Below are 55455 nucleotides of genomic sequence, written 5' to 3'. Positions count from 1 at the left end.
GTCTCACCCAAATCGGGCAGGGCGGTGAGCACGGCGGCGGCTGAGCCCTATCGCAACCGGCTGCTGAAACTGCCGCAGTTCTTGATCAGCGACGCCGATCCGACGGTCGATGATCTCAAGGACGCCTTCGTGCTCACCGGGCACTTCCTCGACCTGCACGTCTGGATGACCCGCCAGATCGACGCCCCGCCGACACGCGAGTCGGTCGTCGCGCTGGTGACGTCGGACTAAACCAGCTTGCCCCGGATTGGCGTGGGAGGTGGCGCTGGCTCGGGCTCGATTCCCCCGAGACGGCGGCGAAGCTTGGCCAGAGCGAGGGTCTGCATCTGGTGCTGCGATGCGCGGAGCGGCGCGATCAGCACCACTTCAATGCCGGTCGCCTCATCGATTGCGACCACGCGCATCTGCCCGCCCATGGGCGAGAATTCGAAGAGGACATTGCCGGGCGAACTGTTGTCGTCGCGCCCGGCCACGGGTCAGGCGTCCGCGAAGTTCACCAGGCCCTGCGCATCGAACTGGTAGACATCGTCGCGGAAGCTGACGGTGCCCTGCCGGTTGGCCCAGGCGGTGATGTAGGTGGTGTGGATCGGCACCTGCACCTTGAGCGGCACGTCTTCGCGCAGGCCATTCTCGAAGGCTGCCTGGACGGATGGCAGATCCCAGTCGCCATTGTCGCGCAGCAGCCAGGCGGAAAGGCTGTCGATGCCTTCGCAGCGCACGCACCCAGAGGAGTGGAAGCGGGCGTTCTCGCCGAATAGCGCCTTCTGCGGCGTGTCGTGCATGTAGACGTCGTACTTGTTGTAGAAGTCGATCTTGCAGTGGCCCATCGAGTTCTCGCCGCCCGGATCCTGGCGGAAGGTGTAGCGCAGCGGGTCCTGCGCCGTGGACCAGTCGATGGTCGTCGGCGAGACTTCGTTACCCTTGCTGTCGAAAGCGCGGATGTGGAACTTGGTCAGGTACTCCATATCCTCGTTCATGTAGCGAACGAGGTCCTTCTCGATGATGCTCTGCGGCACCGTCCAGTAGGGGTTGAACTTGACCTGGTGGACCTTGGAATTGAGGATCGGCGTGGCGCGATCGACCTTGCCGACCACCGCCGTGTGGCGCTGCACCACCTGCGATTCCTCGACCGCTTCGATGGTCGCGGCCGGAATATTGACCACCACGTAGCGATCGCTGAGCGTCGAGGCCCACTGCTCGACGCGCTGGGCATTGAGGCGGAGCTGGTTGAGGCGGTAATCGGCCGGCACGGAGAGCGCGTAGAACGTCGGCTCATCCACCTTGCCATTGATAATCAGGCCGTGCCGCGCCTGGAACAGGCGCACGGCAGCATCGAGCTTGGCGTCGAAATCGTCGTTGATGCGCTTTTCGAGCGCCATGTCGCCATTGATCATCAGGCGGCGCTTGAGCTGCGACACGGCCTTGCGCGACTTGCCGAGCTCAAGCCCGAAGGTCTCGCGCGTCGGCTCGTCCCAGCTGCCGTTAGCGGCAATGAACGCTTCGTAGTTCTGGATGGCCAGCTGCAGGTTGTAAGCAGTATCGAACGAGAGAATAGGCTCGATCGTTTCAACAAGGCTCACTGCCGTCGCGGTATTGCCGTCGCGATCGACATTGCGCATGGCGCGGTCTTTGGCGAACAGGTCAAAGCCACCGTCCTCGGCACGACCGATCGCCGGCATGGCGAGCGTTGCACCTGCCGCTGCGGCGGAGGTCAGAAGATGGCGTCGAGAAAGGCGCATTCAGTCACCCGCAAGTCCGGATCCAGCATGTGATCCTCCCATACACGCGTCCACCGCGCCAAACAACGAAGTCAAGCGGCTGTGAACCAACCGCAAGCGACGCATCAACAAGTGGAGCTTGCGGGGGCTGGGAGGGCACCATGCAACACAATGAGGCATTAGCCGAATTTACGGCACAAATAAGAAACGCCGGCTTAAAGCCGGCGTTTGCTTGGATGCCTGTGGCCGAAAAGCCACATGTGTATCGAGGGCGGGCTCAGAGCTTGTAGAGGATCTGATCGACCCAGAAACGCTCGAGGCGGCCGAGGGCTTTGTTGAGGCCTTCGAAGGTGTCGTTGTTGAGCCCGCCAACCTTTTCGATCGACTTGAGGTGGCGATCGTAAAGTTCGTCGATGACCTCGGCGACTTCTTCGCCCTTGGGGGTCAACCGGATACGGACCGAGCGGCGGTCGGCGCGGGAGCGTTCCTGGAAGATGTAGCCGGTTTCTACCAGCTTCTTCAGGTTGTACGAGACGTTCGAGCCCAGATAGTAGCCACGCGAGCGGAGCTCACCGGCCGTCATCTCGGCATCGCCGATGTTGAACATCAGCAGCGCCTGCACGGGGTTGATATCGTCCCAACCCATGCGGTCGAATTCGTCCTTGATCAGGTCAAGAAGCCGGCGGTGCAGACGCTCAACGCGACTGACGGCTTCGAGGTAGAGCGGCTTCAGCCCCTGGGCTTCTTCCGGAACCATTGCCTCTGCGGCGTTGGATTTGACTGCCATCTGTGCCTCACTGTCTTTGCATTCATGCGCGATTTGTTCGCGTCTCATGCCACTCAATCTAGGAGGGCCCAAATAAGATCGCCTTAAGCCGCACACTTAAAACTATCTTACTGAAAAAGTTCGAGAAATTGGCTTTACAAGAGGTAACCAGGGGTCAGGAATTTGTAACCTGAATCCTTCCTTTACGTTGACCTTGACGGCCTCAATCGTGTGCCCGGCGCATCCGGAGGCTGAGGACGAAGAGGGCGGTGATGCTGGCCACCAGCACCACGCGCACGGCAAATCCGAAGGGCGAAATCTGCACGTCTTTGCTGCCCAGAACATACATCAGCAGCTCGGTGATGGTTGAACTCGCGAGCAGCACAGCGCCCCAGCTGGCGCGGATCCAGAGACCCACTGAGGCGAAGAGGCGCGCAAGGCAGAACGTCGTGAGATAGGCAAAGCCGACCGGCCCGAAGATATCGATGGGGCTTGTGGCACCGGTCGATACGCCAAGCAGGCGCGAGGCATCCGACAGCCCGAGCAGCAGAGTGATGATGGCGACGATCTTCAGAAAGCGCGCGGCCAGTGGGCTCTTGAAATCCATTGCGGTCTCTCGTGGGCGGAATGTGAATTAGCGCGGATAGGGGGATGCGACAAGCGTGGCCTTGGCGGAAGGGCGGCGCGGCTGATAAACAGCGCCACGTTCCGGAGAGTCACAAATGAGCGCCAGCTGGCCAAAGCACGACATGTCGTTTCTCGGTGGGCTGCGCCAGCGCCGCCTGCGCCGCACCGGCTGGATGCGCGACATGCTGCGCGAAACGGTGCTAACCCCGCACGATTTCATCTGGCCGCTGTTCATCATCGAGGGCCAGAACGAGCGCACCCAGATCCGGACTATGCCAGGCGTCGAGCGCCTGAGCATCGATCTGGCGGTGGAAGCGGCGCGGGCCGCCGCGGCCGAGGGCATCCCGGCCCTGGCGTTGTTCCCCAATACGCCCGATCACCTCCGCAACGAGCATGGCTCGGAAGCCCACAACCCGGACAACCTGATGTGCCGGGCACTGAGCGCCATCAAGTCGGCCGTGCCGGAGATCGGCCTGATCGCCGACGTGGCGCTCGATGAGTATTCGAGTGACGGTCAGGATGGGCTGGTGCGGGACGGCGAAATCCTCAACGACGAGACAATTGAGGTGATGGTCAAATCCGCCTTGGCGCAGAGCCGGGCAGGGGCGGACATCATCGCACCCTCCGACATGATGGATGGCCGCGTCGCAGCGATCCGCCGGGCCCTAGATGGCGAGGGTTTTGACCAGATCGCCATCATGGCCTACTCGGCCAAGTTCGCCTCGGCCTATTACGGCCCGTTCCGCGAGGCGGTGGGCTCGGGCTCGCGCCTGAAGGGTGACAAGCGCACCTACCAGTTAGACTACGCCAATAGTGACGAGGCCCTGCGCGAAGTGGCGCAAGATATCGCCGAAGGTGCCGACATGGTGATGGTCAAGCCCGGCATGCCCTATCTCGATATTGTGCGGCGGGTGAAGGACACGTTCGAAGTGCCGGTGTTCGCCTACCAGGTGTCCGGTGAGTACGCGATGCTGAAGTTCGCTGGCGACGCGGGCGCCATCAACGGCGAGGCGGCGATGATGGAGAGCCTCGTGGCGTTCAAGCGGGCAGGGACCTCCGGTGTGCTGACCTATTTTGCGCTGGAAGCGGCGCGGCTGCTGAACGAGTGATCACAGCTTTTCTGGAGAGAGGCTCGAGAAAGGCCCCCTCACCCGGCCTTCGGCCGACCTCTCCCCCGAAGGGAGAGGTGAGGTAAGGCTCGATCGCGCCACCTCGCCACCTCTCCCTCTGGGGGAGAGGTCGACGCGCAGCGTCGGGTGAGGGGGCCTTCCTCCCTCTTCAAAGTCGCGCTGCCGAAGCTATTTGCGCCCCATCCCTTGTGTGCACCCCAGGGGTCCCCATTTGTTGCGTATGACTGACGCGACGCCTGAGGGCACCACGATGAACACTGCGCTTCCCGACCCGGTTTCCAACCCCGAACTGTTCGAGGGATTGCTGGCGCGCAGGGCCATGGCGTACCTGATCGACGTCGTGATCATTGCGGCGATCAGCACGGTCACCGCGCTCGCTGGCCTGATCCTCGGCATTCCGACGCTGGGGCTTGCCTGGCTGGCGCTGCCGGTGGTCATTCCCCTCGCGATCCTCGCCTACTACGCTGCGACGCTCGGCTCGCCCCAGCGCGCGACGCTGGGGATGCAGGCGATGGATATCGTTCTGACGCCGGCGCGCGGCCAGCCGCTCGATGGCTGGACCATCCTGATCCACCCGATCCTGTTCTGGGTGACGGTGTGGATTTCGTGGCCCTTCACCATTCTCATCGTGCTGTTCACGCCGCGCCAGCAACTGCTGCATGACCTCGTGACGGGCACGCTGATGGTGCGCCGCTCGCCGATGGAGCGCCATTGGCGGATGTTGGGCGGCCTTTCCGCCTGAGACCCGCTGACCCATTGCCGCCTGTGACACTCGCGTCTAGTGTGATGACAGCGATTGCAGGGCGGCAATGACCGATCAGACCCCCGAAAATACCCAGCTCTTTCTGACAGCGGCGATGCCGTGCCCGTATCTGCCGGGCCGCCAGGAGCGGAAGCTCTTCACCCATCTGACCGGCCGGCGCGCCGCAACGCTCCATCACCTGTTGAGCGACAACGGCTTCCGCCGCAGCCAGAACCTGATCTACCGCCCCGCCTGCGACGGCTGCGCGGCCTGCCAGTCGGTGCGGATCGTCGCCACCGAGTTTGTGGCCTCGGCACGTTATCGCCGGGTGCAGAAGGCCAATGCGGATATTTCCGTCGAAGTCTGCCAGCCGCGCGCCACGGCCGAGCAGTTTGCGCTGTTCAAGCGCTATCTCGATGCCCGCCACTCGGGCGGCGGCATGACACAGATGAGCTTTGTCGACTATGAGTACATGGTTGAGGATACCCCGGTGCAGACAGTGCTGGTGGAGTATCGGCTGAACTCGGTGCCCGGCCGGCCACTGGTCGCCGTGGCGCTGACCGACGTGATGCCGGACGGCCTCTCCATGGTCTACAGCTTCTACGAACCCGACCTCGCGTCCCGCGGGCTCGGGAACCTCCTGATCCTCGACCATATCGAACAGGTCAAGCTCGCCGGGCTGCGCTACGTTTACCTCGGCTACTGGGTCAAGGACTCGCCTAAGATGGCCTACAAAGGCCGGTTCAGCCCACTCGAAGTGCAACGCGGGCCATTGGGGTGGCGGCTGCTGGAATAGGGGAGGGGGGCGACCTCGCTCACTGAGGCAACAGCCGTTTCTTGTTGATCGCGTCCGAGAGTAGGATCTGCGTATCGCCTGGTTTTAGTTCGTCTAGGATGGCGTTCTGGAAGCGTACATTCAGACTTTCAATGCGCAGTGCCAATTCCTTGAGTGTTCCAAAAGTTAGCTTCCACTCGAACGGGTGCCTTGGTCCTAGCCAACTGAACGCAGATCGTGCCTCGGGATCCTCTAGCACAACCTGCTCTGCTGAGGACCATGACCCATGAGCCACTCGATCACGTAGAAACTGCGCATCTCGAGTCTCCCTTATCAGAGCAAGGAAGCGGTCCCTGTGCGGCTGTGCAAACTCTCCGGAGACTAGGTTTTGTAGCGTATCGAGACGGCCCTTAGTCGAGCGGTCACTGCGAAACGCCTCCAGTTGCTCCTCGTCATCCCGTAGTAGTGCTTCGGTGGCGACGCCTAGCAGCATCTCCAATGAACTCCACTGGACCACAATCATTCCGATCGCCCATAGTTGGCGATCAGAAGGCGCCACTTGGAAGCTGAAGTCTTTTCGGCTTGGGAACATCTAGTTCCTGTGGCATTGGCGGCGGGTCAGGTCATCACCCCACGAACCTGTTGTTCTTCGGGAACCCCGTTGGCACCTGGCGGCCGGCGGTGGCGCGGTCGGCGATCCATTCGGGGAGTTCGGACATCGGCTTGGTGTAGGTGCGGCCCGAGGAGTCGGTCCAGGTGAGGCCGGTCGCTGACGCAAACGTCTTGAGGTCAGAGAGCCCGCCATCCTTGAACTTTTGCAGCCGGACGCCCTTGCCGCGGCCCATTTCGGGCAGTTCGGTGAGGGGGAAGACCAGGAGTTTGCGGTTCTGGCCCACGGTCGCGACCATGTCGCCATCGACGGGAACGAGGAGCAGCGCTTCCTCGGTGCCCGTGACGTTGAGCACCTGCTTGCCCTTCCGGGTATTGGCGATCAGCTCGTCTTCCGAGACGATGAAGCCGTCGCCCTTGCGCGAGGCGATGACGCGCTTTTTGCCGGGGCGATAGACGAAGAGATCGACAAGGTCCTGGCCCTCCTCGATATCGACCATAAGCCGCACCGGTTCGCCCTGGCTGCGGCCGCCGGGGAGGCGGTCGCCGGCGAGGGTGTAGACCTTGCCGCCGGTGGAGAGCAGCAGCAGCTTGTCGGTCGTCTGCGCGTGCACAAAGAGCTTCAGCCGGTCACCGGTCTTGAAGCCCTTTTCGTCGATCTCAGTGGTGTGGCCGCGCATCGAGCGGATCCAGCCCTTTTCGGAGAGGATCACGGTGATCGGCTCGCGCTCGATCATGGCGGTGGCCACCTCGTCGAGGTCGACTTCGGTGGCTTCGGAGAAATCGGTGCGGCGGCGGCCACGCGGCGTATCCTTGCCGTAGTCCTTCTTCAGCTCGCCGATCTGGCGGGCGATCTCGCCCCACTGCTTGCGCTCGGAGGCGAGGAGGGCTTCGAGGTGACCCTTCTCCTCGGTCAGCGCCTTGTGCTCGGTGCGGAGTTCGATCTCCTCGAGCTTGCGCAGGGAGCGCAGGCGCATGTTGAGGATGGCTTCGGCCTGCACATCGGTGAGGTTGAACGTCGCCATCAGCGAGGCCTTGGCATCGTCCTCCTCGCGGATGATGCGGATCACCTCGTCGAGGTTGAGGTAGGCGATGATGTAGCCGTCGAGCACTTCCAGCCGGCGCGAGATTTCGCCCAGCCGGTTGTTGGTGCGGCGCACCAGCACGTCCTTGCGGTGCTGCAGCCAGGCGGCGATCGCCTCCTTGAGGCTCATCACCTTGGGGACGGTGCCGCGATCGAGCACGTTGAGGTTGAGTGGAATGCGCTGTTCGAGCTCGCTGAGCTTGAACAACTGCTCCATCAGGATCACCGGGTCGACCGTGCCGGCGCGGGGCTCGATGACGAGCCGCACATCGTCGGCGCTTTCGTCGCGGATGTCCTTCAAGAGCGGCAGTTTCTTCGCCAGCAACAGTTCGGCGATCTTTTCGACCAGCTTCGACTTCTGCACCCCATAAGGGATCTCGGTGACGACGATCTGGTAGACGCCGCGTCCCTTGTCCTCGCGTACCCAGCGCGAGCGAAGGCGGAACGAGCCGCGGCCGGTCTCATAGGCATTGAGGATCGAGGGGGCCTTTTCGACGAGGATGCCGCCGGTGGGGAAATCCGGGCCGGGGATGAACTGCATGAGCTCGGCGACGGTCGCCGAGGGGTTCATGATCAGGTGCAGTGCCGCGTCGCAGATTTCGGCAACGTTGTGCGGCGGCACCGAGGTGGCCATGCCGACGGCGATGCCCTGCGAGCCATTGGCGAGGAGGTTCGGGAAGTTCGCCGGCAGCACCACCGGCTCTTCGTTCGAGCCGTCATAGGTGGGCTTGAAATCGACAGCGTCGTCCTGGATGCCCTCAAGAAGGCGCATCGCCACATCGGTCATGCGCGCTTCGGTATAGCGATAGGCGGCGGCGCCATCCCCATCGATATTGCCAAAATTGCCCTGGCCATCGACCAGCGGGTAGCGCATGGCGAAGTCCTGCGCGAGGCGGACCATGGCGTCATAGATCGACTGGTCGCCGTGCGGGTGGAAACCACCGATCACGTCGCCGACCACTTTGGCGGATTTCTTGTAGGGCTCGTTCGGCGATAGCCGGAGGAGGCGCATAGCGTGGAGGATACGGCGGTGCACGGGCTTCAGCCCGTCGCGCGCATCGGGCAGGGCGCGCTGGGTGATCGTTGATAGCGCATAGGACAGGTAACGCTCTTCGAGCGCCTGGCGCAGGTCGACAATGCGTTGGTCGTCGCCGGGAGGGATCAGGTCGGGGTCGTCAGCCATGGGCCGTCTTGAGCATGCGAATCATCGCTGCACTATAGCGGTTCCGGGCGTTTGCGGGGCTTTGGCGCCGCCGCATCCCCAACCGAGAGCGGGGGAGCGCTGAGCACTCCCCCGCCGGTCGTTACAATCAGAGATTGCAGTAGTGATACTTGCCGTCATAGCCGAGGAACTGGTCGGTGCGGGAATTGTACGAGCGGTACGCATCCTCGCAGCGGGCCACATGGCTGCTCGACATGTTTTCGTTGGAGTTGTTCAGGCCATTGGCCACAGCTGCGCCGATCACGAAGCCGAACAGGCCCGAGGCAAAGTTTCCAACGGTCGGGCGGTTCCAGCGGTACCAGTCCTGGTAATTGTTCTTGGACCAGTGGTGACGGTTCTGGTGCCAGTCATCGCAGCCGCGCAGGTTCGGGTGCATGTTGCACTGCTGCTGCACATAGCGTTCCTGCGAGCCGGAGTTCATGTTGAACGAGGCCGCGCTGGCCGGAGCGGGCAGGGCCATGGCGCCAGCGAGAGCGGTGGCGATGACAGCGGCGAAAAGTTTCTTCATTTTTTTGTTCTCCTTTGGGTTTTGTGTACCGACCCAGTGGAGGGAAAACCCGTAGAGCGCGATTTGGTTGCGTCACGGCTGCGGCACCGAAGGCAGGCGCCGGGTCTTTCTTCGGACGTGGAAATCTGCGATACCAATAGCGTTCGCGCGACTGGCGAGATCAGATGGGGCACCATCGGGGAACGCGAACGAGAGCATGCCGCTCGCCTGGGCACCCGTTTGAACGTCACAGGGAGCCCGCATGACCAGTGCAATCCAACATCCTTCCCGGCTGCGTGTCAGCCTTGGAATCGCCGGAACCGGCGTGCTACAGCCAGCCGAACCCACAAGCCCCCATTTTCTGAACGGGAGATGCCAATGAGCGCCGTCCAGAGCTCCCCGCTCTTTCCGAAGTTCTTTTCGAACACCCTCAGTGAAACCGATCCGGAGATCGCCGAGGCGATCCAACTGGAACTCGGCCGCCAGCAGCACGAGATCGAACTGATCGCGTCCGAAAACATCGTGTCACGCGCAGTGCTTGAAGCGCAGGGCTCGATCATGACCAACAAGTACGCCGAGGGCTATCCCGGCAAGCGCTACTACGGCGGCTGTCAGTATGTGGATATCGCCGAGACGCTGGCGATCTCTCGTGCCAAGCAACTGTTCGGCGCCAACTTCGCCAATGTGCAGCCCAACTCGGGCAGCCAGATGAACCAGGCGGTGTTCCTCGCGCTCCTGCAGCCGGGCGACACGTTCATGGGGCTCGATCTCAACTCGGGCGGTCACCTGACGCACGGTTCGCCGGTCAACATGAGCGGCAAGTGGTTCAAGGTCGTCAGCTACGGCGTGCGCCGCGACGACAACCTGCTCGACATGGACGAAGTGGCGCGGCTCGCTCGCGAGCACAAGCCCAAGCTGATCGTCGCGGGCGGCACCGCCTATTCGCGCGTCTGGGACTGGGCGAGGTTCCGCGAGATCGCCGATGAAGTCGGCGCCTACCTGATGGTCGACATGGCCCACATCGCCGGGCTCGTTGCCGGTGGCGCGCATCCCTCGCCGGTGCCGCATGCGCATGTGACGACCACCACAACGCATAAATCCCTTCGCGGCCCGCGGGGCGGCATGATCCTCACCAATGACGAAGAGATCGCCAAGAAGATCAACTCGGCGGTGTTCCCTGGCCTCCAGGGCGGGCCGCTTATGCATGTGATTGCCGCCAAAGCGGTGGCCTTCAAGGAAGCGCTGCAGCCCGAATTCAAGGCCTATGCGCACCAGGTCGTGTCCAACGCCCGCACGCTGGCGGCGACGCTGAAGGAAGACGGGCTCGAGATCGTCTCCGGCGGCACCGACAACCACCTGATGCTGGTCGATCTCAGGAAGAAGAACGCCACCGGCAAGCGGGCAGAGCAAGGGCTTGGGCGCGCCTATATCACCTGCAACAAGAACGGCATCCCGTTCGACCCCGAAAAGCCGTTCGTGACCTCCGGCGTGCGCCTTGGCACCCCGGCGGGCACGACGCGCGGCTTTGGCGAGGCCGAGTTCCGCGAGATCGGCAAGCTGATCGTCGAGGTGCTGGATGGTTTGCGAGAGGCCAACTCCGACGAGGGCAATGCCGCCGTTGAAGCGGCCGTCCGCGACAAGGTGATGGCGCTGACCGGGCGATTCCCGATCTACTCCAACTAAGATGATCTGGGGCGGCACCCCTCATCCGGCGCCGCGCGCCACCTTCTCCCCGACGGGGAGAAGAATGGGCGGTGGCCAGATCGAGCCACTCTTTTCCTCTCCCAGTCGGGGAGAGGGTGGATCGGCCGTAAGGCCGAGACGGTTGAGGGGTTCTGAAACTCAACAAGTGAGGCGAGCCAATGCGCTGTCCCTATTGCGGAAATGACGACACGCAGGTCAAGGACAGCCGGCCGACCGAGGATTCCAACTCGATCCGCCGCCGGAGGATATGCCCCTCTTGCGGCGGACGCTTCACGACCTTCGAGCGGGTGCAGTTGCGCGAGCTGCTGATTGTCAAGAAATCGGGCCGCAAGGTGCCGTTCGATCGCGACAAGCTGGCGCGGTCAGTGAATACGGCGCTGAGAAAGCGCGATGTTGAGCCAGAGCGGGTCGAGCGCATGATCTCGGGCGTGGTGCGCCAACTGGAGAGCTTGGGCGATACCGAGATCAGCTCCGAGACGGTGGGGCAGTTCGTCATGGAGGGCCTTAAGGGCCTGGATGACGTGGCGTTCGTACGCTTCGCGTCAGTGTACAAGAACTTCTCGGCTGCCGACGATTTCCGGTCGTTTCTGACCGAACTGGGCAATGACGAGCGCAGCAAGCCCAACCGCGAAGACGATTGAGATTGCGGTCAACGCCTTCGATGGGTAAGCCAAAGTGGCAATCCATGGCGGGCAACCCCCGCACAACGAAATGACTCTCCAGATATGGCGCAGCCCAGCCCCCGCGATCCCAACAGCACGCGTACCGCCAACCAGCGCGGCGCCGCTCGCCTTGCTGCAGTGCAGGCGCTCTACCAGATGGACGTTGGCCGCCAGACGCTTGAGGATACGCTGAGCCAGTTCAGCGCTGTGCATCTCGGCCGCGAGATCGAGGGTGACGAATATCTTCCGGCCGATGCGGACTTCTTCCGCCAGATCGTCACCGGCGTGATCAAGAGCCAGTTGCAGATTGACCCGGCGGTCGACAACGCGCTGGTCGATGGCTGGCCCATGGGCCGCATCGACGCGACGCTCCGCGCCATCCTCCGTGCCGCAACGTTCGAGCTGCTGCGCCGCAAGGACATTCCCGTGCGGGTGGTGATCACCGAGTATGTCGACGTCGCCAAGGCCTTCTACGAGGATGACGCCCCCAAGATGGTCAACGGCGTGCTCAACGCGGTGGCCGAAGCCGCTGGCCGCGATGATGATGACGCGGTGAAATCGAAGTAAGCAGCGATGACTGATATGGAGAGCAAGACCGGTTCGCCGTTGCGCAATATCGGCCTGCTCGCCATGTCGCAGGCGGCCCTTGGCTCCAACCAGGCGATTCTTGGCGCGATCGCCTCGCTGACCACTATCACTATGGTCGCCGACAAACGCTTTTCTACCGTTCCGGTAAGCCTGATGATCATCGGCGCCGCGCTGATGACGGGGCCCGCCGCATGGCTGATCCACAGCCTTGGCCGTCGCACCGGCTTCATGCTGGGAGCGGGCGCCGCAATCCCCGCAGCCCTGCTTGCGGCTTACGCAGCGCTCACTGGCAATATCTGGCTCTTCGGCCTCGCCCTGGCTGTGCTTGGCGCCAGCAGTGCATTCGCCAATCAGTATCGCTTTGCAGCTGCCGACAGCGTGCCGGAGGCGCTGAAGGCGCGGGCCATCTCCTGGGTGCTATTCGGCGGTGTGTTATCGGGCTTCATCGGCCCCTGGATGAGTATCCTGACCAAGGACCTGATCCCCGGCCGTACGTTCACTGGCACCTATCTCGCGATGGCCGCATTGGCTGCGGTAGCCGTCGCGCTGCTGAGCCAGACCCAGCTGGCGCCAACGGTGCGCCGGACCGAGGATCGGAAAGGCGGACGCCCGCTGGTGGTGCTGTTGCGTACACCCTCGATCATCATCCCCATGCTGACCGCCGCCGTCAGCTACGCTCTGATGGTGCTGGTGATGGTCGCAGCACCCGTCGCGATGGTCTATCTTTGCGGGCTGACGACCGAGGATGCCGCGCTGGCTATCCAGTGGCACGTGGTGGCGATGTTCGCGCCGAGCTTTGTCACTGGCGGCGTCATCTCCAAGATCGGCGCGCAGTTGACGGCAGCCATTGGTCTGCTGCTCATCGCTGGTGCAGCGTTGGTCAACCTCAACGGCATCACCGTAATGCACTTTGTGGTTTCGCTCGTGCTGGTGGGGGTTGGCTGGAATTTCGGATTCATCGCCTCAACCGCGATGCTGGCTTCGGCTTATCGTCCAGAGGAAGCTGCGCGGGTGCAGGGACTGAACGAACAGGTCGTGTTCGGCGTCATGGCGCTGGCTTCGATCGCGTCAGGCCTGCTGCTGGAATTGATCGGCTGGCAGTCGATCAATGTGCTGGTGTTGCCAGTCTCGACGGCCGGGGTTCTCGTCCTCGGCTTGTGGCAGTTGCGGCGCGCCCCGAGCTGAGCCCAGGGCGCCTTCCGGCTAGAACGACGAAACCAGGGAGTCGATGAACGAGCGGTCCTGGCCGTAGGACGGGGTGCGGCGGCTCTCGATGTTGAACGCCTTGCCGTCCTTGATGCCCAGCCGCTCGGTATCCTTCACCTTCATGTTCTTGTCGAAATAGATGGCAAGCAGCGTACGTTCCTTGGAGAGCGGCATGCCGAAGGCGGTCTGCACCACCTTTTCACCCAGGTAGTACCAGGCCGTTTCTTCGCCGAAATTGTTGGTCGCCTGCGGCGAGCCGAGCACGGCTGTAACCAGTTGGGCGCTTTGGCCAACACGGATCTGCTTTACCGCATCCTCGGAGATTTCGTAGCCGCGCGCCTTGTTCTGCGTAAGGCTGAGCCCACTTGTACAGGCAGTCAGGGTCAGGCCGACCAGGGCGGCCATAGCGATCGGGGTGGAGCGGCGGAGAACGGTGCGCAAAGGCATCAATTTGACTTTCCCGATGGCTGTCGACTAATACCACGACCTCGTCGGCCGCCGGACTGTTTAGCTGCCAAAACCTTCTTCTGGCAAGCTGGCTTGGCCCCAAGCTCTGACCCGTCCACACCACAAGTAAACCCTCCGACACACAACCGGAGCGAGACCGATGATATTGAACCTGTTCAGAAAATCCCCGAAGACCGAAGCAGTGTCTGCCGTTTATCGCGCCATTGTGGCGCAATCCCGGCAGCCGGTCTTCTATGCCGAATGGGGCGTGCCGGATACGGTGACGGGCCGATTTGACATGATTTCGCTGCACCTCGCTCTGCTCTTCAGGCGCCTGCGCCGGGAAAAACCCGGTGGCGTCGAATTCAGCCAGCTGGTTTTCGATCTCTTTTTCAAGGACATGGACCGCTCGTTGCGCGAGCTTGGGGTCACGGACCTCGGCGTGCCAAAAAAGATCCAGAAAATGAGCACCGCGTTCTTTGGGTTGATGACGAGCCTCAATGAGGCCATGGATCGCGATGACCGGCCGGGCGTCGAGGCTGTGCTGGAACGCAACCTGTTCGAGCCCGGACAGGCGCCTCCGATGGAAGTGTTGAGCAACTACCTGTTTGCCCAATCGGAACAGATGAATGCCATAGCGGCGTCGGACATCATGGGCGGCAAACTGAATACGGGAGTCGCTGCATGAGCGGGCCATATGATCGCACGCGAATCGCCGATGCCAGCATCCGGCTCGATTCGATGCCCAATGACGGGCGTGACCTTAAGCTCAAGGTCGGCGAAGACGATCGCAAAGCGATCGCTGATTTTCTCAACATCACTACCGTCGAGGCGCTCGATGTCACCCTGCACGCTGTGCGCTTCCGCGGTGGCATGCGGGTGACCGGCCGCCTCGTTGCTTCGATCGTCCAGCCCAGCGTTGTATCGCTCGAGCCGGTGCGGCAGCAGATCGCCGAGCCGATTGACCGGGTGTTTCTGCCCGGCGGCGAAAAGTCCTTTGCCGAACAGGCCAATGCCGAGATCTTCGTGGACCCTGATGGCGAAGACATTCCGGACCATTTCGAGGGCAACGAAGCAGACCTCTCAGATCTGATCGTTGAAACCCTGTCCCTCGCTATCGATCCGTACCCGCGTATTGGCGACGAGAGCGTGGGCGAGGTTGGCGATGCGAGGGATATTGAGGCGGAGCGGCCCTTTGCTGCCCTGAAGGTCCTGAAACTGCCCGACGACAAGGGCTGACGGGCAGGGGTTGCACGGCATATGCGAATGAGTAATGTGGCGCACGCCCCCAAAAGGGGACGCTGGTTCAGGCGGCAATGAGCGATTCCATCAGGATTTCCGTAGACGCGATGGGGGGCGACAAGGGTCCCCGCGCCGCAATGCTGGGCGCGCGTCTGTTCTGGCGCGAGCGCCGGAACACGACCTACATTTTCCACGGACGGCAGGCCGAACTTGAGCCGCTGCTTGAAGAATTCCCCGATCTGAAGCCGATTTCGCGGGTCGCGCACAGCGACGTGGTGATCACCATGGACGACAAGCCGTCGCAGGCGCTGCGCAAGGGGCGGGGCAGTTCATCGATGTGGGCTGCCATCCAGTCGGTGAAAGACGGCGAGGCGGATTTTGCCATTTCAGGCGGCAATACCGGTGCCCTGATGGCGATGGCAACGTTCTGTTTGAGGCCGATCGAAGGGATTTCACGCCCGGCGATCGCTGCAATCTGGCCGACGCTCAGGACGGACATCATCGTACTCGATGTTGGTGCGACCGTCGGCGGCGATGCCAAGCAATTGTGCGATTTTTCGATTCTGGGCGCAGCATTGGCGCGGGCGCTGTTCGACCAGGAACTGCCGACCGTGGGGCTGCTCAACGTCGGCACCGAAGAGATGAAGGGCCACGACGAGGTGAAGGAAGCCGCGCGCATCCTGCACGCCGCCAGTGGCTCTGGCTTCATCTACCACGGCTTTGTCGAGGGCGACGATATCGGAAAGGGCACGGTCGACGTGGTGGTCACCGAGGGCTTTGCCGGCAATATCGCGCTGAAGACCGCTGAGGGCACGGCGCGGCAGGTAGGCACCTATATCCGCAACGCGCTGACCGCCGATATCCTCTCCAAGCTCGGCGCGCTGATCGCCGGCCAGGCCTTGCAGGCGCTGCGCCGCAAGCTCGATCCGCGCAATATCAATGGCGGTGTGTTCCTGGGGCTCAATGGCGTCGTCATCAAGAGCCATGGCGGCACCGACGAGATCGGTTTCAAGGGCGCCTTGGGTCTCGGCTATGAAATGGCGCGCAACCGCGTCATGGACAAGATCGGGGAGGGCATGCGCAAATTCCCCACCCTGAACGCGGCTCCCACCGCCATCCCCGAAGCAGAGGCAAAACCCGCGTGACCGACCGCAAAACCATCATCCGCAGCGTCGGTGCCTATCTGCCGGCGCGCATTCTCACCAACGAAGAACTTGCGAAAACCGTCGACACATCCGACGAGTGGATCGTGCAGCGGACCGGCATCCGGCAGCGCCATATCGCCGCCGAAGGTGAAAACACCTCCGATCTCGCCGCTGCGGCGGGCCGGCGCGCCATGGAGAACGCCGGGCTTGAGATCGGCGATATCGATCTGATCGTCTGCGCCACGACCACGCCGGACATGACGTTTCCTGCCACCGCCGCGATCGTCCAGCAAAAGCTCGGTATGCATCACGGCGCGGCCTTCGACATCCAGGCCGTGTGCTCGGGCTTCGTCTATGCCGTTGGCACGGCGGACTCATTTCTGAAGAACGGCATGGGCAAGCGCGCCCTCGTCATCGGCGCCGAGACCGCTTCCCGCCTGCTCGACTGGAACGATCGCACCACCTGCGTGCTGTTCGGCGATGGCGCCGGTGCGGTGGTGATGGAAATGGGAAAGCCAAGCGAACCCGAGCGTGGCGTGCTGGCGACTGCGCTCCGTTCGGACGGCCATTTCTGGAACAAGCTCTATACCGATGGCGGGCCGAGCTCGACGCAGTCCATGGGTCACGTCCGCATGGAAGGCAAGGAAGTCTTCAAGCACGCCGTCGGCATGATCACCGACGTAGTCTACAAAGTGCTCGAAGACACCGGCCACACCATCGAAGACCTGGATTGGTTCGTGCCGCACCAGGCGAACAAACGGATCATCGACGGGGCAGGGGTCAAACTGGGCCTGCCGCCCGAAAAGGTGGTGATCACAGTGGATCGCCACGCCAATACTTCTGCCGCATCGGTGCCCTTGGCGCTGAATACCGCCGTTGCCGATGGCAGGATCAAACGCGGTGATCTGGTGATGATCGAAGCGATGGGCGGTGGATTCACCTGGGGCGCCTCGCTCATCCGCTGGTAATTTGCAGCGAAAGCAGCGTTGTTTTGGTGTCATTGCGTAGTCGCATTAGTCCCTAGCCTTTGATTGTTAAGTGAGATTGCCAGTAGCTTAGCGCCGCGTTAGTCTCCCCGTACCGTGGGTGGGGGCGCCTCGCGGACGGAATACGGTTTGGCGGAACGAGGGGGCAGTGCATGGTACAGAAAACAGTAACCCGAGCGGACCTGGCAGAGGCGGTCTACGAAGCCGTCGGCCTGTCGCGGACAGAATCGGCCGAGCTCGTCGAGCGCGTTCTAGATATGATCGGCGATGCGCTTGTTGAGGGTGAAAACGTCAAGCTATCCTCATTTGGCTCGTTCCAGGTGCGCTCCAAAAATCAGCGTATTGGCCGCAACCCGAAGACGGGCGAAGAGGTGCCAATTCTGCCGCGCCAGGTTCTGGTGTTCAAACCCAGCAACGTGTTGAAATCCAAGATCAACAAATCTATGGTCCGCTCTGGAAAATAAGACTCTTTCCGGAACGGGTGAGTCCTTGGACAAATCTCCAGACGCCTTTCGAACCATTTCTGAAGCGGCCGATGAACTCGACCTGCCGCAGCACGTGCTGCGCTTTTGGGAAACGCGGTTTTCGACCATAAAGCCGCTTAAGCGCGGCGGCGGCCGGCGCTATTACCGCCCCGAAGATGTGCTGCTGCTCAAGGGCATCCGCCATCTGCTCTATGATCAGGGCTTCACCATCAAGGGTGTGCAGCGGATCCTGAAGGATCAGGGCATCCGAGCGGTTATCGCGATTGGTGACGGCAGATCGCTGGACTCGCTGCCTCCGCCGAGCCCTGCCGACGAGGAATTCGAAACTGAATCGGCCGATCTGCCTGAAGTCGCACCGAAAGTGCGCCACGTAGATCCGGAAGATTCCCCCCGTCCCGTGTCTCGCAGCGGCCTCAACGCATCGGATCGCGAAAAGCTGTCGAACGTGCTGCGCGACTTGCTGGATGCCAAGCGCCTGCTGGAGCGCGCTCGCGAAGGCTGATCTAGTCGAAGGCGACGAGGAGACTTGCACATGTTGCGCAAATCCCCTCGCCCCAACACTAGAGACTGTGGACGCAGCTTCTCTTTGTGTCCGCGATATACTGAGCCCATTATCGATTTGCGTTTTTGATCTGCAGCAAAACGCGCATGAATAAATGCGGAGCCGCGCGGTTGCGGCTCCAGGTTGCTTGTATTTTACGCTCGCTTGGGAATCTGCACGTCCTTGAGCAGGATCGTCAGCACCATCGCAGCCACATACATTGCCGCGACCCAGAGGAACATCACGTTGATGCCCGCCGAATAGTGCCCCAGCACAACCTGCCGCGCCTCGGGAGAGAGGGCAGCCGCGATGTGCGGCGAAAGCCCCGTGAGGCCGCCGGGCAGGGCAGCAGCCGCATCGGCGGGCAGCAGGCTGTTCTGGACATTGAGCGCCCAGGTCATTACCGCGCCGTTGACCGCTAGACCGAGGCTGGCGCCGACTGTGCGAGCCTGGGTGACGACGCCGGTGGCGGCGCCGATATCGCTCGGCGGCGCCGCGGCCTGGATGGCGACCATCAGCACCTGGAACTGCAGGCCCATGCTGATGCCGAACACCGCCATCATGATGCCGAGCACCCAAAGCGAAGTGGCACTATTGATGAAGGTAAAGCCCACCATCAGTGCGGCGCCAACCGCCATTGCGACGACCGGCATCCACTTGTAGCGCCCGGTAGTGGCAATGATCCGTCCTGCGATGACCGACACCACCATGGACGTGGCCGACGCGGGGAGGAACAGGAAACCGACTTCGGCCGGCCCGAGCCCGGTGAGGGTCTGGAAGTAGAGCGCGAAGTAAAAGAACATGCCGAGGGTGGAGGCGCCGGCCAGGACCGACACGCCCGAAACGATCGAGATGGTGTGGTTCTTGAACAGGCGCAGCGGGATGATCGGCTCTACCGAGCGGTTTTCCACCCGCACGAAGGCGATGCCCGCGGCAATGCCGATGACGGGGAGGATGAAGGTCAGGAGGTCAGGGCCGCCTGGATCGAGGACGTGGTCGCTCCAGTAGACGATGGCCGTGGTAGCAATCGCGATGAGCACGCCGCCGAGCCAATCGACCTTGTGCTGCTTTTCAACGAACTTGCGCTTCATTGCGGCGCCGATGACGAAGAGCACCACGATGCCGATCGGCAGGTTGACGAGGAACACCCAGCGCCAGCCGAACAGGTCAGTGATGTATCCGCCGGCCACAGGGCCGAGGATCGAGCTCAAAGCGAAGACGGCTGAGGTGTAGCCTTGGTACTTGGCTCGGTCGCGCGGGCCAAAAAGTTCGCCGATCATGGCGAAAGCCGAGACCATCAGCCCGCCGCCACCAATGCCTTGCAGCACCCGGGCAGCAATCAGGCTTTCCATCGACCACGCCATACCGCAGATCGCTGAGCCGATGAGGAACAGCACGATGGCGGTCATGACCACGATCTTCCGCCCATACATGTCGCCGAGCTTGCCGTAGAACGGCGACACAGCGGCAGTGGAGAGAAGGTAGGCAGAGCCGACCCACCCGAAGAGGTGCAGATTGCCCAACTCACCGGCAATGGTTGGGAGCGCTGTCACCACGATCTGCATGTCCATGGAGGCCATGAACATCGCAATGAGGGCGCCGAAATAGACAAGCATCGTCGCGCGATCGGGACGCGCGGGAGCTTCGGACGTGACGCCGGAAAGGGATGGGGAATCTGTAGCCATCGGAAATCTCCAAAACAGGCGCACTTAATGTGCCCGGGTCACATGTATGTCAATAGCATATATATGTCATGTGCATGCAATTGACTGGAGCATGTAATTTTGCTAGGGACGCTTTATGAGCACCGACGATCGCGCCGACCCGGCTGTGAATTTGCACATGATCTGCCAGACCCAGGGCGACCAGAATTTGGTGGCCTTGGCGCGCGCCAATGGACTTGGTGCAGAGGCCGCGGACGCGGTTGCCGCCATCGACGCGGTGATGGCGAAGGTGCGGCGATCGGTGATGCGGCGCGAGTACGGCCGGCAGCTCATGGCAGCGCTTGACTCTGACCTGGATGTTGCCCACCTCGACGTGATTGGCGCCATCGGACATGGCCCAACAGTGTGGGGCGAAGCTGGACCTGAGGAAGTCACAGTCGGCCTCATTGCCGAGCGGTTGGCCATCGACCCGTCGCGCGCGAGCCGTCTCAGCGCCGAGGTTGTGGAGCGGGGCTACGTGCGCCGCGTTGCCTCACAACTCGACGCCCGCCGCATCTGCCTCGAGCTTACCCCTAAGGGGAAGCGCTTCGTTGAGGCGGTGCGACAGAACAAATGGAACAGGCTTGCCAGCGCCTTGGGCCAGTGGAACGAGGCCGACCTCGTGACCTTTGCGCTGCTGTTCGAGCGTTTTTCCGGCTGGGCCACGGACAGTGACGGCATCCATCGGTCTGCCGAGGCTATTCGCAAGAGCATGGAAGCCGACGAAAGGGCCGAAAACTCGGCCTTTGCTGAAGCCAAATAGCTACATCCAGCCTTTTCCGGCCAATGTAGCGACGACCATGTCGGCTATCATCCGTCCACCCTTGGCGCTGATGTGACCTTCGTCGCGGTAAAGCGGCGCGCCATCCAGCTCGTTAAGGCAACGGTTGGGGACAATCGAGTTGCAGAACAGCACTGAAGGATCCAGCACGAGTACGTCCCCGCCCCTCTGAGAAGCGCCCAGCAGGATCTGCCGGCCTGTGTCGGCGCGGCTCTTGAACACGTCGAATGAAGTCGCGAGCGGGAAGACGGCACCGGCCCCAGCCGCGAACCTTCGTGCAACGCGCTCCGGAACATTCCAGGCGGTCTCCGGCACGGCCTGAATCAGAACCACGCGTCGGCCCATGCGGTGCAACCTATCGATGGTCGCTACAAATGCTGAGGATAGGGCGTTGCGATACGCGGTGTCTGGCACCCGGTAGGCCGTACCGTTGACGGTCGGAATGAACTCATTGGGACGCTCCACCCCGCCCTCGAGGTTATTGAAGCCTGACAGCTCAGCCCACTGCGTCCAGCGCGCCAGCAGAATCACGGTTTTGATCTCTGGATGCTGTTCGAGGATGCTGAACCCTGCGTCGAGGCCTTTGGGGCAGTCCCTTACGGTGCCTTTTTCATCAACTCGATCAAGGCCAACCAACGCGGGGCAACCACTACGGCTGAAGACCGTGAGACCCACGCCCCGGCCGGCCAACGCGTCGCCAAGCTGCGGCGCCAGGGCGGCCGCGTGGCTATCGCCCATCAGAGCGACAGTGATGTTCTCAGTATTGCCGAATGCACAGGTCTGTACAGTTTTTGGGGGCTTGCTGGTGGACGGGCATTCAGCCGAACGGTCGTCCGCCACAGCAAGGATCGCCTGTACCTGCGGTGTCAGCCGCTGTGGCAGACCCCCGCTGAAACTGAACACGAGGCCGAGCCCTGCGAAAGCCAGTAGGGTCGCTGCCGCGCCGACCAGGAGTACCGCGCGCTGCCGACCTCTTCTGGACCGTCCGCGTCGCCAAGGTTGTTCGACGTATCTCCAGCTCAATGCCGCTAGGGCAAATGTCGCAACGATGAGCCCGACCACAAGCAGCGGCGCATAGCTCGAACTGGAGAGCACATCGCCGCCGGCAAGGACCCGCGTGAACGCGAAAAGCGGCTGGTGAATGAGGTAGGCGCTATAGCTAAGCAGACCGCACCAGCGTAGCCCCGCAAAGGACAAGAGGCGTGCAATGAGCGTTTCTTCGGTGGCATATAGCAGAACAAGGCAGGTGCCGGCCACTGGTAGGATGGTGGGCAGGGAGGGCCACGGCGTGTGGCCGTCAAACAGAACATAGCTCACGGCAATAAGACCAACACCGAGCGCCGACAGACCCTGCCGAAATCGTCCGAGCGGCAGCCGGCCAAGGGTCGCGCTCATGGCGCCAGCCAAAAGCTCGAAGGCCCTTGAAAGGCTTGAGTAGAAGTTATCCAGCGGCGCGACGCCGGAGGTAATGATGGCGATTCCGAACGATAGCAGCGCTATCCCCGCCAGCCACCAGACCAGCCTGCCAGACAATCGTGAGAGGAGCACGAGTGCCAACGGAAACACGACGTAGAACTGCTCCTCGACCGACAGGCTCCAGGTGTGCATAAGCGGCTGCAGCGTGTTGGCCGCGTCAAAATAGTCGCGGCCGAGACTGAGGTAGTTGGCGGCAAACAGTGACGTGAATGTGAGCTGGGACCCCACATCGACAAGTTCGTGCGGAAACAGCACCACGACCGAGACGCCGGCCGCTAGCGCCATGGTCACAACGAGCGCTGGCAATATTCGGCGTACGCGCCGCTCGTAGAACCCCCAGATATTCAGTCTTCCGGTGTCGCGCAGCTCGCCGACAAGCAACTGAGTGATCAAGTAGCCGCTGATGACGAAAAAGATATCTACGCCGATAAACCCGGCAGGCAGAAGACTTGCGTTGGCGTGGTAGACCACGACGGGCAATATGGCCAGGGCACGAAGGCCGTCGATTTCACTGCGGTGTTGCATGACGGCCATTCGGTTGCGCAGTTTTGTTCTAGGCATGGCAGGTCTTGCGGCGCAACGGGCATTCGCGCCGAGGTCACAGCCTTCGCCGATTTGCTTGACAGCACAGGTGGTGAGCACAAAGTGAGGGGATGACTGGCTTACCCGGCAGACGAGTATCCTCAGTCGCTATCGAACCCACGAACTGCGCTTAGTCATGTCAAAAACCACCCCAGCGACAATAGCACTTGAAAAGGCCGGAGTGGCCTTCACCCTGTTTCCGTATGAGTACGATCCGGATGCGCCGCGGGTTGGGCTGCAGGCCGCCGAAGCGCTTGGGCGCTCGCCTGATCAGGTGTTCAAGACGCTGATGGCGGAAGTTGACGGAAAACCAGTGTGCGTCGTGGTGCCGTCGGATTGCGAAGTCAGCATGAAGAAGCTGGCAGCGGCGTTCAATGGCAAAGCCGCCAACATGATGAAGCCGCCCGACGCCGAGCGCCTGACGGGTTTCAAGGTGGGGGGCATCAGTCCCTTCGGCCAGCGCCGTAAGGTGCCTACCGCCGTAGATGAAACCGCAGAACTGTTCGATGAGGTGCTGATCAATGGCGGCCAGCGCGGATTGCTTCTGGGATTGCGCCCCGGCGACGCCATACGCGCCGCCGAGGCGAAACTCAGCGATCTGACAGCGTAACGCTGCTTAGAATACCGCGAGGTATTTCAGCAGCGCGATGATGCCGATGATGATCACCACGATCTGGATGATCTGGCGGACCCGCGCCTCGACAGGCAGGCGCTGAACCAGCCAAAGGATCAACACAACCACCAGGAAGGTGATGAGAATTCCGATCAATACGGACATATGAAAGTCTCCAAGCCGCCCCATGCAGCCAATATGCAACGCATGAGACCGATTTTCGTTCGCCTTGCCGCAAAATTGCCTCTTGCCTCAAAAGGCCGGGTTCTGTAGGCCTCCCGTCAGTCGGGGTGTAGCGCAGCCTGGTAGCGCATTTGTCTGGGGGACAAAGGGTCGCAGGTTCAAATCCTGTCACTCCGACCATTTCTCCCAATCTCTGAAGGACCAGCGGGATGAACGGTGCCAAGAGCGAACCGCTCACCGCCGAGTTCTCCCTCGTTGCTGATAGCCTGAAGCTCTGGGCCGAGACCGCAGGCGGCACTACCGTGCTGATCAACGTCTCGGAGAACCACACTTTCCGTATCGATGGCACCGGCGGTACACAGCACATACTGCGCCTCCACCGGCCGCACTATCAGTCGCGCACTGCCATCAACTCCGAACTCGCCTGGCTGCAGGCGCTCGCAGCGACGACCGATATCCCCGTGCCTAAGCCGCTGCTGGCCATCGACGGCGAGTTGCTGCAGGAAGTCGCGCCCGATCGATTTGCCGCGCTGTTCCGCTTTGAGCAGGGTCGCGAGCCGAAGCCCGATGAGGACCTTGCGCCGCTGTTTGCCGTGTTGGGCCGCTACGCCGCCACCGCGCATCTCCATATCGAAACCTGGGAACAGCCCGAGCGCTTCGTGCGGCCGATCTGGGACGCCATCGGGCTCCTCGAGCCCGCCGGCCTCTGGGGCGATTGGCGCAAGGCGCCACATGTCGAGGGCGAGGTGCTGGAGGATCTCCTGGCGCTCGATGCTGCGCTGCGCCAGCGCCTCCATGCCTACGGCACCGACATCGACCGCTTCGGGCTCATCCACGCCGATATGCGGCTGGGTAACCTTCTGGTCGACGAGGACCAAGTCACGCTGCTCGATTTCGATGATTGCGGCTTTGGCTGGTTTCTCTACGACCTCGCCGCCAGCCTCTCGTTCTTTGAAACTTCGCCGCAGGTCCCGGCGCTGATCCGCAGCTGGCTCACCGCCTATATGCAGGTGCGACCGTTGAAGACCGAAGACGTGGCGATGATCGACACGCTGATCCTGCTGCGCAGGATGGCTCTGCTCGCCTGGATCAGTTCCCACGCCGACACTGACCTCGCCAAGGCCCATGCCGATCGCTTTGCGGCTGACACGGCTGCCATGGCGCGGCGCTACCTGGCGCGCGGCTAGATCAGGGCAGCGTGTCGTTGCCTCTCGGCAGTGTTGGCTTTGCCGTAGGCTGCGGTGACGCCCCAGATCAGCCCGCCGACGAGGAAGAAGTGCCGCCAGTGGTCTATATCGATGATCGCGGCCTCGCCGGCCAATGGCACGAACACTGAAAACAGAGGGATCAGCAACAGGCGGTTCGGGCCTGGAATGGCGAGGAAGCGCGCGCCGCGCCAGATCGTGACCAGGACAAAGCCGATGAACGCCAGCCCGCCGCCCCAGCCATAGGCGTGGAGCACGTTGACGTAGGTATCGTGCGGCTCCTCCTTCACCCGCAGGTTGCGGAACTCGAGAGGGCCGAGCCCAAGCGGGTGCTCGAGTGCGAGATCAAAGGCATACCCCTGTCGGCCAAACCGTCCGCTCTCGCCGGTATCGTAGTTCTGTTCCTGGGTACGCTGCTCGATGAAGTTGCGGAACTGCGGGATCGAGAAGACGCCGACCCCCGCAACCACCAGCATCAATAGCCCCACTAGCGCGATGGTGAGCATCCGAACCTTGTCGCGCGCGTGGGTTTCGAGCGCGAACAGCAGCACGAACACCAAGGCGCTTGAAATCACAATGTGCCCCCAGGCGGCGCGGGAGAAGCTGGCGAACACGCCGACCAGCAGGATGCCATAAGCGATCGCCGCCCAGACCGCCCGCCTCGGCATTGCAACCAGCACCCGCTGCAGCGCGTACATTGCAGGCAGGATCAGGAAAGGGCCGTAGACATTGGGGTCCTTGAACAGCGCCTTGGCCCGGTCGTAGCGGGTAAAGAGGTCATGGCCGATGCCGAGATAGCCGAGCGTTCCCAGCACGGCCGAGATCAACGCCACCGCGAGATATGCCCCCATGACCGCCCGCATCCGGCTCTGCGGCGCATCGGCGACACAGTTGGCAATCCAGTAGGCGGTGAAGAACAGAAAGATCGTCACCGATTGGTAGATCAGCGCCTCGGGCACAGTGCTGTATCGCACCTGGAAGGCGGCGATGACGGCGAAGGGCACAAAGCTGCCCAGAAGCACCAGCAGGCCCAGCGTCGAGCGGTGGAGCTTGAACCCACTCAGCATGGAGACGCCCAGCACCAGAACGAATGCCAGTTCGTAGGGCGAGGGCTCGGCCATCACCATACCGCCGCTGAAGATCCAGACGCTGACCAAGGCGTGGAGCAGGGCGGCGATCCGCGTCCGCATCCACTCGGCACCCGCGAGCCGCGGGTCGGCGGTTGTGGCGGCAATGCTCACGTCAGAAGGCGTTCTTGCGCTGGGTAAACAGCGACACGGGCGTCAGCGCGACGATCTTGATGTCGAGCCAAAGCGACCAGTTTTCAATGTAGTAGAGGTCGTGATTGACTCGCTGCATGATCTTGTCGACCGTGTCGGTCTCGCCGCGCCAGCCGTGGATCTGCGCCCAGCCGGTCATGCCGGGCTTCACCCGGTGGCGGGCGAAATAGCCTTCCACGGCTTCGTAGTAGAGCTGGTTATCCGCCTTGGCCTGCAGCGCATGCGGGCGCGGCCCGACGATCGAGAGCTCGCCGCGCAAAACATTGAACAGCTGCGGAAGTTCGTCGATCGAGGTCTTTCGGATGAATTTGCCGACTTTGGTGACGCGCGGATCGTCCTTGGTCACCAGTTTGACGGCGTTGGCGTCGGTCATGTCCGTCCGCATCGAGCGGAACTTGTACATTTCGATCAACTGGTTGTTGAAGCCATGGCGCTTCTGCTTGAAGAACACCGGCCCCTTGCTCTCGAGCTTGATGGCGATGGCGGTCGCGATCATCACCGGGCTCAGAAGGACGAGCGAGACAATGGCTACGACCTTGTCGAACAACCACTTGAACACGCGGTTCCAGTCCGAAATCGGCCGGTCAGCCATATCGAACACGGGCACATCGCCGACATAGGAATAGGCCTTCTGCGTGAAGCGCAGCTTGCTCATGTGGGCCGAGAGCCGGATATCAACGGGCAAAACCCAAAGCTGCTTCAACATATCGAGGACGCGCGTTTCTGCCGATAGCGGCATCGAGACGATCACCAAATCGACGCGCGTGCGGCGGGCGAACTCGATCAGGTCGGAGACGCGCCCGAGCTTGGGGAGGCTCGCGACCGATTCCGGCGAGCGATCATCGTTGCGGTCGTCGAAGAGGCCAAACAACGTGATGTCGTCCGCAGCGCCAACGCGGATCGCGTCGATGAGGATTTCGGCGTCCTTGCCGCCGCCGACGATGACTGTCCGCCGCTTGAGTTTGCCTTGCGCCGTCCACCGGCGCACCAGCGTGCCGAGCGCAAAGCGGTAACCCGCCAGGATGATTGCGCCGGTCGCCCAGAACGCTACGATCCACGAGCGCGACAGCGCCTGACCGCCGTCGAACAGCACCACGAGCAGCGCCAGCGCCGCGAAAGCGCCAGTCCAGGCGGCTACGCTTTTCCAGATCTGCACGGTCACCGTGCGGAACGCGGCGATGCGGTGCATCCCCGCGATATTGAGCCCGAGATGCGCCAAAGCGACCACGGCAAGAGTGGTGATGGCATGGACAAGCGGATCGCCGCCGCCGAGCGCCATCAGACCAAAGCCAGCGAGAAGGAGAAGCGCAGCCTCGACGCCCTGCGCGACGCCGACGACAACGGCAGGGGAATAGGTCGGCTCAACCGGCCGCGCCGCGATCTCGATCGCCAGGGGCGAGAGTTCGGAGGGTTCCGCGCGTTTGGCACCCGTGCTGACATGGTCAAGGACAGCTTGCTTGGGGTCTAGTCGGAACATTGGTGGGGTCTGCCGATCTTTGAGTTCATCGAAAACTCTAGGAGGCAGGCGTGAACAGTCGGTGAAACCGGCGGTTAGTCTTGGCGTCTGGTTACCAGAACCTGACGATAGAGCGCCTCGATCTGATCCGCCATGTGGGCCACCGAGAAGCCGGCGCGGATATGCGCAAGGCGCAGTTCGGCCTCATGCGCAGCCGCAGTTGGGTCATCGAGCGCCGCCTGCATGGTGCGTTGCAGGGCTCCAGCATCGGCAGCGGGCAAGAGGCTTGCTGCGGTGGGGCCATAAATCTCGCTGACGCCGCCGACGTCGGTAGCAATCACCGGCAGGCCTGCCGCCGCCCCCTCGAGGATAACGTAGGGCAGGGACTCGGCAAGAGAGGGGACGACGAGGCAACGTCCAAGATGCAGCGTCGGCCGTGCAGGCTTCACGCCGAGCAGGGTGACGCGCTCTTGCAGCCCCAGGCTCGCAATCTGGGCCTTGATCGCCTCGAGCTCCGGTCCCCCTCCAGCCATGGCCAGCGTTGCCGGTCGCCCATCAGGAGCGCGCACGCCCACCAACGCGTCCAGCAGGAACTTGATCCCCTTGACCGGACGGAACTCGCCGATGAACACGAAGTCCGCCGCATCGGAATATGGCGTGATCGCTTCGAATTCGGCCGGTGTAACGCCGTTATGGATTACCGGATTGGGCGATTTGGGTACGCCAATCTGTTTGTGAAAGGCGCGTTGCGCAAACGCGCTCTCGAATACAAACGCATCCGTCACACCGATCAGCGCCCGCTCGATCAGCCGGAAGGCGACACCGGCAGGAGAGCCCGCCGCGTAGTTGAGCACCCCGCCATGCGGCGTATAGAGTGCGACACGCTGTTTTGCCCCGATCCGCGCTACGCGCGCGTTGAACCCACCCTTGGCGCCATGCCCGTGCAGCACATCGATCGCGAGCTTGTCCGCGAGCGCCCGGACCCGAAATGGCGTCGTGAGATCGCCGACCCCGAATACCCGCGGGATCGGCAGGGAGTGGATTCCGAGCGGTGACAGGGGCCTTAGCTTGCCCAGGCGCTCCTCTGTCAGGGCGTCGGTGTGGAGACTGTCGCCGACGATGCCAATCTGATGCCCGCGCGCCGCCAGCTCATGCGTCAGGTCGTAGACATGCCGGAACAATCCCCCGACCGGGGCACGCAGGATCTGCAGAATACGCAGCGGACGATCCGCCATCGACTAGAGCCAGCGTTCCGAAATCACCAGCGTATCGCCGGGGTAGATCGGGAAATCGAGATCGACGACGCTCTTGATCATCTCGGTGCCCTGGCGGCGATAGACGATCGCCCTGGTGCGCTCGGCCGTATCCGCGAACCCGCCGGCCGTGGAGATCGCGGCACGCACCGTCATGCCGTAGACATAGGGGAACTGACCGCCGTTCTTAACCGCACCCTGGATGAAGAAGGGCCGGTAAGTCTCGATTTCAACAGCGACACTCGGCTCCCGGATATAGCCCGCAGCGAGCGCCGCAGTGATCGCCGCCGCCGCCATTTCAGTGGTCTTGCCGCGCACCTTTACGAGCCCCACCAGAGGCATGGCCAATGCGCCGGAATCCTCGACCCGATAGCTCTTGGTCAGTTCCGGCTCGCCATAAACGGTGATGCGAACCACGTCGCCCGTATCGAGCGCATAAGGGCCCTTGGTATCAACCTGATAGGTCGACGGCCGCGCGCTCAGCGCACACGCACTCAGCGGCAGCACGAGCAACAGCAGCAGGAGGCGCAACCAACGCATGGGAATCTCGACACATGAACTCTCGCCCAAGTGTCGCCGCCTCATGGTTAATTTTCCGCTTATGTCGCCGGTGCGGATTCATCAAATTGCTACCCGGCTTAACTGAATGCTTACCACGTGCGCCCCATAGCTGAGGGGTAACGATAGGGGCGAAGCCCAATGATTCTTGCCGAAGAGCGCGCTGAAGATCTGCGAATGGATATCGGGGCGCTGCTTGGAGCGGTGCTGTCGCGCTGGCTGCGCATTTTCCTGGTGACGGCGGCGCTGCTCGTCGGCGTGGCTGGGCTGCTGATGTTCGTACCGCGTGTCTATGAGTCCTCGGCGAGCCTCTTGGTCGAGCCGCGCGACAACGTCTACACGCGCGCCGCCAACGAGTCGGCTGCCACCGACAACGGCGTCAACGCCGACGCACTGATGTCGAGCCAGATCGAGCTCATCAAGTCCCGCGACTTGCTGCTCGATGTGGTCGAGTCCGAAAAGCTGCGGTCGGTGCCGGAGTTCGCGAGCGCGGGCTTCTCGCTCACCGGCTTTGCCATGAACCTCGTGGGGCGCCGATCGTCCCAGAGCATCGACGAGATCGTCCTCGCCAATCTCGCCGACCGGATGACTGTCATCCGCGAACGCGATTCGTCGGTGATCTCGGTCTATGTACGTTCGACGGATCGGGAGCTGGCCCCGCGGATTGCCAATGCCATCGCCGCCGCGCATGTGAAGCGCCGCGCCGCGCAATCGATCACCGATACCGCTGAGGCCACGGTGTGGCTGCAGCAGGAGATCGAAAAGCTCCGCACCAAGGTGAACACCGCCGAGACCGCCGTCGCCAACTTCAAGGTCGACAACGACCTATTCATGGGCGCCAGCGCGACCCCCGTCACGGACCAGCAGCTCTCGACCGTTTCCACCCAGATCGCCGAGGCGCAGCAGCGCAAGAATGCTGCCCAGGCGCGCGCCGATCTGATCAACAGTCTCATCGCCTCCGGCAAGTCTATTGAAAGTGTCGCCGACGTGCGCGACTCGGTGGTGATCCAGTCGCTGTTGCAGACCAAGGGTAGCCTGCAGTCTGAACTGGCGCAGAAGTCCACTACCTTGTTGGCCAACCATCCCACCATCAAGGCGCTGAAGGCGCAGATTCGCGAGATCGACGGCCAGATCGCCGACCAGGGACGCCGCGTCGCGGCGTCTCTCTCGGCCGAGGCCCAGGCAGAGGATGGGCTGGAGCAAAAGCTCCGCGAAGACCTGACACGCGCCAAGCTGGCATCGTCCGATGCCACGCGTGGCAATGTCACCCTCGAAGGGCTGGAGCGGGAAGCCAAAGCGCAGCGCGACCTGCTGGAAAACTACCTCGCCAAGTATTCCGATGCAGCCTCGCGGTCCGCGTCCAACTCCGCTCTGCCGGACGTGCGGGTGATCTCCGATGCGGCGCCATCCATCGAGCCGGCCTCGCCAAAGGTGCCGCTGATCCTTGGCGCTGTCGGCTTTGTCGCACTGGCGCTGCAGGTTGGCATGGTGCTGTTCGGCGAGCTGATGTCGGGCAGGGCGCTGACCTCTCGTTATGAGGCTGAAGTCGATGCTGAAGTTGACGTACATACTGTGGCTGAGCCCGGGGAATCCGAGGCAGAGGACGTCATTGAAGAGGCCTCGGCTCCACTAATGGCAGAAACTCCAGCCGAGATGCAGCACATCGCCCCAGCAGTTCCGGTCGTCCCGTCCGAGTTCGAAGACGTGATCGCTGATGTCGTCAGTGGAAGCCTTCGAATCGTCCTTTTAGCCGGCCTTGGCCCCCAGGATGCAAGGCTTGGGGCTAGCGTGGAACTGATCGACGCCGCTATTGGCGCCGGGCTGAGTGCGGTGGCTGTCGATGCTGGCACCGCCCGCGTAACCCTCGACCCAGGCCTCTCAGACCTCAGCGCCGAACGCGCCGACTACGGTGACGTCGTGCAGCGGATCGACGATGTGCTGGGCGAGGTCAAATGGGGCCGGCTCGCTGCAATTGATCGCCGCTCGGCCCGGCCCAAGCTCCTGATCGAAGCGCTGGCCGACATCTACCATCTCGTCGTCGTGGATACCGGCGCGCTTGGAAAGGACTCCAGCCTGTCGCTGTTTGCCAGCAGTTCCGCCGCCGTGTTGCTGATCAGCGATACCAGTGTCAGCCCGGTTGTGTCGGCGGCGGCGCGCCGCGAGCTGACGGCCCAGGGGCTAGCCGTCCGCGCCATTCTCACTGTGCCGGATCGCTCGGCAAACGTTGCGTAGCAATGGCAGGACTCAAGCACACCGTCATTCGCGCTGCTCTTGAGGCCCTTTCGCTGTCGCAGATGACCCGGCTGGCAAGGCGGGTCACCAAGGCGCGTGGTGTGATCTTTACCCTCCACCGCGTGCTGCCAGACGACCCGGCGGATTTCTCCCCAAACGCCATCCTTCAGGTGAAGCCGGACTACCTCGAATACGTGATTCAACGCACGAGGAAGCTCGGCTACCAGATTGTGGATATTGATGAAGCGGTGCGTCGCATCGAATCCGATGTGCCCGAAAAGCCCTTCGCCGTTTTCACCTTCGATGACGCGTATCGAGATAACCTCACCTACGCCCTGCCGATTCTGCGCCGGCAGCAGTGCCCGTTTACGCTCTATGTACCGACGGCGCTGGTCGATGGCGTCGGCGATGTCTGGTGGCAAGCGCTGGAGGAAATCATCGCCGCTCAGAGCGCGCTGGCGGTTACCTACATGGGCGAGACGGAGTACCTACCCACCGCGAATGTCGAGGAAAAGCGCGCCGCCTTCGCTAATCTTTATCATCGCCTGCGCCGCATGCCCGAAGCCGACCGCGTCACGCTCATCCATCAACTCGCCACACAATATGGCTTTGATCTCAGCCGGCACTGTCGCGAACTGATCATGGACTGGCACGAATTGCGGATCTTCGCGTCGGAACAGTTGTGCACGATCGGCGCCCACACGGTGCATCACTATGAACTCGCCAAGCTCAACGCCGCCGATGCGCGCAGCGAAATGGAGCAGTCTATCCGCATCATCAAGGCACAGTTCGGCAAGGCGCCTGTCCATTTCAGCTACCCCTACGGGGGCGCGGCGTCGGCGGGTGAGCGCGAGTTCCAGTTCGCCCGCGACCTTGGGCTGCGCTCTGCCGTCACCACCCGGGTCGGCGGTATCTACGCCCGTCATCGTGATCACCTAGAGGCGCTGCCACGCGTCTCCCTCAACGGCAATTTCCAGGCGCGTCGCTACTTCGACGTCCTCGCAACGCCGGCGGTACTGTCGCTGGCATGAAACTAGGCTATGAAGCGGCCCGAGCCGCCCTGAAGAGAACCTCATGACCGATATGATCGTCGATGGCGCCCACCCGGTGTCAGGTACCATCCGCCCCTCGGGCAACAAAAACGCCGTGCTGCCGATGCTCTGCGCGACCCTTCTCACCGAGGAAGAGGTGACGCTGACCAACGTCCCCGAGATCAGCGATATCGACAAGCTCGTTGCTTATTTCCGCTCCAAGGGCTCGCGGGTTGAACGCGACCTCAAGGCGCAAACCCTCGTCATCCAGCACGATTTCACCGCTTTCGCCGCGACCGATGCCGACCTGCCGGTTGGTATCCGCGCCGCCGTGCTGCTGCTGGCACCGGTGCTGCTGCGCAGCGATCACCTGATCTTTGATACCGAGGCCAAGGGCTGCGCGCTGGGCGTTCGTGAGATCGATCCGCATCTCGACATTCTCGAGCGTTTCGGTGGCACCATTGCCTCGACGCACCCCTACCGCATCGAGCGGCGCAACCCCATAAGGGGCGCCGACATGTGGCCCGACTACGCCTCGGTCACCGCCACTGAGACCTTCGTGATGATCGCGGCTCTCGCTGAGGGCACCTCGCACATGAACAACGCGGCCTCGGAGCCACATGTGCAGTCCCTCTGCGACATGCTGGCCGCGATGGGTGCCGATCTCGACGGCATTGGCACCTCAAAGCTCACTATTCGCGGCGTCAAGAAGCTCGGCGGCACCGTTGCCCGTGTTCCCGATGACCACCACGAAGTCGCGACCTTCCTCGCCATCGGCGCAGTCACCGGCGGTCGGCTGACGGTCGAGACTGACATGGGCCCGCACATGACGTTGATCCTGCGCCAGTTCAGCAAGCTCGGCATGCAGTTCGAAATCGGCGAGGGCTCCGTCACCGTCACCGGCTGGACGCGCAGGATTACCGAACCCTTCACCGCCGAGATGCTTCCCAAGATCGAAGCAGCGCCGTGGCCCTATTTCCCTGCTGACCTGCTGCCCCATGCTATCGGCGTATCGGTCGGCTGCGTCGGCGACATCCTGTTCTGGAACAAGGTCTATGAGGGTGCGCTGGGCTGGAGCGCGGAACTCCTGAAGTTCGGCGCCCGCGTGCACCTCTCAGATCCGCATCGCCTGATCGTGTTTGGCGGCAATCCGCTGCGCCCTGCGACTGTCGAAGCGCCCTATATCATCCGCGTCGTCGTTGCGCTGTTACTCGCCGCCATCCAGATCCCGGGCGAGTCGTGCATCAAGAACGCCGATCCGATCCGCCGCGCCTATCCGCACTTTGTAGAAAAGCTGACGGCGCTGGGCGCCAAGGTCCACTGGGAGGATGCTGCGTAGCGTTTCCAGGAAAAGTGGCAACGGTTTTCCGGTTCGGAAACGCGGCAGAACAAGAGCCTACTCAGCATCTGGCCTGGACATCCAGCGGATGATCCATGCGGCCGGGAAGAACCAGCCCATCCCCATGATCGCGAAAAGCCCGATCAGCGCCCACCAGGCGGCGGCGCCCAGAAAGCTCATGTAGATCCACATGCCGCCGACCGACCAGGCGACGATGGAGACGAGCAGCAGCACTGTGCCGAGGAGTTTGCGGGTATTCTGGCTCATCGCTCTCTCGTGATGGGATGCGGCAACGCGACCATTGTCAGCCGCGGGCCATTGGCAGTAGCAGTCGCCGGTCACTAAGGAACGCATCTTGGCCATGAGCGCAACCGATCAAACCGTCATACCCGCGCCGGACCGTCTGGGGCCGGTTCGGATCTGGCTATACGTGATGGCGCTGCTGGTGCTGACCATGGTGGTCGTCGGTGGAGCCACCCGCCTGACCGAATCCGGACTGTCGATCACCGAGTGGAAGCCGATCTCCGGCGTTATCCCGCCACTGTCCGACGCTGATTGGCAGGCCGAGTTCGCCGCCTACAAGCAGATCCCCCAGGGCGTCCAGAACAACTGGATGGGCATCGAGGACTTCAAATTCATCTTCTGGTGGGAATGGGCGCATCGCCTGCTGGGACGCATCCTCGGCTTTGCCTTCGCCATTCCGTTCCTGGTGTTTCTGGTCCAGCGCCGGTTCACCTGGAAGCTTGCCGCCCCCTTGGCAGGCCTCTTCGTTCTCGGCGGCTTTCAGGGTCTGCTCGGCTGGTGGATGGTCTCATCGGGTCTCAGCCAGCTCACGTCCGTGTCCCAATACCGCCTGGCCGTGCACCTGTTTGCCGCCTCGCTGCTGTTCATCGCGCTGATCTGGGTCGCGCGCCGCCTTGAGCCGGCCCGCGCGGTTGCACCCCCCGGCTGGCCGGTCGCGGTGCTCTTACCTCTGATCTTGCTGCAGATCGTTGCTGGAGCCTTTGTGGCGGGCCTCGACGCCGGCATGGGCTACAACACCTGGCCGCTCATGGATGGTGCCCTGATCCCGCAGGGCCTCGATGCCATCGATCCGTTCTGGAAGAACCTCTTCGAGAACACGCTCACCGTGCAGTTCATCCACCGCACCATCGCCTATCTTGTCGTCTTGTATGCCGGCTGGCTGGTCTGGCGGCAGGCAAAGCGCGGCGGGTTCGACGGGGTGCATGGCTGGATACCGCGGATAGCCGCGCTCGTCGTCCTTCAGGTGGTCCTTGGCATCGGCACGCTCCTCATGCATGTCCCCATCTCCTTGGCGCTCGGCCACCAGGCTCTGGCCTTCATGCTCGCCGGTGCGGTAACTGCCTACCTGGCAGACAGCTCTCGGCGTACCTGAGCAATTTCAATGGCTTAATATGTGGTATCATAATACCAAAAGTATAAGATATTGATATATATAGCGAAAATCTTTCAGCTTGACGCATATGCGTTGCAAACGTATATCCGCGCCACGAATACGGGGCAGGGGTCAATCTGCCCGCTTTCAAGGAAAACCAAATGAGCACCTACACGGCCAAGCCGGACGAGATCCAGAAGAAGTGGATCCTGATCGACGCCAAGGATCTGGTGGTTGGTCGCGTCGCGTCCATCATTGCCATGCGCCTGCGCGGCAAGCACCTCCCGACCTTCACCCCCCATATGGATACCGGCGACCACGTCGTCGTGATCAATGCCGACAAGGTGAAGCTGACGGGCAAGAAGCTCGATCAGCGCAAGTTCTTCTGGCACACCGGCCATCCCGGCGGCATCAAGGACCGGACGCAGCGTCAGTTGCTTGAAGGTCGTTTCCCCGAGCGCGTGCTCGAGAACGCCGTGCGGCGCATGATCCCCGAGGGTCCGCTCGGCCGCAAGCAGTACGGCAACCTTCGCGTCTATGCCGGCGAGGCTCATCCCCATGAGGCCCAGCAGCCCGTCAAGCTCGACGTTGGCTCCTTCAACTCCAAGAACGTGAGGGTCAAGTAATGGCCGAGACCATCAATTCGCTCGAAGACCTCGGCGCCGCATCGGCCGCTGTTGCCGCTGCCAACCCGGCTCCGGTCCACGTTCAGAAGCTGGACGCACAGGGCCGTGCCTATGCCACTGGCAAGCGCAAGAACGCCATTGCCCGCGTCTGGATCAAGCCGGGCGCCGGCAAGATCACCGTCAACGGCAAGGACTTCAACGCCTTCTTCGCCCGTCCGGTGCTCCAGATGGTGCTGCAGCAGCCGATCGTCGCTGCCGCCCGCAAGGAACAGTATGACGTCGTCGCCACGGTTTCTGGCGGCGGTCTCTCCGGCCAGGCCGGTGCCGTTCGTCACGGCATCTCCAAGGCGCTGACCTATTTCGAACCCGAACTGCGCGGCGTGCTGAAGGCCGGCGGTTTCCTCACCCGCGACAGCCGTGTGGTCGAGCGCAAGAAGTACGGCAAGGCGAAGGCCCGCAAGAGCTTCCAGTTCTCCAAGCGCTAAGCGCTCTGGATCAGAAATGCGAAAGGGCCGGAGCAATCCGGCCCTTTTTGTTATCTGAAACCCGAGTAGAGCTAGATCCCTTTTGCAAAGAGCACAGCCATCTTTGTTACGAATGCAGTCAGGTTTTTGCGTTCGTTTGCGACGGAATACCGGGCGGCGAGATCTGCAATTGGCTGTTGGAATGCCTCAGCATTGGCATCTGGATGCGCGATTTGATGCAGGACCTCACGTTCAATGGCGTCGGCAAAGGCCATGATGTCCCCTGCGTGGATCTCCTCGAACAGTGGCTGCTTCCAATACTCGCGCCCACCCTGGCCGGTGTAGCCAATCACCTTGTTGCCAGCCATTGCGGCTTCCACGGGGGGAAGCCCGAACCCCTCGAAGTTCGAAAACGACATAAATATCTTGGAACTGCCAAGCAGCTTGGCAACACCCTGCTGATCCAGCCCGTCGATTTGGACGAACTTGAATCCTTTGAGATTCCGCGCCATCAGGTGCCGAATGACCAAACCGGAGTCATAGGGCAACTTCCGCGGCATATAAGATACGATGTCTGACTTTTGCGCGGAGGGCGCAAAAATATTAGGATCAATAGAATAATTTACGTAAGATATCTTATCTGCGACCGAAGGAATAACCTTTGCAATGGTCTCATTAATCAAGTTACTCGTCGAAAGGACAGCAACTGCGCCTTCGTACACGGGCGGTACCTGCACATTTGGCGGGAAGTTATTGAAAATATAGTAGCCGTTTTGAACCATGATGGCATAGCGGACTCCCTGCTGGGCGGCCAAAGGTGCCCAGGTTGGTGCGATGACCTCGGGAATGACGACCAAGTCCGTGAAGCGGTTGAAGACGTTGTCAGTTTTGATGGAGAGCCCCTCTCTCGAAAAGAGCGGCGGCGACGCAAACGGCCCAATGAAGAATATGTCAGACTGAACCTCGCCGCCTGAAAGCTCATTTACGAGCCGGCTGTGGCGAAGGAGGTAGTTGATGCCACCAGATGGTTTGGGCTCTGGTGGGCAAAAGTAGGTGATCTTGCGGAGCGTAGAGGCGGCCAAGTTGACTCCCCGGCTATAGGAGGGCGGGTAGGGATGCAGGGGTCCTACCTCGGAAGATTGTCCCAAAGAAGCTCTATTTGCGACAGAGGGGGAGGGCCTGCCCCTTGTCGCTCACCCTTGTCCGGGCTAACCGTGTTCCCCCGAACCGAGCGCCCCATGACGACGCCCCGCACCATCCTCATCGTCACTGATGCATGGCATCCGCAGATCAACGGCGTGGTGCGTTCGATCGAGCTTGTGGCGCGGGAACTTGAGCGGCGGGGGATCGTCGTCAAGCTCCTGACCCCGGCCGAGTTCAAGACCTTCCCGATGCCTGGCTATGGCGAGATCCGGCTCTCCCGCACGCTGATGCGACCGGTCTTTGCGCGAATTGAGGCGAGCGGTGCCGATTCTATTCATATCGCGACAGAGGGCCCGCTGGGGCTGATCGCGCGCCGGTGGTGCCGCCGGAATCGCTTCCCGTTCGCCACGGCCTACCACACCCAGTTCCCCGAATACCTGCGCGCCCGCCTTCCGGTTCCGTTGCGCTGGTCCTACCGGTTTCTGCGCTGGTTCCACGGCGCGGCAACCTGGTGTCTCGTGGGAACGCCGCACCTCAAGACGCTGCTTGAGCAGCGTGGTTTCACCAACGTCGCGGTCTGGACCAAGGGCGTCGATACCGGGCTGTTTCACCCAGACAAGCGCGCCCCACTGCCGTATCCGGGGCCGGTGTTTCTTTATGTCGGCCGCGTCGCGGTGGAAAAGAATATCGACGCATTCCTGCGGTTGGAGTTGCCCGGAACCAAGCTGGTCGTCGGCGGCGGGCCGAGCCTCGAAAAGCTGCGAGCCGAGCACCCTCAGGTGGTCTTTCTGGGCCCCAAACAGGGAGAGGACCTCGCCCGGCTGTTTGCCGGCGCGGACGTTTTCGTCTTCCCCAGCAAAACCGATACGTTTGGTCTGGTGCTGCTGGAGGCCCTGGCGAGCGGCACCCCCGTCGCTGCCTACCCTGTCACTGGCCCGATCGACGTGATCGGCAACGCGCCGGTTGGTGTGCTCGATGAAGACCTGCGCGCTGCCGCGCTCAAGGCACTTGATATCCCACGGCAGGCCTGCAGGGACTATGCAGAGCTATTTTCCTGGGCTGCCAGCACCGACCAGTTCCTCAGCTTTCTGCCGGTGGCTGAGCACCCCACCGACAGAAACGACTGATGAACTCGGCCCCAGACCGGGCCTTCTCTCTTGACCCGCTACCCTTTCCGCCCCTAAATCGCGCCATGACTCAGGGAGTAGCAGCGCTGTCCGCCTGGCCCGGCTTTGCCGGTGCGGCGCTTTTGCGCGCTCGGGCCGCCGCTCTCTAGCTCTCCCTGCGCGCCGCAATGCGGCTGGGGAGGGCGGAACAGCAAGCCAAGCCAGCGGTCCTTGTGGATCGTTTAACCGAGTCAAAACCATAATTCCGCGATAATCCCGGCGCCCAACAGCAACGTGCCGATGCGTCAGCTGCGTCGCGGTCCACCGAGGTTCACATGAACGACGATTTCCACCGTATCCGCCGTCTGCCGCCCTATGTTTTCGCGCATATCGACCCAATCAAGGCCAAGGCGCGCGCCAACGGCGTCGATGTCATTGATCTGGGTATGGGCAACCCCGACATGCCGACCCCGCAGCACATCGTCGACAAGCTCAAGGAGACGGTGAACGACCCGCGCACCCACCGCTATTCCTCCTCGAAGGGCATCCCGGGCCTGCGCAAGGCCCAGGCGAGCTACTACGGCCGACGCTTCGGCGTGAAGCTGAACCCCGACACCCAGATCGTTGCGACGCTGGGTTCGAAAGAAGGCTTCGCCAACATGGCATCGGCCATCACCGCGCCGGGCGACGTGGTGATGGTGCCCAACCCGACCTATCCGATCCACTCGTTCGGCTTCATCATGAGTGGTGGCGTGGTCCGCTCCATGCCGGCTGATCCGAATGAGGATTTCATGCGCTCGCTCGATCGGGCGGTGCGTCATTCGATCCCGAAGCCGATCGCGCTGGTGCTGAACTACCCCGCCAACCCGACCGCCTACACGGCGACCCTCGATTTCTACAAGGAAGTCGTCGCCTATTGCCGGGCCAACAGCATCTTCATCCTCTCCGATCTTGCCTATTCCGAAATCTATTTCGACGGCGAAGTGCCACCCTCGGTGCTTGAAGTGCCCGGCGCCATCGACATCACCGTCGAGTTCACCTCGATGTCCAAGACCTACTCGATGCCCGGCTGGCGCGTTGGCTTTGCGGTCGGTAATGAACGCCTGATCGCGGCGTTGGCACGGGTGAAGTCCTATCTCGATTACGGCGCCTTCACCCCCATCCAGGTCGCCGCCGCCGCAGCGCTGAATGGCGATGACTCTGTCATTTCCGAAGTCCGCCAGATTTATCAGAACCGCCGCGACGTCATGGTCGAGAGCTTTGCCCGTTCTGGCTGGAACCTCCCGTCGCCGAAGGCCACCATGTTCGTCTGGTCTCCCATCCCTGATCAGTATGCACACCTCGGCTCGCTCGAATTCGCCAAGCTGCTGATCCAGGAGACTGGCGTTGCCGTCGCCCCAGGTGTCGGCTTCGGCGAGTACGGCGATCAGTATGTGCGTCTTGCACTAGTCGAGAACGAACAGCGCATCCGTCAGGCCGCCCGCAACATCAAGAAGTTCCTCGCCGGCTCCCCGAGCCTCGGCAATGTTGTGCCACTGCCGGTCGCCAAGTAAGCAGGTAGGGGAGTTCAACTCTCCTATTGACGCGTAGGCCACTTCCTATTCATAGCTCTCGGACCCTGTCCGAGAGCTTTTTTCATGAGCGATATCCAGTCCTTCCGCCAAGCCGTCGAATCCTTTATCGCCGCCCGCGGCTGGACCCCGACCCGCTTTGGACGCACCATCGCTGGCGATCCGCTCTTCGTTTTTGACCTGCGCGAGGGCCGCGAGCCGCGTTCCGATACCCGTACCCGCATTCTCAAGCAGATGCAGGAGCATGCCGACGCCGCGCTCGAGGCGCCGCTCAGGATCGGCGTCGCCGGTCTCGGCAACGTCGGCGCCACGCTGGTGCGCATCATCCAGAAGGACGGGCTGGAGCTCAACCGCAAGCTCGGCCGCAAGATCGTTGTCACCGCCGTCTGTGCCCGCTCACGCAGCCGGGACCGCGGCATCGACGCTTCGGAACTCGAGTGGTTCGACGATCCGGTGGCGCTGGCCAAATCCGATGGCATTGATTTGTTCGTCGAACTGATCGGCGGCGAAGATGGTCCCGCCCTTGCGGCCGTCAAGGCGGCCCTGGAAATCGGTCGCCCGGTGGTCACCGCCAACAAGGCGCTGCTCGCCCGGCACGGCGTGGCGCTGGCCAAACTGGCCGAGGAATCGGGCGCACAGCTCGGCTTCGAGGCGGCGGTGGCGGGCGGCATTCCGGTGATCAAGACGCTGCGCGAGGGCCTGGGCTCCGCGCGGATCGCCCGCGTCTATGGCATCATGAACGGCACCTGCAATTACATCCTCAGCCGCATGGGCAACGAGGGCATCAGCTTTGCCGATTGCCTCAAGGACGCGCAGGCTTTGGGCTATGCCGAGGCGGATCCCGCCTTCGACGTCGAGGGCTTTGATACCGCCCACAAGCTCGCCATCCTCGCGAGCCTCTGCTTCGGCTGTGAAATCGCGCCCGACGAAATCTTCGTCGAAGGCATCACCTCGATCAGCCAGGCCGATATCAAGGTCGCAGGAGACCTTGGGTACAAGATCAAGCTGCTCGGCATTGCCCAGCGCTCGGCCGACGGTATCGACCAGCGCGTGCATCCCACCCTGGTGAAAAAGACCTCGGCAATTGCCGGCGTCGATGGCGTGCTCAACGCAGTCGCGCTTGAAACCGACCACGTGCATGAACTGCTGCTCTCCGGTCCCGGTGCCGGCGGACCGCCCACGGCGTCCTCGGTTCTGTCCGATATTCTCGACATCGCCCGCGGCACACGCGTGCCGCCGCTGGGCGTGCCGAGCGCCGAACTCACGCCCTACCGCCAGGCGCCGATGCGCGCCCATGAAGGCGGCTACTACATCCGACTAAATGCCAAGGATGTGCCCGGGGCTTTAGCAGCTATTGCTTCTCGTATGGGTGAAGCGGGCATTTCGCTCGAGAGTGTCATCCAGCGTCCGGATTTGCGTGTTAGCGATCCGGCCGCGGCGGGCGTCGAAACCCGCACGGTGGTGCTGCTCACGCACTCCACCATGGAGCAGACTGTTCGCGACGCACTTGCGCGGATCGCGGGCGACGGGTTCACTGTCGGCGATCCGCAAATGATCCGGATCGAACAACTCTAGTCCAAGTCCCCTGCGGCGGGGCAGGGGGATTGATGAAGCTCAACAAGTCCGAAAGCGATCAACGCCAGGCCGCGATCGATCGCAGCCTCACACTCGAACTGGTGCGCGTCACCGAAGCTGCTGCACTCGCCGCCGCCGAGTGGCGCGGCAAGGGCGACGAAAAGGCTGCTGATGCCGCTGCCGTCGAGGCGATGCGTGCCGAGATGGGCCAGGTTCACATCGAGGGCCGCATCGTCATCGGCGAAGGCGAGCGCGACGAGGCGCCGATGCTCTTTATCGGCGAGGAAGTTGGCGCGGGCGACGGCCCCGCCGTCGATATCGCCGTCGACCCGCTCGAGGGCACGACACTGTGCGCCAAGAACCAGCCGGATTCGATCTGCGTGCTGGCGATGGCCGAACGCGGCGGGCTGCTGAATGCTCCGGACGTCTACATGCACAAGATCGCCATCGGCTCAGGCTACCCGGCCGGCCTAGTAGATCTCGACCAGAGCGCCATGCAGAACGTTAACGCGCTCGCCAAGGCCAAGGGCGTGCCGGTGCACGAGATCACCGCCTGCGTTCTCGATCGCCCGCGCCATGCGCAGTTGATCGATGACCTGCGCACAGCAGGCGTTGCCATCAAACTCATCTCCGATGGTGACATCGCCGGCATCATTCATGCGGTGAACACCGAAGATACCGGCATCGATATCTACCTCGGCTCCGGTGGCGCGCCCGAGGGTGTGCTGGCTGCAGCAGCGCTGCGCTGCATCGGAGGGCAGATGCAAGGCAAACTAATCCTAGACAGCGACGACAAGCGCGAGCGCGCCCGTCGCATGGGCATCACCGATCCCAATCGAAAATACGCGGTCAACGAACTCGCCTCAGGCGATGTGCTCTTTGCCGCCACCGGCGTCACAGATGGTAGCCTGCTCCAGGGCGTCCGCTACCGGAAGGGCTCTGTCAGCACCAATACGGTTGTCATGCGCTCCTGGAGCCAGACGGTCCGCTGGATCACGGCGGAACACCGCCGCTAGCATAAGCGCTTGCTGGCATTGCGTGCCCGCCGCTACGCCTGACATAGTCAAGGCTGGCGGAGGGCCAGACGATGAACATCGATAGCGAGGTGGCCCCATTCGTGGTGCGCCACGATGAGGACCGGTTTCTTGCGCCGGTAAGCTTTCTGAACGGCCGATTCGACCTGAAGATATCGGGCCGCGACACCGGTGGCGCGCTCTGTGTCATCGATACGATCCGCCTGGGTCGCGGCGGCCCGCCGCTGCATCTGCATCACGAACAGGACGAGTGGTTCTTTGTTGAGGAGGGGCGGTTTCTGTTCCAGATCGGCGACCAGGCTTATGACCTTGGCCCGGGTGACTCGATCTTCGGGCCGCGCAAGATTTCGCACGCCTTCGTCAATCGCAGCGAGACCGGGCGGCTGATGGTCGCGTTCCAGCCGGCGGGCACCATGGAGGCGTTCTTTTCGGGCGGCTCCCCGCATCCGCTTTCAGAAGAGTTCAAGATCCTGAGCCGCCAGCACGGCATGGAAGTCGTCGGGCCACCGCTCCGGGCCGACTAAAGAAAAGGGCTCCCGAGACGATCTCGGGAGCCCAATTGTTTTTCAGCCTTGATCAGGCTTCCTGGATGGCGCTGACCAGCCAGGGGCCGTTGCCATCGCGTACGAAAGTCCAGATCTCGGTCATCGGCGTTACGCGGTCGTCACCCGCCACGATCTCGCCCGTGGCACGATTGCGCGTAATGTCGCGAGATTCGTAGCGCATCGCCACCGTGGCAAAAGCCCGGTTGCCTTCACGCCAGGATTCGGCCACGTCGCCTTCCAGCAGCTTGACGTCGAACACCTCGTTGCGCACGCCGCGCGAGGCGTTGGCGCCCAGTTCTTCGGCAAGATAGCCCATCACTTCGGGCGTCGTGATCCGCCGCAGCGCGGCATAGTCTTCCCGCGAGTAGGCGTCCTGCAACTCAGCGAGCCGCGTCTCGAACAGACTGAGATCCCGGTCGGTGATCCCGACCTGGTCCCGTCCACCCGCCCTGCGCGACGCGCTGGAGCGCGGGCCGGCGCCAGTTGAGGCGCCGGCCGATGACCCGCTGCCCATCTGGTAGCTGTTGAGCGGAGCGCCGCCAGCTGTCGCTGCCTGACGGCGGCGGAAGAACCAGTTGATGATCAGGCCCACCACGACAAGCTGCACCAACAGCGCCAGCATGCCGCCGAAGCCACCAAAACCGTAACCGAACATCATCCCGAACAACCCGCTGAACAGCAGGCCGCCGAGCAGCGCGCCGCCGAAGCCGCCGAACAGGGACGGACGGGCAGGCGTGCTGGCGAGGCCGTTATTGCGGGTCGTGCCATTGGTCATCGTGCGCTCGACCGGCGCTGTGGCCTTGGGCGAGGTCGGCGTCGCGGGGATGACCCGCTGAGTGTTGAAGCCCCGGCTGCCAAAGCTGCCGCCGCGGCGCGCCTCGGCCGTATCGACCGCCACCATGGAAAAGGCCATGACCAGGCTGGCAAGAAGGGCCGTCAGTTTGAAGCCCCGTGATGCGAACATTGTCGTCCCCGTGTTGAACATGAGCCGATATATGGGGACCTGTTGGCGAGATTTTAGACCTCGCAAGCCCTCCATGTCCGATTAAGTCTGGCGACCCTGACGGGAAAACCTTCCCTTGCCCCTCGACTATGCCGTCCATTCTGCTTAGCTCCCGGGCGATGAATGAGCCGCGCGCCAACTTTCTCGACGTATCGCAGTCAGTGCTCGGCCGCGCCTGGACCGATCGGCTCGATGCAGCCGCCCAGCGCGCCGCGCTCGCTATCGGCCAGCGCACCGGCCTGTCCGAAATTCTCGCCCGCATCGTGGCCGCGCGCGGAGTGGCCCCCGAGGCGGCGGAGTCCTATCTCCAGCCCACCATCCGCGAATTGATGCCCGACCCGTCGACCCTCGCCGATATGGACAAGCTTGCAGAGCGCCTCGCCATGGCCATCGCCAGCCACGAAGCGGTGGCAATGTTCGGTGACTACGACGTGGATGGCGCCTGCTCCTCTGCCTTGATGGCACGCTACCTCGACCATTTCGGCCTCTCACCCCAGGTCCATATCCCGGACCGCATATTTGAAGGCTACGGCCCCAATATCGGTGCCATCGACAAGCTGGTCGATGGCGGCGCCGAGCTCCTTATCACGCTCGACTGCGGCACCACCAGCGACGGACCCATCGCCCATGCCCGCGAGCGCGGCCTCGATGTGCTGGTGATCGACCACCACCTGTCGGACGCTGAACTGCCGCCAGCGACCGCTCTGGTCAATCCCAACCGGCCCGATGACATCTCGGGCCTCGGCTACCTCTGCGCCGCCGGCGTTACATTCATGGTTCTGGTCGCGACCAACCGCCTGCTGCGTCAGCGCGGCGTCGCGGGTCTGCCGGATCTGATGGGCATGATTGATCTGGTCGCCCTCGCCACCGTCTGCGACGTGGTCCCGCTCAAAGGCCTCAACCGCGCCTTCGTCGCCCGAGGGCTGGAGGTGGCGCGTGAGGGCAAAAACCGTGGGATCGCGGCCCTCGGTCTTGCCGCGCGCATCAGCGGCCCACTCAATCCTTACCATCTGGGCTTCCTGATCGGCCCGCGCATCAACGCCGGCGGCCGCATCGGCGATGCAGCCCTTGGCACGCGCCTCCTCACCCTCGACGATGAGCAGCAGGCCATGCTGATCGCGGCGCAACTCGATGAGCTCAACAGCGAACGCCAGCGCATCGAAGTCGAGGCGGTGGAGGAAGCAACGCAGGTCGCCGAAGCCGAGATTGGCAACGGCGAGGGCCCGCCCGTTCTGGTGCTCGCCTCAGCCAACTGGCACCCCGGCGTCGTCGGGCTGATCGCGGCGCGCCTCCGCGAACGCTTCGAGCGTCCCACCTTCGCCATTGCGCTGGCTCCTGACGGCACCGGCACCGGTTCCGGGCGCTCCATGCCGGGCGTAGACCTTGGCTCCGCCGTCATCGCGGCCGTGGACCTCGGCATTGCCGCCAAGGGCGGCGGCCACGCCATGGCCGCGGGGGTCACGCTCAAGCCCGGCCAGCTCGGCCCATTCCGCACTCATGTTACCGAAGTCCTTGGCGCTAGCGTTTCAGCCGCGCGTGCCCTGACCGACCTCGCCATCGACGCGGCCATCACCGCACGCGGCGCCACCACCAAGCTGGTGCAGGAAATCGAGCGGGCAGGGCCCTTCGGTTCCGGCAGCCCGCAGCCGGTTTTTGCCTTCCCCGCGCACCGCGCCAAGTTCGCCGAAGTGGTCGGCGCGGGTGGGCACGTCAAGTTCGTCTTGACCTCCGAAGACGGCGCGCGGCTCAAGGGCATTGCTTTTCGAGCTGCAAACACTGCACTTGGAGAGGTGCTTCTGGGAGGAGGCAACGACAGGCCGCTGCATCTGGCAGGAAACCTGACCCTCAATCACTGGCAGGGCCGGGAAGAAGTGCAGTTTCGGGCCGTCGACGCCGCGATACCGCGAAACTTCTAGCTGATCCAACCCGTTGCTGGAGGCGTAAGTATCTCGAAAACGGGGGATTTCTATCCGCATGACGCCTGCCACCATCGCCATCATCGGATCTGGAATTTCCGGCCTTTCGGCCGCCTGGCTCTTGTCCCGCACCTCAAATGTGACGCTATTCGAAAAGAGCGGGCGGATCGGAGGGCACACCAACACCGTCATCGCCAACATGCCCGAAGGACCGGTCGCGGTTGATACCGGCTTCATCGTTTTCAACGAGCAGAACTACGGCAACCTCTGTGCGCTTTTTTCACATCTCGGCGTCGAGACCTCCCGTTCGTCGATGGGATTTGCCGTATCGGTCGAGGCCGGCCGGATGGAGTATTGTGGCGAGCACCTGAATGGTCTCTTCGGCCAGCGCCGCAACATCATTCGCCCGGAGCACTGGAAACTCGTTGGCGATATCCTCCGCTTCTTCCGCGAGGCCGAGACACAGGCCAATGGCATCAGCGACGAGATGACCATAGGCGAGTTCCTCAGCAAGTTCGGCTACTCACGCGTCTTCGTCGAAGATCACATCCTGCCGATCTCATCGGCGATCTGGTCGACCCCGGCGCGGACCATGCTGGAATTCCCCGCCAAGAGCTTCATCGCCTTTTTCGCCAACCACGGCCTGCTTGAGGTCAAGGTCAACGAGCGTCCGCTCTGGCGCACCGTGACGGGCGGAGCGCAGCAATACGTGTCGCGCCTGCTCGATGATGCGGACATAGAGACCCGCACCAACGCCCAGATTGCGCGGGTCATCCGCGGCCCACTAGGCGCTGAGCTCACGTTTGAAGACGGCTCCCGTCGGCACTTCGATCATGTGGTGTTCGCCTGTCACGCCGATGAAGCCCTGCGCCTCCTGGGCGACTCATCCCCGGAAGAGCGCCGTCTCCTCGGTGCCTTCCGCTTCACTCCCAATCGCGCCGTGCTGCACACCGACAAGCGCTTCATGCCGCGCCGCAAGCGCCTGTGGAGCGCCTGGAACTATCTGCGGGACGAGGCGACCGGCGAGGCGCAGTTGAGCCTCAGCTACTGGATGAACAAGCTGCAGCCCCTCGCCACCAAGACCGACATTTTCGTGACCCTTAACCCCGGCCATGATTTCGCACCCGGCTCGGTGCAATATGACGTGATGTACGATCATCCGGTGTTTGACGCTGCCGCCATTGCCGCGCAGGGCGACTTCTGGCGCATCCAGGGTCGCAACGCGACCTGGTTCTCCGGTGCCTGGCTCGGTTACGGTTTCCACGAGGACGGCCTGCAATCGGGGCTCGAAGTCGCCGAACGTATCGGCGGTCTTGAGCGGCCCTGGTCCGTGGGGCGCGCCCGCGACCGCATTGCCCACAACTGGGCTGGCGAGGAGCACCTCAAATGGGCGGCAGAGTAGACAAGCCAGTCCACAGCGGCGGGGCCGCGCTCGCCTCGCCTGGCGCGATCTACGAGGGTGACGTGGTGCACAAGCGCGCCCGCCCCAAACGTCATAGCCTCCGCTATCGCGTCTTTTCGATGCTGGTGGACCTGGACCGGCTGGCAGAACTCGACACCGCGCTGAAGCTCTTCTCGCTCAACCGGTTGAACGTCTTCTCGCTGTTCGAGAAAGACTTTGGCCCGCACGACGGCAGCTCAATCGCCGCCTTCATCCGCCGCCGGGCGGCTGCCTCCGGAGTTGGCAATGTTGGGCGCGTTCGCATGCTCGCATACCCGCGCATCTTCGGCCACGCCTTCAACCCGCTAACTGTCTATTTCATCGAGAACGCCGCAGGCGAGACCGCTATGATGATCTACGAGGTGCACAACACATTCGGCGAACATCACTTCTACGACGTGCCGCTCGTTGGCGAAGATGCGCTCAAGGCACATTCCGCCAAAAAGGCCTTCTACGTTTCGCCCTTCAATACTCTTGAGGGCTCCTATCGCTTCTCCATCCGACCGCCGACCGAGTCGGTCTTTACCGGCATCGTTCTGACCACTGGTGACGGGCCGGTTCTCACGGCCTATTTCGAGGGCGAGAGAAGTCCTCTGACCGACCGGCGGCTCTTGAAACTGATGCTTGCATATCCACTTATGGCGGCTAAAGTACTGTCAGGTATTCATTGGGAAGCGCTGCTGCTGTGGCTCAAGGGAGTGCCCCTGACCCTCTGGCTCCGCCGCTCTCTCACCGGCTCGCGGGCAACGAGCCGCTAGGAGCGAGATCAGGAAAAGTTGCAGACTTTTCCGGTTCGATCTCGTGACAAAACAAACGTTTAGAGCGGGAGTGCGATTCAACGAAGCGCAATCCCGCTGTAGTCTGGAATGTTGGGTAATGGATAAGCTTGCTGTCGAACCCAGGGCTTCAGCGCCGTCGCTGTGGACCCACATCATGTCGGGCATCGCCGAGTTTGTGGGGGAGCGCCTGGTAGGCCGCCCCAAGCACGGCGCTGTCACTATTGTTCTTCCCAATGGCAAGAGCCGCACTTTCGGCTCTCCCGAGACGGGCGAACATGCCGAGATCACGCTGCGCAACTTCCGGGTGCTGATCAACACCATCCGGCGCGGCACCGTCGGCTTTGCGCAGTCCTACATCGATGGTGACGTCGAAATCGACGATCTCACCGCGCTGTTCCGCTACTTTCTACAGAACCGCGAGGTGCTCGATAATTCCGAGCGCAGCTGGTACGGCCGGGCGGCGCACGACATCGCTTACCACATGTCGCGCCACAACTCGAAAGAGGGTTCCAAGAAGAACATTTCCGAGCACTACGACCTCGGCAACGATTTCTATTCGGAGTGGCTCGACCCCTCGATGACCTACTCGTCGGCCATCTTCACCTCCAACGATCAGACGCTGCAGGACGCCCAGTATGTCAAATACCGTCGCGTCGCCGAAATGGCAGGCGTCAAGCCGGGCGATGCAGTGCTTGAGATCGGTTGCGGCTGGGGCGGGTTTGCCGAAACTGCGGCCAAGGATTTCAACGCCAGCGTCCACGGCATCACGCTCTCGGCCGAGCAGCTCAAATATGCCAACGAGCGCCTGGCACGTCAGGGTCTCGACGACCGCGCCGTCATGCACTTCGAGGATTATCGCGATACCACCGGCAGCTACGACCACGTCGCCTCGATCGAAATGATCGAAGCGGTGGGCGAGGAGCACTGGCCGAGCTATTTCCAGACCGTGCATGATCGCCTGAAGCCCGGTGGCACCGCCGCCATCCAGGCCATCACCATCCACGAGAACGATTTCGACGACTATCGCGCCCGCCCCGATTTCATCCAGCGTTTCATCTTCCCCGGCGGCATGCTGCTGACCAAGTCGGCCATGAAAGAGCAGGGCGATCGTGTGGGACTGGTGCTCGAAAACGTCGACCTGTTCCGCCTCAGCTACGCCAAAACGCTGAAGCTCTGGCGCGAGCGCTTCCTGGAGCGCTGGCAGGAGATCAAGAAGCTCGGCTATTCCGAAGAGTTCCGCCGCAAGTGGGTCTATTACCTCAGCTATTGCGAAGCGGGCTTTGCCGAAGGCTCGATCGACGTCGGAATCTACCAGTACCGCCGTCCAGCTTGAGTAGCCCGCGGCCTAACGTAAGGCCGCGGGAGGGGCGTTTGCCGTTCAGCGCGACGCCATGGTTGTCCGGTAGAGCTCCAGCACGGCGTCCGCGTTGACGCCTACGCAGATCGTCTGCATCGGCCGGTTGTCCCAGGCGCCCGGCGGGTAGTTGGTCCCCTCCGGCTTGATGATCGTCTGACCGATAGCAATACCCTCGGTCACCACCCGGATCGCGCCGCGCTCCGTCTCATAGAACTCAGGGTGCAGCGCGTAGAACACCGCGCTCGAATCGTGGGTGTAGATGCCTTCGAGGCCGGAACTCTGGCGGTGGAAGTCCTGGTAGAACGCCGAGATTGCCCGCACGAACTTCCCGTCCTCGCCAGCCTCGACAGCAAAGCGCGCGAGGTACGCCTCGCTCATGATCGTCTGCTGCGTCACATCGAGCCCGACGATTGCAACCGGCCATGAGGCGCCAAAGACAATATCGGCCGCCGTGGCATCGCCCCAGATATTGGCCTCCGCCACCGGCGTCACATTGCCCGTGTGCCCATTGCGGCCGAATGCGCCACCCATCACCACGATCTCTTTGACCAGTCCGGTGATCTCCGGGTCGGCTTCGAGAGCCAGCGCCAGGTTGGTCATCCGCCCCACGGCAATGATCGTAATGGCGCCGGGTTCGGCCCGCACCAGATCGATGATCAACTGATGCGCAGGGCGTGGGTCCAGCGCAGTGGTGATCGCCGGCAGGTCGATATCGCCCATGCCGTTCATGCCATGCACAAAGGTCGGTGGCGGGTCAGCTTCGCCCACCAGGGGCTTTGGCGCGCCGCGCGCCACCGGCGCGCCAAACCCCAGCTGCTGCTTGAGGAACAGCGCATTTCGAGTGGTCGTCTCGATCGTTCCATTGCCGAAGCAAGTGGTGACGCCGACCAGTTCAATGTCAGGGTGCCGCGCAATGAGCAGCAGGGCCATGGCGTCATCGACGCCAGGATCAGTATCGTAAATCACTTTGAGTTTGGGCATCTAGAAGGGGTCCAACAGCTTCGGGACCCCCAGTCTGGCACAGACTTCCACCGCGTCGCTACGGCTTGGGCATCATCTTGTCGGTGATCGAGAAAAACACCGGATAAGGCAGCATCCGCAACAGCTTCATTGGCCATGCCAGCCGACGCGGGAAGGCGATCTCGAAGCGCTCGGACCGCAACAGCCCATCGATCGCGCGCTTGGCTGCCGCGTCGGTTTCCATCAGGAACGGCATCGGAAAATCGTTCTTGGCCGTAAGCTCGGACTTGAAGAACCCTGGCGCCAGCATCCGCACCCTGATGCGCTTGGGCTTGAGTTCAGTGCGCATGGTCTGCAGCAGGTTGATCAGCGCCCCTTTGGTGGCATTGTAAGCGGCCGCGCGCGGCAGGCCGAAATAGCCGGCCACTGAGGCGATCACTGCGATTTGTCCGCCACCCTCCTGGCGCTCCATCTGCCGTACCAGTGGGTTGGCCATCCGCACAAAACCCAGAAGGTTGGTGTCAACCAGTGCGTGAAAGCCTTCGAAATCGTAGTCGGCGAGCCGCGAAGGCTGCCATGCGGCGGCGCCGAACACGAATAAGTCGATGCGGCCGAATTGGCTCGCAACGCGCGTGACAGCTTCCTCGATCGCCGCGATGTCAGTCACATCGAGCTGAAAAGGCTTGATCCTGCTCGATTTCGCCGCAACCTCATTGAGGCGCTCGATGCGGCGACCCGAGATCGCCACCATCCAGCCCGCCTGGGCGAGTTGCAGAGCCATTGCTGCACCGATGCCTGACCCGCCGCCGATGATCCAGGCAACGCCCGGTGGGGTGATCACAGACCAAACAGGGGTTGCAGGGTCCGCACGAGCCGGCTGCGGAAGCTGAGCTTTGCGTCCACTGCGACGAGGCAGATACAATCCTCGCCGGGCTCTGCGATCGGCTGGTGCTCCACGTCTTCGTCATGGTCGGCAATATCACCAGTCGCAAACACCCCGAAGCGATCACGATAGGCGCCGCGCAGGATCAAGGTGAGTTCCTGCCCGCCGTGACTATGCTCGGGCACCTTGCGCCCCGCGGCAACCTTGAGCAGCATCAGCCGCCCCTTTGCCGTCTTGCTGGAGGGCAGGTCTGCAACCGCCACGCCGGGACCGGAGAACCGCCATCGGATGCCGTCAATGCCATCGGGCAGGTAACGGGCAACCGGTGCGGGGACGGTACTACTTGGCGCTACTGGCACAGGAGCTACATCGGCAGCATCCAGCGCAGCGGTTAGCCGATCAAGAGCGCCATCTGACATTGCAGCCTTGGGCTCAGCCGCGAGCAGCGCGCCGCCAATCAGGTCGGTGCGCTTGACCTGCTCGCGGCAGGCCTCGCACATCGCGATATGGGTCGACACCACGACGGCATAGGGCTCTTCAAGAGACCCGGCCGAAAACGCCATCAGGGTCGCGATGTCCGGGTGGAACGCGATCGTCAATGCAAGTCCTCCAGCAGCGGCCGCAGCCTGTCATAGGCAAGGCGCATCCGCGATTTCACTGTGCCGAGCGGGATTCCGATCCGCTCTGCGATTTCCGAGTGCGCCAGCTCTTCAACAAAGCTCAGGCGCACCACTTCACGTTGTTCATCGGGCAGTGCCGACAGTGCCTGTGTGACCCGCGACACCACCTGGCTCTGCTCGACCAAGGTCGAACCAAGCGGCGAGTCACTCGCCACCTCAATGCCCTCGAGGTCGACATACGGGCGGCTGGATTGGCGCCGCAGCAGGTCGATCCGCAGGTTGCGGGCGATGGTGAAAATCCAGGTGCTCACCGCGCCTTTTTCCGGCGAATAGAGATGCGCTTTCCGCCACACCGTCAGCAACGCTTCCTGGCAGAGATCTTCCGCCTGCGTGCCTTCGAGGCCAAGCCTGAGCAACATCGCTTTCAGCCGCGGAGCAAACAGGCTGAAAAGCGCCGTCAGCGCCGCGCGGTCGCGCGACTCTGCCACCCGACGAACAAGTTCGGCAGGATCGTCTGCGGTTGGATCAGGTCCAGGTGAAGTCACCGCGTTGCCCATCACTATTGCATGCATCGTTTGCTCCGTGCCCTGCGAAGTGTCTTACGGGGGTACGGGCGATCCGGATCATCAAAGCCAGGATTGCTTTTCAGCCTGCGGCGTTGTGCAGTCTTTCGTCAAGCCAGCCGTTTGTGCGAAACGAAAACGCAGAGCGAGCGCATGCGGAATCGGTATAGTCTAAATTGTAGTCGGACGGAGTAACCACGCATGGCAAAAGCGCTCTACCTGGTTCTACTTAGTCAGGATAACTGGTGGGTTGATCTCGAGGGCAAAGCTTTCGGCCCGTTCACTTCGCGCGAAAATGCTGCCCTCGAAGCCCGCTCGATGGCACGTTTCCAGGCGCATAGCGGCCGTGAGAGCGAAGTTCTCGTGCCCGATGCAGCCGGCAAGTACTGGGTCATCTGGTCGAGTGCCCACGACAAGGGCGGGGAAGCCAGCTTCGTCCCGCGGCGCGTAGCCGGCTAGGTCTGGCTGTTACGAACGGTCGAGATAGGCGCCCAACTGGTCCATGAGGTAGTTGGTCCCATCTTCGCGCTGCTTGGGCTGATCGAGACCATCGAGGAAAGCTCCGTCCTCACGCACCACCATCCGCGTCCCCGCTCCAGCAGTGAACAGCTCGACTGTCGCCAGCGACACCGAAATCCGCTTGCCGTTCATCGTCATCTCGTAGGTGTAGACGATGCGGTTATCAGGAACGATGTCCTGGTAGCGCACGTCGAAGGTGAAGGCGTCGTTGCCCATCGTGGCGGCATTGTACTCACGCCCACCCACCTTGAACTCGAACACATTGGTCGGGTTGGCCGGATCCGGCGAGCCGAACCACTGCCGCTTGTGCTCAGGGTTGGACCAGGCCAAGAACACCTTGGCCGGAGCGTGGGAGAACGTGCGTTCCACGGTGAAAGTGCCGTGGACGATTGAGCGGTCGGTCATGATGGCTTCCTCTAGGTCTCTACAGTCGGCGTCTCGCCGTCGGGCAGGGCATCCAGAAACGCCCCCAGCCGGTCCAATCGCTGTTCCCAGCCGACCCGGCGGTCATTGATCCACTTTTCCGCCTGGCTCAGCGCGGCGGTGTCGATGGTGCAGGTCCTGACCCGCCCCACCTTCTTTGACGTGACGAGCCCGCTCTGCTCCAGCACCTGCAAATGCTGCACAACCGCCGGCAGCGACATGGCGAAGGGCTCCGCCAGTTCACTGACAGTGGCCGTGCCCCGCGTCAGCCGTTCGACGATCCGGCGTCGCGTCGGGTCGGCAAGAGCCTGGAACATCTGGTCAAGTGGGTCGCTTTGGTTAAGCATAGCCTTAAGTATATCGCTATCGGATCGCCGTCAATAGCTTAAGGCGCCCCTTAACTGAATGCGACCTATCGCAGCGCTATCGCCTCGATTTCCACCCTGGCGCCCGCATCCACCAGCTTGCAGCCAATCGTCGATCGCGCTGGCGGTACGTTGGGGAAAAACGTCCTGTAGACCGCGTTCATCTCAGCGAATTCCTCGATGTTGGTGATGAAGACGGTGGTCTTGACCACCTTGTCAAACGAGCTGCCAGCAGCGGCCAGCAACGCCCCCATCTTCTCCAGCGCCACCCGCGTCTGCACCGCCATATCGTCCGGATACGAGCCATCCGGGCGCGATCCCACCTGGCCCGTCACGAACACAAAGTCCTCGGTTCCGATGGCATGGGTCAGCGGCAGGTCGATCGGCGGGCCAAAGGGAATGCGGGTCACGGGGCAGGGCTCCAGTTGATGCGGTGAGAAGCCGCCACGCTATTTGATTTCCCGCCGCCATTCCTCGATAGTTTCGCCATGGCCAACGAAAAACTCCGCACCTACCGGGGCAAGCGCGATTTCGCCCGCACCAGCGAACCGGCCGGCGTCGAGGCGGAGCCCGGGGGCAATCGTTTCGTCGTCCACAAGCACTCCGCCACCGCCGACCATTACGATCTGCGGCTCGAACTGGGCGGCGTCCTCAAGAGCTGGGCCGTTCCGAAGGGCCCGTCGCTCAACCCCGCCGAAAAACGCTTCGCTGCCGAAACTGAGGATCACCCGCTCGACTACATCGATTTCGAAGGCGTCATCCCCGAAGGCGAGTACGGCGGCGGCCCGATGATCGTCTGGGACACCGGCACCTGGGCTCCGATGGGCGACCCCGAGGAAAGCCTCCGCACCGGCGCCTTCAAGTTCCGGCTCTGGGGCGAAAAGCTCAAAGGCGGCTGGATGCTCGCCCGCCTCAAGCCCAGAGCGGGGGAGGAGAAGGTCGGCTGGATACTCTTCAAGGAGCACGACCAGTCGGCCGACACGAGTATCGATATCCTCGCCACACGCCCCGAAAGCGTCAAAACCGGGCGCCGCATCGAGGAACTGGTCACTCCGAAGAAGCCCCGCGCAGCAAAGCTGCTGCCTGCAAAACTCAAAGGCGCCGTCGCGGGCCCAATCCCCGATGGTCTCGAACCTCAGCTCGCCAGCCCCAGCGCCGCGCCACCCGCGGGCGACGACTGGCTGCACGAAATCAAGTTCGACGGCTACCGCACCCTGATCCGTATCGACGGCGCCAGCACGGCCATGTTCACCCGCAGCGGACTCGACTGGACCCATCGCTACGGCACCCTGCCTACCGCCTTCAAAG

General features: G+C 62.5%; 58 protein-coding genes, 1 tRNA gene and 1 riboswitch (2 of these 60 running past the window's edge). Of the genes, 35 read left to right on the top strand and 24 right to left on the bottom strand.

The window, feature by feature from the left end; genetic code table 11:
* Positions 1-231: the 3' portion of a DNA repair protein RecO gene (recO, locus tag ACO06J_RS08450; protein ID WP_421760256.1), read on the top strand. It extends 486 nt beyond the left edge of the window; the window shows 231 of its 717 coding nt (coding positions 487-717); its start codon lies off the left edge, out of view; its stop codon occupies positions 229-231.
* Here the strand turns inward: recO and ACO06J_RS08445 are convergent.
* From ACO06J_RS08445 to ACO06J_RS08430, 4 genes are all read right to left on the bottom strand, one after another.
* Positions 228-473, bottom strand: a complete 246-nt coding sequence (locus ACO06J_RS08445; RefSeq protein ID WP_421760255.1) for a DUF6898 family protein — start codon at positions 471-473, stop codon at positions 228-230. The genes recO and ACO06J_RS08445 overlap by 4 nt on opposite strands.
* A 3-nt stretch (positions 474-476) precedes the next feature.
* Positions 477-1739 carry a L,D-transpeptidase family protein gene (locus tag ACO06J_RS08440; protein ID WP_421760254.1) on the bottom strand — a complete coding sequence of 421 codons (1263 nt, stop codon included), beginning with the start codon at positions 1737-1739 and terminating at the stop codon, positions 477-479.
* 256 nt (positions 1740-1995) lie between these two features.
* Positions 1996-2505, bottom strand: a complete 510-nt coding sequence (gene ldtR, locus ACO06J_RS08435) for a transcriptional regulator LdtR (RefSeq protein WP_421760253.1) — start codon at positions 2503-2505, stop codon at positions 1996-1998.
* Between the two features lie 202 nt (positions 2506-2707).
* Positions 2708-3091: a hypothetical protein gene (locus ACO06J_RS08430; RefSeq protein WP_421760252.1), complete on the bottom strand. Its 384-nt coding sequence runs from the start codon at positions 3089-3091 to the stop codon at positions 2708-2710.
* Positions 3092-3206: 115 nt separating this feature from the next.
* On the opposite strand from ACO06J_RS08430, the gene hemB reads away from it, so the two are divergent.
* The 3 genes from hemB (at position 3207) to ACO06J_RS08415 (ending at position 5779) form a co-directional block, all read left to right on the top strand.
* Positions 3207-4220, top strand: coding sequence for a porphobilinogen synthase (gene hemB / locus ACO06J_RS08425; RefSeq protein ID WP_421760251.1), 1014 nt, complete (start codon positions 3207-3209; stop codon positions 4218-4220).
* Between the two features lie 241 nt (positions 4221-4461).
* Positions 4462-4983, top strand: coding sequence for an RDD family protein (locus tag ACO06J_RS08420; protein ID WP_421762473.1), 522 nt, complete (start codon positions 4462-4464; stop codon positions 4981-4983).
* Positions 4984-5050: 67 nt separating this feature from the next.
* Positions 5051-5779 carry an arginyltransferase gene (locus ACO06J_RS08415; protein WP_421760250.1) on the top strand — a complete coding sequence of 243 codons (729 nt, stop codon included), beginning with the start codon at positions 5051-5053 and terminating at the stop codon, positions 5777-5779.
* Positions 5780-6384: 605 nt separating this feature from the next.
* Here ACO06J_RS08415 and parC read toward each other — a convergent pair.
* On the bottom strand, positions 6385-8634 hold the full coding sequence (gene parC / locus ACO06J_RS08410) for a DNA topoisomerase IV subunit A (RefSeq protein WP_421760249.1): 2250 nt from the start codon (positions 8632-8634) through the stop codon (positions 6385-6387).
* A gap of 127 nt (positions 8635-8761) precedes the next feature.
* Positions 8762-9181: a BA14K family protein gene (locus ACO06J_RS08405; RefSeq protein WP_421760248.1), complete on the bottom strand. Its 420-nt coding sequence runs from the start codon at positions 9179-9181 to the stop codon at positions 8762-8764.
* A gap of 137 nt (positions 9182-9318) precedes the next feature.
* Positions 9319-9401, top strand: a riboswitch (ZMP/ZTP riboswitch).
* 137 nt (positions 9402-9538) lie between these two features.
* Here ACO06J_RS08405 and glyA point away from each other — a divergent pair.
* The 4 genes from glyA to ACO06J_RS08385 all read left to right on the top strand — a co-directional run bounded on the left by glyA (position 9539) and on the right by ACO06J_RS08385 (position 13299).
* Positions 9539-10843: a serine hydroxymethyltransferase gene (glyA, locus tag ACO06J_RS08400; RefSeq protein WP_421760247.1), complete on the top strand. Its 1305-nt coding sequence runs from the start codon at positions 9539-9541 to the stop codon at positions 10841-10843.
* A gap of 179 nt (positions 10844-11022) precedes the next feature.
* A complete protein-coding gene (nrdR, locus tag ACO06J_RS08395) occupies positions 11023-11505 on the top strand; it encodes a transcriptional regulator NrdR (RefSeq protein ID WP_421760246.1) in 483 nt (160 codons plus the stop codon).
* An 84-nt stretch (positions 11506-11589) separates the two neighbouring features.
* The gene (gene nusB, locus ACO06J_RS08390) at positions 11590-12093 is read left to right on the top strand and encodes a transcription antitermination factor NusB (protein WP_421760245.1); all 504 of its coding nucleotides are present in this window, start codon (positions 11590-11592) and stop codon (positions 12091-12093) included.
* 6 nt (positions 12094-12099) lie between these two features.
* Positions 12100-13299 carry an MFS transporter gene (locus tag ACO06J_RS08385; protein WP_421760244.1) on the top strand — a complete coding sequence of 400 codons (1200 nt, stop codon included), beginning with the start codon at positions 12100-12102 and terminating at the stop codon, positions 13297-13299.
* Between the two features lie 18 nt (positions 13300-13317).
* Here ACO06J_RS08385 and ACO06J_RS08380 read toward each other — a convergent pair whose 3' ends face one another.
* Complete coding sequence (locus tag ACO06J_RS08380; RefSeq protein WP_421760243.1) at positions 13318-13767, bottom strand: outer membrane protein assembly factor BamE; 450 nt, start codon at positions 13765-13767, stop codon at positions 13318-13320.
* 160 nt (positions 13768-13927) lie between these two features.
* Here ACO06J_RS08380 and ACO06J_RS08375 point away from each other — a divergent pair, with 160 nt between their 5' ends.
* From ACO06J_RS08375 to ACO06J_RS08350, 6 genes are all read left to right on the top strand, one after another.
* On the top strand, positions 13928-14455 hold the full coding sequence (locus ACO06J_RS08375) for a ubiquinol-cytochrome C chaperone family protein (RefSeq protein WP_421760242.1): 528 nt from the start codon (positions 13928-13930) through the stop codon (positions 14453-14455).
* A complete protein-coding gene (locus ACO06J_RS08370; protein ID WP_421760241.1) occupies positions 14452-15006 on the top strand; it encodes a YceD family protein in 555 nt (184 codons plus the stop codon). Before ACO06J_RS08375 ends, ACO06J_RS08370 begins: the two co-directional genes overlap by 4 nt.
* A 77-nt stretch (positions 15007-15083) precedes the next feature.
* On the top strand, positions 15084-16154 hold the full coding sequence (gene plsX, locus ACO06J_RS08365; protein ID WP_421760240.1) for a phosphate acyltransferase PlsX: 1071 nt from the start codon (positions 15084-15086) through the stop codon (positions 16152-16154).
* Positions 16151-17122, top strand: a complete 972-nt coding sequence (locus ACO06J_RS08360) for a beta-ketoacyl-ACP synthase III (RefSeq protein ID WP_421760239.1) — start codon at positions 16151-16153, stop codon at positions 17120-17122. The genes plsX and ACO06J_RS08360 overlap by 4 nt, the downstream gene beginning before the upstream one ends.
* 170 nt (positions 17123-17292) lie before the next feature.
* The gene (locus tag ACO06J_RS08355) at positions 17293-17604 is read left to right on the top strand and encodes an integration host factor subunit alpha (RefSeq protein ID WP_421760238.1); all 312 of its coding nucleotides are present in this window, start codon (positions 17293-17295) and stop codon (positions 17602-17604) included.
* A 25-nt stretch (positions 17605-17629) separates the two neighbouring features.
* Positions 17630-18127 carry a MerR family transcriptional regulator gene (locus tag ACO06J_RS08350; protein WP_421760237.1) on the top strand — a complete coding sequence of 166 codons (498 nt, stop codon included), beginning with the start codon at positions 17630-17632 and terminating at the stop codon, positions 18125-18127.
* Between the two features lie 194 nt (positions 18128-18321).
* Here ACO06J_RS08350 and ACO06J_RS08345 read toward each other — a convergent pair whose 3' ends face one another.
* Positions 18322-19782 (bottom strand): MDR family MFS transporter, encoded by a 1461-nt coding sequence (locus tag ACO06J_RS08345; protein ID WP_421762472.1) that lies wholly within the window; start codon positions 19780-19782, stop codon positions 18322-18324.
* A 184-nt stretch (positions 19783-19966) separates the two neighbouring features.
* On the opposite strand from ACO06J_RS08345, the gene ACO06J_RS08340 reads away from it, so the two are divergent.
* Entirely contained in the window at positions 19967-20632 is a 666-nt protein-coding gene (locus ACO06J_RS08340; RefSeq protein WP_421760236.1) for a MarR family winged helix-turn-helix transcriptional regulator, read from the top strand.
* Here the strand turns inward: ACO06J_RS08340 and ACO06J_RS08335 are convergent, their stop codons facing one another.
* Entirely contained in the window at positions 20633-22651 is a 2019-nt protein-coding gene (locus tag ACO06J_RS08335) for an acyltransferase family protein (protein WP_421760235.1), read from the bottom strand.
* Between the two features lie 193 nt (positions 22652-22844).
* Here ACO06J_RS08335 and ybaK point away from each other — a divergent pair, with 193 nt between their 5' ends.
* On the top strand, positions 22845-23318 hold the full coding sequence (gene ybaK / locus ACO06J_RS08330) for a Cys-tRNA(Pro) deacylase (protein ID WP_421760234.1): 474 nt from the start codon (positions 22845-22847) through the stop codon (positions 23316-23318).
* A gap of 6 nt (positions 23319-23324) precedes the next feature.
* On the opposite strand, the gene ACO06J_RS08325 is transcribed toward ybaK, so the two are convergent.
* Entirely contained in the window at positions 23325-23486 is a 162-nt protein-coding gene (locus ACO06J_RS08325; protein ID WP_421760233.1) for a Thivi_2564 family membrane protein, read from the bottom strand.
* Between the two features lie 121 nt (positions 23487-23607).
* Here ACO06J_RS08325 and ACO06J_RS08320 point away from each other — a divergent pair.
* Positions 23608-23684, top strand: a tRNA-Pro gene (locus ACO06J_RS08320).
* A 29-nt stretch (positions 23685-23713) separates the two neighbouring features.
* A complete protein-coding gene (locus ACO06J_RS08315; protein WP_421760232.1) occupies positions 23714-24691 on the top strand; it encodes a phosphotransferase enzyme family protein in 978 nt (325 codons plus the stop codon).
* Here the strand turns inward: ACO06J_RS08315 and ACO06J_RS08310 are convergent.
* From ACO06J_RS08310 to ACO06J_RS08295, 4 genes are all read right to left on the bottom strand, one after another.
* Positions 24688-25950, bottom strand: coding sequence for an O-antigen ligase family protein (locus tag ACO06J_RS08310; RefSeq protein WP_421760231.1), 1263 nt, complete (start codon positions 25948-25950; stop codon positions 24688-24690). The two genes, ACO06J_RS08315 and ACO06J_RS08310, sit on opposite strands and share 4 nt — an antisense overlap.
* Position 25951: 1 nt before the next feature.
* Positions 25952-27466, bottom strand: a complete 1515-nt coding sequence (locus ACO06J_RS08305; RefSeq protein ID WP_421760230.1) for an undecaprenyl-phosphate glucose phosphotransferase — start codon at positions 27464-27466, stop codon at positions 25952-25954.
* 74 nt (positions 27467-27540) lie between these two features.
* Positions 27541-28680 carry a glycosyltransferase family 4 protein gene (locus ACO06J_RS08300; RefSeq protein ID WP_421760229.1) on the bottom strand — a complete coding sequence of 380 codons (1140 nt, stop codon included), beginning with the start codon at positions 28678-28680 and terminating at the stop codon, positions 27541-27543.
* Between the two features lie 3 nt (positions 28681-28683).
* Positions 28684-29238, bottom strand: a complete 555-nt coding sequence (locus tag ACO06J_RS08295; protein WP_421760228.1) for a polysaccharide biosynthesis/export family protein — start codon at positions 29236-29238, stop codon at positions 28684-28686.
* A gap of 159 nt (positions 29239-29397) precedes the next feature.
* Here ACO06J_RS08295 and ACO06J_RS08290 point away from each other — a divergent pair, with 159 nt between their 5' ends.
* From ACO06J_RS08290 to ACO06J_RS08280, 3 genes are read left to right on the top strand one after another with little or no spacing between them, the layout of a single operon-like run.
* Positions 29398-31488: a GumC family protein gene (locus tag ACO06J_RS08290; RefSeq protein ID WP_421760227.1), complete on the top strand. Its 2091-nt coding sequence runs from the start codon at positions 29398-29400 to the stop codon at positions 31486-31488.
* 2 nt (positions 31489-31490) lie between these two features.
* Positions 31491-32519, top strand: a complete 1029-nt coding sequence (locus ACO06J_RS08285) for a polysaccharide deacetylase family protein (protein ID WP_421760226.1) — start codon at positions 31491-31493, stop codon at positions 32517-32519.
* A gap of 43 nt (positions 32520-32562) precedes the next feature.
* Entirely contained in the window at positions 32563-33858 is a 1296-nt protein-coding gene (locus tag ACO06J_RS08280; RefSeq protein WP_421760225.1) for a UDP-N-acetylglucosamine 1-carboxyvinyltransferase, read from the top strand.
* 57 nt (positions 33859-33915) lie between these two features.
* Here the strand turns inward: ACO06J_RS08280 and ACO06J_RS08275 are convergent, their stop codons facing one another.
* Positions 33916-34125: a DUF2842 domain-containing protein gene (locus ACO06J_RS08275; RefSeq protein ID WP_421760224.1), complete on the bottom strand. Its 210-nt coding sequence runs from the start codon at positions 34123-34125 to the stop codon at positions 33916-33918.
* A 94-nt stretch (positions 34126-34219) separates the two neighbouring features.
* On the opposite strand from ACO06J_RS08275, the gene ACO06J_RS08270 reads away from it, so the two are divergent.
* From ACO06J_RS08270 to rpsI, 3 genes are all read left to right on the top strand, one after another.
* Entirely contained in the window at positions 34220-35254 is a 1035-nt protein-coding gene (locus ACO06J_RS08270) for a COX15/CtaA family protein (protein WP_421760223.1), read from the top strand.
* 161 nt (positions 35255-35415) lie between these two features.
* On the top strand, positions 35416-35880 hold the full coding sequence (rplM, locus tag ACO06J_RS08265; RefSeq protein WP_421760222.1) for a 50S ribosomal protein L13: 465 nt from the start codon (positions 35416-35418) through the stop codon (positions 35878-35880).
* A complete protein-coding gene (rpsI, locus tag ACO06J_RS08260; RefSeq protein WP_421760221.1) occupies positions 35880-36365 on the top strand; it encodes a 30S ribosomal protein S9 in 486 nt (161 codons plus the stop codon). The genes rplM and rpsI overlap by 1 nt, the downstream gene beginning before the upstream one ends.
* Before the next feature lie 71 nt (positions 36366-36436).
* Here the strand turns inward: rpsI and ACO06J_RS08255 are convergent, their stop codons facing one another.
* The gene (locus ACO06J_RS08255) at positions 36437-37426 is read right to left on the bottom strand and encodes a hypothetical protein (protein ID WP_421760220.1); all 990 of its coding nucleotides are present in this window, start codon (positions 37424-37426) and stop codon (positions 36437-36439) included.
* Positions 37427-37582: 156 nt separating this feature from the next.
* Here ACO06J_RS08255 and ACO06J_RS08250 point away from each other — a divergent pair, with 156 nt between their 5' ends.
* The 5 genes from ACO06J_RS08250 (at position 37583) to ACO06J_RS08230 (ending at position 43297) form a co-directional block, all read left to right on the top strand.
* Positions 37583-38614 carry a glycosyltransferase family 4 protein gene (locus ACO06J_RS08250; RefSeq protein ID WP_421760219.1) on the top strand — a complete coding sequence of 344 codons (1032 nt, stop codon included), beginning with the start codon at positions 37583-37585 and terminating at the stop codon, positions 38612-38614.
* Between the two features lie 314 nt (positions 38615-38928).
* Positions 38929-40146, top strand: coding sequence for an LL-diaminopimelate aminotransferase (locus tag ACO06J_RS08245; RefSeq protein WP_421760218.1), 1218 nt, complete (start codon positions 38929-38931; stop codon positions 40144-40146).
* A gap of 252 nt (positions 40147-40398) precedes the next feature.
* Positions 40399-41739, top strand: a complete 1341-nt coding sequence (locus ACO06J_RS08240; RefSeq protein WP_421762471.1) for a homoserine dehydrogenase — start codon at positions 40399-40401, stop codon at positions 41737-41739.
* Positions 41740-41771: 32 nt separating this feature from the next.
* Positions 41772-42755 carry a class II fructose-bisphosphatase gene (glpX, locus tag ACO06J_RS08235; protein ID WP_421760217.1) on the top strand — a complete coding sequence of 328 codons (984 nt, stop codon included), beginning with the start codon at positions 41772-41774 and terminating at the stop codon, positions 42753-42755.
* A gap of 71 nt (positions 42756-42826) precedes the next feature.
* A complete protein-coding gene (locus tag ACO06J_RS08230) occupies positions 42827-43297 on the top strand; it encodes a cupin domain-containing protein (protein ID WP_421760216.1) in 471 nt (156 codons plus the stop codon).
* A 52-nt stretch (positions 43298-43349) separates the two neighbouring features.
* On the opposite strand, the gene ACO06J_RS08225 is transcribed toward ACO06J_RS08230, so the two are convergent.
* On the bottom strand, positions 43350-44282 hold the full coding sequence (locus ACO06J_RS08225; RefSeq protein ID WP_421760215.1) for a Tim44 domain-containing protein: 933 nt from the start codon (positions 44280-44282) through the stop codon (positions 43350-43352).
* A 158-nt stretch (positions 44283-44440) separates the two neighbouring features.
* Here ACO06J_RS08225 and recJ point away from each other — a divergent pair, with 158 nt between their 5' ends.
* The 4 genes from recJ to ACO06J_RS08205 all read left to right on the top strand — a co-directional run bounded on the left by recJ (position 44441) and on the right by ACO06J_RS08205 (position 49790).
* Positions 44441-46237, top strand: coding sequence for a single-stranded-DNA-specific exonuclease RecJ (recJ, locus tag ACO06J_RS08220; RefSeq protein WP_421760214.1), 1797 nt, complete (start codon positions 44441-44443; stop codon positions 46235-46237).
* Between the two features lie 58 nt (positions 46238-46295).
* Complete coding sequence (locus tag ACO06J_RS08215) at positions 46296-47639, top strand: NAD(P)/FAD-dependent oxidoreductase (protein WP_421760213.1); 1344 nt, start codon at positions 46296-46298, stop codon at positions 47637-47639.
* Complete coding sequence (locus ACO06J_RS08210) at positions 47624-48436, top strand: DUF1365 domain-containing protein (protein WP_421760212.1); 813 nt, start codon at positions 47624-47626, stop codon at positions 48434-48436. The genes ACO06J_RS08215 and ACO06J_RS08210 overlap by 16 nt, the downstream gene beginning before the upstream one ends.
* Before the next feature lie 118 nt (positions 48437-48554).
* On the top strand, positions 48555-49790 hold the full coding sequence (locus tag ACO06J_RS08205) for a class I SAM-dependent methyltransferase (protein ID WP_421760211.1): 1236 nt from the start codon (positions 48555-48557) through the stop codon (positions 49788-49790).
* A gap of 45 nt (positions 49791-49835) precedes the next feature.
* On the opposite strand, the gene ACO06J_RS08200 is transcribed toward ACO06J_RS08205, so the two are convergent.
* Genes ACO06J_RS08200 through ACO06J_RS08185 form a run of 4 tightly spaced genes read right to left on the bottom strand, consistent with a single transcriptional unit; the run spans position 49836 to position 52834 of the window.
* Positions 49836-50795, bottom strand: coding sequence for a nucleoside hydrolase (locus tag ACO06J_RS08200; protein ID WP_421760210.1), 960 nt, complete (start codon positions 50793-50795; stop codon positions 49836-49838).
* A gap of 58 nt (positions 50796-50853) precedes the next feature.
* Positions 50854-51615 carry an SDR family NAD(P)-dependent oxidoreductase gene (locus ACO06J_RS08195; RefSeq protein ID WP_421760209.1) on the bottom strand — a complete coding sequence of 254 codons (762 nt, stop codon included), beginning with the start codon at positions 51613-51615 and terminating at the stop codon, positions 50854-50856.
* The gene (locus ACO06J_RS08190) at positions 51612-52256 is read right to left on the bottom strand and encodes a ChrR family anti-sigma-E factor (protein ID WP_421760208.1); all 645 of its coding nucleotides are present in this window, start codon (positions 52254-52256) and stop codon (positions 51612-51614) included. Before ACO06J_RS08190 ends, ACO06J_RS08195 begins: the two co-directional genes overlap by 4 nt.
* Positions 52253-52834, bottom strand: coding sequence for a sigma-70 family RNA polymerase sigma factor (locus tag ACO06J_RS08185; RefSeq protein ID WP_421760207.1), 582 nt, complete (start codon positions 52832-52834; stop codon positions 52253-52255). Before ACO06J_RS08185 ends, ACO06J_RS08190 begins: the two co-directional genes overlap by 4 nt.
* Positions 52835-53041: 207 nt before the next feature.
* Here ACO06J_RS08185 and ACO06J_RS08180 point away from each other — a divergent pair, with 207 nt between their 5' ends.
* Positions 53042-53299, top strand: coding sequence for a hypothetical protein (locus ACO06J_RS08180; protein WP_421760206.1), 258 nt, complete (start codon positions 53042-53044; stop codon positions 53297-53299).
* 9 nt (positions 53300-53308) lie between these two features.
* On the opposite strand, the gene ACO06J_RS08175 is transcribed toward ACO06J_RS08180, so the two are convergent.
* From ACO06J_RS08175 to ACO06J_RS08165, 3 genes are all read right to left on the bottom strand, one after another.
* Positions 53309-53764 carry an SRPBCC family protein gene (locus ACO06J_RS08175; RefSeq protein WP_421760205.1) on the bottom strand — a complete coding sequence of 152 codons (456 nt, stop codon included), beginning with the start codon at positions 53762-53764 and terminating at the stop codon, positions 53309-53311.
* An 11-nt stretch (positions 53765-53775) separates the two neighbouring features.
* Positions 53776-54099: an ArsR/SmtB family transcription factor gene (locus ACO06J_RS08170; RefSeq protein WP_421760204.1), complete on the bottom strand. Its 324-nt coding sequence runs from the start codon at positions 54097-54099 to the stop codon at positions 53776-53778.
* Between the two features lie 95 nt (positions 54100-54194).
* Positions 54195-54557: a RidA family protein gene (locus ACO06J_RS08165; RefSeq protein ID WP_421760203.1), complete on the bottom strand. Its 363-nt coding sequence runs from the start codon at positions 54555-54557 to the stop codon at positions 54195-54197.
* A gap of 78 nt (positions 54558-54635) precedes the next feature.
* Here ACO06J_RS08165 and ligD point away from each other — a divergent pair, with 78 nt between their 5' ends.
* On the top strand, positions 54636-55455 hold the 5' portion of the coding sequence (gene ligD, locus ACO06J_RS08160; protein ID WP_421760202.1) for a DNA ligase D. It continues 1637 nt past the right edge of the window; the window shows 820 of its 2457 coding nt (coding positions 1-820); the start codon lies at positions 54636-54638; its stop codon lies off the right edge, out of view.

It is taken from the genome of Devosia sp., from assembly GCF_965229025.1.
In the GTDB taxonomy this organism is placed as follows: Bacteria; Pseudomonadota; Alphaproteobacteria; order Rhizobiales; family Devosiaceae; genus Devosia_A.
This window is presented reverse-complemented; position numbering and strand designations above follow the sequence as displayed.

Coding starts and splice junctions, on each gene's coding strand:
- ACO06J_RS08375 (WP_421760242.1), top strand. CDS start 13,928: ATGATATTGAACCTGTTCAGAAAATCCCCGAAGACCGAAGCAGTGTCT.
- ACO06J_RS08415 (WP_421760250.1), top strand. CDS start 5,051: ATGACCGATCAGACCCCCGAAAATACCCAGCTCTTTCTGACAGCGGCG.
- ACO06J_RS08285 (WP_421760226.1), top strand. CDS start 31,491: ATGGCAGGACTCAAGCACACCGTCATTCGCGCTGCTCTTGAGGCCCTT.
- ACO06J_RS08335 (WP_421760235.1), bottom strand. CDS start 22,651: ATGCAACACCGCAGTGAAATCGACGGCCTTCGTGCCCTGGCCATATTG.
- recJ (WP_421760214.1), top strand. CDS start 44,441: ATGAATGAGCCGCGCGCCAACTTTCTCGACGTATCGCAGTCAGTGCTC.
- ACO06J_RS08370 (WP_421760241.1), top strand. CDS start 14,452: ATGAGCGGGCCATATGATCGCACGCGAATCGCCGATGCCAGCATCCGG.
- ACO06J_RS08245 (WP_421760218.1), top strand. CDS start 38,929: ATGAACGACGATTTCCACCGTATCCGCCGTCTGCCGCCCTATGTTTTC.
- ACO06J_RS08230 (WP_421760216.1), top strand. CDS start 42,827: ATGAACATCGATAGCGAGGTGGCCCCATTCGTGGTGCGCCACGATGAG.
- ACO06J_RS08290 (WP_421760227.1), top strand. CDS start 29,398: ATGATTCTTGCCGAAGAGCGCGCTGAAGATCTGCGAATGGATATCGGG.
- ACO06J_RS08340 (WP_421760236.1), top strand. CDS start 19,967: ATGAGCACCGACGATCGCGCCGACCCGGCTGTGAATTTGCACATGATC.
- ACO06J_RS08325 (WP_421760233.1), bottom strand. CDS start 23,486: ATGTCCGTATTGATCGGAATTCTCATCACCTTCCTGGTGGTTGTGTTG.
- ACO06J_RS08170 (WP_421760204.1), bottom strand. CDS start 54,099: ATGTTCCAGGCTCTTGCCGACCCGACGCGACGCCGGATCGTCGAACGG.
- nrdR (WP_421760246.1), top strand. CDS start 11,023: ATGCGCTGTCCCTATTGCGGAAATGACGACACGCAGGTCAAGGACAGC.
- ACO06J_RS08430 (WP_421760252.1), bottom strand. CDS start 3,091: ATGGATTTCAAGAGCCCACTGGCCGCGCGCTTTCTGAAGATCGTCGCC.
- ACO06J_RS08315 (WP_421760232.1), top strand. CDS start 23,714: ATGAACGGTGCCAAGAGCGAACCGCTCACCGCCGAGTTCTCCCTCGTT.
- ACO06J_RS08205 (WP_421760211.1), top strand. CDS start 48,555: ATGGATAAGCTTGCTGTCGAACCCAGGGCTTCAGCGCCGTCGCTGTGG.
- ACO06J_RS08345 (WP_421762472.1), bottom strand. CDS start 19,782: ATGCTTGTCTATTTCGGCGCCCTCATTGCGATGTTCATGGCCTCCATG.
- ldtR (WP_421760253.1), bottom strand. CDS start 2,505: ATGGCAGTCAAATCCAACGCCGCAGAGGCAATGGTTCCGGAAGAAGCC.
- ACO06J_RS08300 (WP_421760229.1), bottom strand. CDS start 28,680: ATGGCGGATCGTCCGCTGCGTATTCTGCAGATCCTGCGTGCCCCGGTC.
- glpX (WP_421760217.1), top strand. CDS start 41,772: ATGAAGCTCAACAAGTCCGAAAGCGATCAACGCCAGGCCGCGATCGAT.
- ACO06J_RS08215 (WP_421760213.1), top strand. CDS start 46,296: ATGACGCCTGCCACCATCGCCATCATCGGATCTGGAATTTCCGGCCTT.
- ACO06J_RS08175 (WP_421760205.1), bottom strand. CDS start 53,764: ATGACCGACCGCTCAATCGTCCACGGCACTTTCACCGTGGAACGCACG.
- ACO06J_RS08185 (WP_421760207.1), bottom strand. CDS start 52,834: ATGGGCAACGCGGTGACTTCACCTGGACCTGATCCAACCGCAGACGAT.
- nusB (WP_421760245.1), top strand. CDS start 11,590: ATGGCGCAGCCCAGCCCCCGCGATCCCAACAGCACGCGTACCGCCAAC.
- ACO06J_RS08225 (WP_421760215.1), bottom strand. CDS start 44,282: ATGTTCGCATCACGGGGCTTCAAACTGACGGCCCTTCTTGCCAGCCTG.
- rpsI (WP_421760221.1), top strand. CDS start 35,880: ATGGCCGAGACCATCAATTCGCTCGAAGACCTCGGCGCCGCATCGGCC.
- ACO06J_RS08210 (WP_421760212.1), top strand. CDS start 47,624: ATGGGCGGCAGAGTAGACAAGCCAGTCCACAGCGGCGGGGCCGCGCTC.
- ACO06J_RS08355 (WP_421760238.1), top strand. CDS start 17,293: ATGGTACAGAAAACAGTAACCCGAGCGGACCTGGCAGAGGCGGTCTAC.
- ACO06J_RS08240 (WP_421762471.1), top strand. CDS start 40,399: ATGCAGGAGCATGCCGACGCCGCGCTCGAGGCGCCGCTCAGGATCGGC.
- ACO06J_RS08250 (WP_421760219.1), top strand. CDS start 37,583: ATGACGACGCCCCGCACCATCCTCATCGTCACTGATGCATGGCATCCG.
- ACO06J_RS08385 (WP_421760244.1), top strand. CDS start 12,100: ATGACTGATATGGAGAGCAAGACCGGTTCGCCGTTGCGCAATATCGGC.
- ACO06J_RS08270 (WP_421760223.1), top strand. CDS start 34,220: ATGAGCGCAACCGATCAAACCGTCATACCCGCGCCGGACCGTCTGGGG.
- ACO06J_RS08295 (WP_421760228.1), bottom strand. CDS start 29,238: ATGCGTTGGTTGCGCCTCCTGCTGCTGTTGCTCGTGCTGCCGCTGAGT.
- rplM (WP_421760222.1), top strand. CDS start 35,416: ATGAGCACCTACACGGCCAAGCCGGACGAGATCCAGAAGAAGTGGATC.
- plsX (WP_421760240.1), top strand. CDS start 15,084: ATGAGCGATTCCATCAGGATTTCCGTAGACGCGATGGGGGGCGACAAG.
- ybaK (WP_421760234.1), top strand. CDS start 22,845: ATGTCAAAAACCACCCCAGCGACAATAGCACTTGAAAAGGCCGGAGTG.
- ACO06J_RS08380 (WP_421760243.1), bottom strand. CDS start 13,767: ATGCCTTTGCGCACCGTTCTCCGCCGCTCCACCCCGATCGCTATGGCC.
- ACO06J_RS08200 (WP_421760210.1), bottom strand. CDS start 50,795: ATGCCCAAACTCAAAGTGATTTACGATACTGATCCTGGCGTCGATGAC.
- ACO06J_RS08280 (WP_421760225.1), top strand. CDS start 32,563: ATGACCGATATGATCGTCGATGGCGCCCACCCGGTGTCAGGTACCATC.
- ACO06J_RS08420 (WP_421762473.1), top strand. CDS start 4,462: ATGACTGACGCGACGCCTGAGGGCACCACGATGAACACTGCGCTTCCC.
- hemB (WP_421760251.1), top strand. CDS start 3,207: ATGAGCGCCAGCTGGCCAAAGCACGACATGTCGTTTCTCGGTGGGCTG.
- ACO06J_RS08180 (WP_421760206.1), top strand. CDS start 53,042: ATGGCAAAAGCGCTCTACCTGGTTCTACTTAGTCAGGATAACTGGTGG.
- ACO06J_RS08305 (WP_421760230.1), bottom strand. CDS start 27,466: ATGTTCCGACTAGACCCCAAGCAAGCTGTCCTTGACCATGTCAGCACG.
- ACO06J_RS08405 (WP_421760248.1), bottom strand. CDS start 9,181: ATGAAGAAACTTTTCGCCGCTGTCATCGCCACCGCTCTCGCTGGCGCC.
- ACO06J_RS08440 (WP_421760254.1), bottom strand. CDS start 1,739: ATGCGCCTTTCTCGACGCCATCTTCTGACCTCCGCCGCAGCGGCAGGT.
- ACO06J_RS08275 (WP_421760224.1), bottom strand. CDS start 34,125: ATGAGCCAGAATACCCGCAAACTCCTCGGCACAGTGCTGCTGCTCGTC.
- glyA (WP_421760247.1), top strand. CDS start 9,539: ATGAGCGCCGTCCAGAGCTCCCCGCTCTTTCCGAAGTTCTTTTCGAAC.
- parC (WP_421760249.1), bottom strand. CDS start 8,634: ATGGCTGACGACCCCGACCTGATCCCTCCCGGCGACGACCAACGCATT.